The organism is Stenotrophomonas maltophilia group sp. RNC7, from assembly GCF_030910085.1.
In the GTDB taxonomy this organism is placed as follows: Bacteria; Pseudomonadota; Gammaproteobacteria; order Xanthomonadales; family Xanthomonadaceae; genus Stenotrophomonas; species Stenotrophomonas sepilia.
On the sequence record NZ_JAVFVN010000477.1, the window covers coordinates 1 to 56134 of the forward strand.

At 65.4% G+C, this 56134-nt stretch carries 55 protein-coding genes (1 of these 55 cut by a window edge); 21 read left to right on the top strand and 34 right to left on the bottom strand.

Features of this window, described 5'->3' with window-relative positions:
• The coding region (locus tag RCF13_RS08605) for an IS3 family transposase (RefSeq protein WP_180845006.1) at positions 1-111 on the top strand (111 nt) is incomplete at its 5' end.
• A gap of 216 nt (positions 112-327) precedes the next feature.
• Here the strand turns inward: RCF13_RS08605 and RCF13_RS08610 are convergent.
• The 9 genes from RCF13_RS08610 to RCF13_RS08650 all read right to left on the bottom strand — a co-directional run bounded on the left by RCF13_RS08610 (position 328) and on the right by RCF13_RS08650 (position 8206).
• Positions 328-1983: a CsgG/HfaB family protein gene (locus RCF13_RS08610; protein ID WP_308141065.1), complete on the bottom strand. Its 1656-nt coding sequence runs from the start codon at positions 1981-1983 to the stop codon at positions 328-330.
• Between the two features lie 16 nt (positions 1984-1999).
• Positions 2000-2677 carry a hypothetical protein gene (locus RCF13_RS08615; protein ID WP_005415096.1) on the bottom strand — a complete coding sequence of 226 codons (678 nt, stop codon included), beginning with the start codon at positions 2675-2677 and terminating at the stop codon, positions 2000-2002.
• 100 nt (positions 2678-2777) lie between these two features.
• The gene (locus RCF13_RS08620) at positions 2778-3878 is read right to left on the bottom strand and encodes a hypothetical protein (protein ID WP_061478618.1); all 1101 of its coding nucleotides are present in this window, start codon (positions 3876-3878) and stop codon (positions 2778-2780) included.
• On the bottom strand, positions 3869-5065 hold the full coding sequence (locus RCF13_RS08625) for a hypothetical protein (protein WP_134969093.1): 1197 nt from the start codon (positions 5063-5065) through the stop codon (positions 3869-3871). The genes RCF13_RS08620 and RCF13_RS08625 overlap by 10 nt, the downstream gene beginning before the upstream one ends.
• Positions 5066-5171: 106 nt before the next feature.
• On the bottom strand, positions 5172-6434 hold the full coding sequence (locus RCF13_RS08630; protein WP_134969092.1) for a sigma-70 family RNA polymerase sigma factor: 1263 nt from the start codon (positions 6432-6434) through the stop codon (positions 5172-5174).
• Between the two features lie 45 nt (positions 6435-6479).
• Positions 6480-6836, bottom strand: coding sequence for a DUF1428 domain-containing protein (locus RCF13_RS08635; RefSeq protein WP_134969091.1), 357 nt, complete (start codon positions 6834-6836; stop codon positions 6480-6482).
• Between the two features lie 22 nt (positions 6837-6858).
• Positions 6859-7269 carry a VOC family protein gene (locus RCF13_RS08640; RefSeq protein ID WP_005415091.1) on the bottom strand — a complete coding sequence of 137 codons (411 nt, stop codon included), beginning with the start codon at positions 7267-7269 and terminating at the stop codon, positions 6859-6861.
• A 33-nt stretch (positions 7270-7302) separates the two neighbouring features.
• Entirely contained in the window at positions 7303-7725 is a 423-nt protein-coding gene (locus RCF13_RS08645; protein WP_061478615.1) for a VOC family protein, read from the bottom strand.
• Positions 7726-7792: 67 nt separating this feature from the next.
• Positions 7793-8206 carry a YciI family protein gene (locus RCF13_RS08650; RefSeq protein WP_061478614.1) on the bottom strand — a complete coding sequence of 138 codons (414 nt, stop codon included), beginning with the start codon at positions 8204-8206 and terminating at the stop codon, positions 7793-7795.
• Between the two features lie 444 nt (positions 8207-8650).
• Between RCF13_RS08650 and RCF13_RS08655 the strand changes: the two genes are divergently transcribed.
• A complete protein-coding gene (locus RCF13_RS08655; protein WP_004153945.1) occupies positions 8651-9058 on the top strand; it encodes a YciI family protein in 408 nt (135 codons plus the stop codon).
• Here RCF13_RS08655 and RCF13_RS08660 read toward each other — a convergent pair.
• Positions 9036-11117 carry a gluconolaconase gene (locus RCF13_RS08660; protein ID WP_308141066.1) on the bottom strand — a complete coding sequence of 694 codons (2082 nt, stop codon included), beginning with the start codon at positions 11115-11117 and terminating at the stop codon, positions 9036-9038. The genes RCF13_RS08655 and RCF13_RS08660 overlap by 23 nt on opposite strands.
• A gap of 166 nt (positions 11118-11283) precedes the next feature.
• Here RCF13_RS08660 and RCF13_RS08665 point away from each other — a divergent pair, with 166 nt between their 5' ends.
• Positions 11284-12804, top strand: coding sequence for a tetratricopeptide repeat protein (locus tag RCF13_RS08665; protein WP_308141067.1), 1521 nt, complete (start codon positions 11284-11286; stop codon positions 12802-12804).
• Between the two features lie 97 nt (positions 12805-12901).
• On the opposite strand, the gene RCF13_RS08670 is transcribed toward RCF13_RS08665, so the two are convergent.
• Both RCF13_RS08670 and cycA read right to left on the bottom strand, forming a co-directional pair.
• Entirely contained in the window at positions 12902-13678 is a 777-nt protein-coding gene (locus tag RCF13_RS08670) for a lytic transglycosylase domain-containing protein (protein ID WP_005415084.1), read from the bottom strand.
• A 310-nt stretch (positions 13679-13988) separates the two neighbouring features.
• The gene (cycA, locus tag RCF13_RS08675) at positions 13989-15362 is read right to left on the bottom strand and encodes a D-serine/D-alanine/glycine transporter (RefSeq protein WP_111177677.1); all 1374 of its coding nucleotides are present in this window, start codon (positions 15360-15362) and stop codon (positions 13989-13991) included.
• A gap of 228 nt (positions 15363-15590) precedes the next feature.
• Between cycA and RCF13_RS08680 the strand changes: the two genes are divergently transcribed.
• Complete coding sequence (locus RCF13_RS08680) at positions 15591-17207, top strand: EAL domain-containing protein (RefSeq protein WP_134969264.1); 1617 nt, start codon at positions 15591-15593, stop codon at positions 17205-17207.
• A gap of 274 nt (positions 17208-17481) precedes the next feature.
• On the opposite strand, the gene RCF13_RS08685 is transcribed toward RCF13_RS08680, so the two are convergent.
• Together RCF13_RS08685 and RCF13_RS08690 are read right to left on the bottom strand one after the other, a co-directional pair.
• Positions 17482-18666 (bottom strand): MFS transporter, encoded by a 1185-nt coding sequence (locus tag RCF13_RS08685; RefSeq protein ID WP_308141068.1) that lies wholly within the window; start codon positions 18664-18666, stop codon positions 17482-17484.
• A complete protein-coding gene (locus tag RCF13_RS08690; protein ID WP_061478608.1) occupies positions 18663-19841 on the bottom strand; it encodes a serine hydrolase domain-containing protein in 1179 nt (392 codons plus the stop codon). Before RCF13_RS08690 ends, RCF13_RS08685 begins: the two co-directional genes overlap by 4 nt.
• Before the next feature lie 227 nt (positions 19842-20068).
• Between RCF13_RS08690 and RCF13_RS08695 the strand changes: the two genes are divergently transcribed.
• Together RCF13_RS08695 and RCF13_RS08700 are read left to right on the top strand one after the other, a co-directional pair.
• Positions 20069-20968: a LysR family transcriptional regulator gene (locus tag RCF13_RS08695; protein WP_061478607.1), complete on the top strand. Its 900-nt coding sequence runs from the start codon at positions 20069-20071 to the stop codon at positions 20966-20968.
• A 263-nt stretch (positions 20969-21231) separates the two neighbouring features.
• Complete coding sequence (locus RCF13_RS08700; RefSeq protein WP_231352497.1) at positions 21232-22839, top strand: ATP-binding cassette domain-containing protein; 1608 nt, start codon at positions 21232-21234, stop codon at positions 22837-22839.
• Between the two features lie 143 nt (positions 22840-22982).
• Here RCF13_RS08700 and RCF13_RS08705 read toward each other — a convergent pair whose 3' ends face one another.
• Complete coding sequence (locus RCF13_RS08705; RefSeq protein ID WP_134969155.1) at positions 22983-24308, bottom strand: GTP-binding protein; 1326 nt, start codon at positions 24306-24308, stop codon at positions 22983-22985.
• Positions 24309-24377: 69 nt separating this feature from the next.
• Between RCF13_RS08705 and RCF13_RS08710 the strand changes: the two genes are divergently transcribed.
• Positions 24378-24749 (top strand): MerC domain-containing protein, encoded by a 372-nt coding sequence (locus RCF13_RS08710; RefSeq protein WP_061478604.1) that lies wholly within the window; start codon positions 24378-24380, stop codon positions 24747-24749.
• A 56-nt stretch (positions 24750-24805) separates the two neighbouring features.
• On the opposite strand, the gene RCF13_RS08715 is transcribed toward RCF13_RS08710, so the two are convergent.
• Complete coding sequence (locus RCF13_RS08715) at positions 24806-25090, bottom strand: metal-sensing transcriptional repressor (protein ID WP_061478603.1); 285 nt, start codon at positions 25088-25090, stop codon at positions 24806-24808.
• Positions 25091-25140: 50 nt separating this feature from the next.
• Here RCF13_RS08715 and dmeF point away from each other — a divergent pair, with 50 nt between their 5' ends.
• The gene (gene dmeF, locus RCF13_RS08720; protein WP_134969154.1) at positions 25141-26085 is read left to right on the top strand and encodes a CDF family Co(II)/Ni(II) efflux transporter DmeF; all 945 of its coding nucleotides are present in this window, start codon (positions 25141-25143) and stop codon (positions 26083-26085) included.
• A gap of 86 nt (positions 26086-26171) precedes the next feature.
• On the opposite strand, the gene RCF13_RS08725 is transcribed toward dmeF, so the two are convergent.
• Positions 26172-26456 (bottom strand): hypothetical protein, encoded by a 285-nt coding sequence (locus RCF13_RS08725; protein ID WP_005415073.1) that lies wholly within the window; start codon positions 26454-26456, stop codon positions 26172-26174.
• Positions 26457-26546: 90 nt separating this feature from the next.
• On the opposite strand from RCF13_RS08725, the gene RCF13_RS08730 reads away from it, so the two are divergent.
• The 4 genes from RCF13_RS08730 to RCF13_RS08745 all read left to right on the top strand — a co-directional run bounded on the left by RCF13_RS08730 (position 26547) and on the right by RCF13_RS08745 (position 29183).
• Positions 26547-26963 carry a hypothetical protein gene (locus RCF13_RS08730; RefSeq protein WP_134969152.1) on the top strand — a complete coding sequence of 139 codons (417 nt, stop codon included), beginning with the start codon at positions 26547-26549 and terminating at the stop codon, positions 26961-26963.
• Positions 26964-27108: 145 nt separating this feature from the next.
• Positions 27109-27777: a hypothetical protein gene (locus RCF13_RS08735; protein WP_134969151.1), complete on the top strand. Its 669-nt coding sequence runs from the start codon at positions 27109-27111 to the stop codon at positions 27775-27777.
• Between the two features lie 115 nt (positions 27778-27892).
• Positions 27893-28213, top strand: coding sequence for a hypothetical protein (locus tag RCF13_RS08740; protein ID WP_134969150.1), 321 nt, complete (start codon positions 27893-27895; stop codon positions 28211-28213).
• Between the two features lie 127 nt (positions 28214-28340).
• A complete protein-coding gene (locus RCF13_RS08745; RefSeq protein ID WP_061478597.1) occupies positions 28341-29183 on the top strand; it encodes an MnmC family methyltransferase in 843 nt (280 codons plus the stop codon).
• A 3-nt stretch (positions 29184-29186) separates the two neighbouring features.
• On the opposite strand, the gene RCF13_RS08750 is transcribed toward RCF13_RS08745, so the two are convergent.
• Together RCF13_RS08750 and RCF13_RS08755 are read right to left on the bottom strand one after the other, a co-directional pair.
• The gene (locus tag RCF13_RS08750) at positions 29187-30155 is read right to left on the bottom strand and encodes a polysaccharide deacetylase family protein (RefSeq protein WP_134969149.1); all 969 of its coding nucleotides are present in this window, start codon (positions 30153-30155) and stop codon (positions 29187-29189) included.
• 64 nt (positions 30156-30219) lie between these two features.
• Complete coding sequence (locus tag RCF13_RS08755; RefSeq protein WP_081280950.1) at positions 30220-30864, bottom strand: hypothetical protein; 645 nt, start codon at positions 30862-30864, stop codon at positions 30220-30222.
• A 134-nt stretch (positions 30865-30998) separates the two neighbouring features.
• On the opposite strand from RCF13_RS08755, the gene RCF13_RS08760 reads away from it, so the two are divergent.
• Positions 30999-31679, top strand: a complete 681-nt coding sequence (locus RCF13_RS08760) for a hypothetical protein (RefSeq protein WP_231352739.1) — start codon at positions 30999-31001, stop codon at positions 31677-31679.
• Between the two features lie 293 nt (positions 31680-31972).
• Here RCF13_RS08760 and RCF13_RS08765 read toward each other — a convergent pair whose 3' ends face one another.
• Positions 31973-32785: an alpha/beta hydrolase gene (locus tag RCF13_RS08765; protein WP_134968240.1), complete on the bottom strand. Its 813-nt coding sequence runs from the start codon at positions 32783-32785 to the stop codon at positions 31973-31975.
• A gap of 227 nt (positions 32786-33012) precedes the next feature.
• Between RCF13_RS08765 and RCF13_RS08770 the strand changes: the two genes are divergently transcribed.
• Together RCF13_RS08770 and RCF13_RS08775 are read left to right on the top strand one after the other, a co-directional pair.
• Positions 33013-33492 (top strand): nuclear transport factor 2 family protein, encoded by a 480-nt coding sequence (locus RCF13_RS08770; protein WP_134968239.1) that lies wholly within the window; start codon positions 33013-33015, stop codon positions 33490-33492.
• A gap of 75 nt (positions 33493-33567) precedes the next feature.
• Entirely contained in the window at positions 33568-33960 is a 393-nt protein-coding gene (locus RCF13_RS08775; RefSeq protein WP_072167701.1) for an XVIPCD domain-containing protein, read from the top strand.
• Positions 33961-34028: 68 nt separating this feature from the next.
• On the opposite strand, the gene RCF13_RS08780 is transcribed toward RCF13_RS08775, so the two are convergent.
• From RCF13_RS08780 to RCF13_RS08795, 4 genes are all read right to left on the bottom strand, one after another.
• A complete protein-coding gene (locus tag RCF13_RS08780; protein ID WP_134968238.1) occupies positions 34029-35174 on the bottom strand; it encodes a YncE family protein in 1146 nt (381 codons plus the stop codon).
• A 185-nt stretch (positions 35175-35359) separates the two neighbouring features.
• Positions 35360-36373, bottom strand: a complete 1014-nt coding sequence (locus RCF13_RS08785; protein WP_134968237.1) for an XVIPCD domain-containing protein — start codon at positions 36371-36373, stop codon at positions 35360-35362.
• Between the two features lie 2 nt (positions 36374-36375).
• Positions 36376-37011, bottom strand: coding sequence for a hypothetical protein (locus RCF13_RS08790; RefSeq protein ID WP_134968236.1), 636 nt, complete (start codon positions 37009-37011; stop codon positions 36376-36378).
• Positions 37008-37934 (bottom strand): XVIPCD domain-containing protein, encoded by a 927-nt coding sequence (locus tag RCF13_RS08795; protein ID WP_134968235.1) that lies wholly within the window; start codon positions 37932-37934, stop codon positions 37008-37010. Before RCF13_RS08795 ends, RCF13_RS08790 begins: the two co-directional genes overlap by 4 nt.
• Positions 37935-38179: 245 nt before the next feature.
• Between RCF13_RS08795 and RCF13_RS08800 the strand changes: the two genes are divergently transcribed.
• The 3 genes from RCF13_RS08800 to RCF13_RS08810 all read left to right on the top strand — a co-directional run bounded on the left by RCF13_RS08800 (position 38180) and on the right by RCF13_RS08810 (position 43446).
• On the top strand, positions 38180-38680 hold the full coding sequence (locus tag RCF13_RS08800) for a hypothetical protein (protein ID WP_134968234.1): 501 nt from the start codon (positions 38180-38182) through the stop codon (positions 38678-38680).
• Between the two features lie 10 nt (positions 38681-38690).
• Positions 38691-42515: an XVIPCD domain-containing protein gene (locus RCF13_RS08805; protein WP_134968233.1), complete on the top strand. Its 3825-nt coding sequence runs from the start codon at positions 38691-38693 to the stop codon at positions 42513-42515.
• A gap of 172 nt (positions 42516-42687) precedes the next feature.
• Positions 42688-43446 carry a hypothetical protein gene (locus tag RCF13_RS08810; protein WP_231352495.1) on the top strand — a complete coding sequence of 253 codons (759 nt, stop codon included), beginning with the start codon at positions 42688-42690 and terminating at the stop codon, positions 43444-43446.
• A gap of 236 nt (positions 43447-43682) precedes the next feature.
• Here RCF13_RS08810 and RCF13_RS08815 read toward each other — a convergent pair whose 3' ends face one another.
• Together RCF13_RS08815 and RCF13_RS08820 are read right to left on the bottom strand one after the other, a co-directional pair.
• A complete protein-coding gene (locus tag RCF13_RS08815) occupies positions 43683-44321 on the bottom strand; it encodes a hypothetical protein (RefSeq protein WP_308141069.1) in 639 nt (212 codons plus the stop codon).
• A 43-nt stretch (positions 44322-44364) separates the two neighbouring features.
• A complete protein-coding gene (locus RCF13_RS08820) occupies positions 44365-46962 on the bottom strand; it encodes an XVIPCD domain-containing protein (protein ID WP_308141070.1) in 2598 nt (865 codons plus the stop codon).
• 609 nt (positions 46963-47571) lie between these two features.
• On the opposite strand from RCF13_RS08820, the gene RCF13_RS08825 reads away from it, so the two are divergent.
• Entirely contained in the window at positions 47572-47766 is a 195-nt protein-coding gene (locus RCF13_RS08825; RefSeq protein ID WP_308141071.1) for a hypothetical protein, read from the top strand.
• Here the strand turns inward: RCF13_RS08825 and RCF13_RS08830 are convergent.
• The 6 genes from RCF13_RS08830 to RCF13_RS08855 form a co-directional block, all read right to left on the bottom strand.
• Positions 47744-48385: a DUF1629 domain-containing protein gene (locus tag RCF13_RS08830; protein ID WP_134968228.1), complete on the bottom strand. Its 642-nt coding sequence runs from the start codon at positions 48383-48385 to the stop codon at positions 47744-47746. The two genes, RCF13_RS08825 and RCF13_RS08830, sit on opposite strands and share 23 nt — an antisense overlap.
• A gap of 297 nt (positions 48386-48682) precedes the next feature.
• Positions 48683-49327, bottom strand: coding sequence for a DUF1629 domain-containing protein (locus RCF13_RS08835; RefSeq protein ID WP_231352493.1), 645 nt, complete (start codon positions 49325-49327; stop codon positions 48683-48685).
• A 128-nt stretch (positions 49328-49455) separates the two neighbouring features.
• The gene (locus RCF13_RS08840; RefSeq protein ID WP_134968227.1) at positions 49456-50088 is read right to left on the bottom strand and encodes a DUF1629 domain-containing protein; all 633 of its coding nucleotides are present in this window, start codon (positions 50086-50088) and stop codon (positions 49456-49458) included.
• Between the two features lie 374 nt (positions 50089-50462).
• A complete protein-coding gene (locus RCF13_RS08845; RefSeq protein WP_134968226.1) occupies positions 50463-51134 on the bottom strand; it encodes a DUF1629 domain-containing protein in 672 nt (223 codons plus the stop codon).
• Between the two features lie 58 nt (positions 51135-51192).
• On the bottom strand, positions 51193-51834 hold the full coding sequence (locus tag RCF13_RS08850) for a DUF1629 domain-containing protein (protein ID WP_134968225.1): 642 nt from the start codon (positions 51832-51834) through the stop codon (positions 51193-51195).
• Positions 51835-51932: 98 nt separating this feature from the next.
• Positions 51933-52577, bottom strand: a complete 645-nt coding sequence (locus RCF13_RS08855; RefSeq protein ID WP_134968224.1) for a DUF1629 domain-containing protein — start codon at positions 52575-52577, stop codon at positions 51933-51935.
• Positions 52578-52747: 170 nt separating this feature from the next.
• On the opposite strand from RCF13_RS08855, the gene RCF13_RS08860 reads away from it, so the two are divergent.
• On the top strand, positions 52748-52963 hold the full coding sequence (locus tag RCF13_RS08860) for a hypothetical protein (protein ID WP_134968223.1): 216 nt from the start codon (positions 52748-52750) through the stop codon (positions 52961-52963).
• Positions 52964-53447: 484 nt separating this feature from the next.
• The gene (locus RCF13_RS08865) at positions 53448-53816 is read left to right on the top strand and encodes a hypothetical protein (RefSeq protein ID WP_134968222.1); all 369 of its coding nucleotides are present in this window, start codon (positions 53448-53450) and stop codon (positions 53814-53816) included.
• A gap of 633 nt (positions 53817-54449) precedes the next feature.
• Here the strand turns inward: RCF13_RS08865 and RCF13_RS08870 are convergent.
• Entirely contained in the window at positions 54450-55367 is a 918-nt protein-coding gene (locus RCF13_RS08870) for a NotI family restriction endonuclease (protein WP_065186635.1), read from the bottom strand.
• Positions 55367-56134, bottom strand: partial view of a DNA cytosine methyltransferase gene (locus RCF13_RS08875; RefSeq protein ID WP_111191079.1) — the 3' portion only. The gene runs 441 nt beyond the window's last position; 768 of the gene's 1209 nt are visible here — the last part of the coding sequence; its start codon lies off the right edge, out of view; its stop codon occupies positions 55367-55369. The genes RCF13_RS08870 and RCF13_RS08875 overlap by 1 nt, the downstream gene beginning before the upstream one ends.

Genomic DNA, 56134 nt, shown 5'->3' on the forward strand with positions numbered 1-56134 from the left:
GAAGCTGGGCTGGTGGAATACATCCAGTACTACAACGAAGAGCGCATCAAACTGAAACTGAAAGGCCTGAGCCCGGTAAAGTACCGGGAGCAGGCTCAATCGGCCGCCTGACCCCGTCCAAGTCTCGGGGGTCACTTCACCTTGGGGGCTTGGCCGCGGCATCCATGCCGCGGACACCCCCGCAACCGGACCCACCCCGCCTTCGACAGCTTCCCGCTGCGGTTGGTGGGTATCGACCTTGGTCGACACGGACGGAAACAAGAAGGGGTCAGATCCCTTTCCCGGCGGGAAAGGGCTCTGACCCCATCTGTGTGTTGCTTGGGCGTGTTACCAGTTCGGGTCTTCGGCCGGGGCGGCAGCAGGCTTGGGCTTCGGCTTGGCCACCGGGCGCGCGGCGGTAGCCGGTGCTGCCGAGGCCGTTGCGCCAGCAGCAGCGGCAGCCGGCTTGCTGCCCAGCTTCTGGCGCAGTTCGATCTGGCCCGGACGGAAGCCGCCGCGCATCGCGTCGACGCCATCTTCGATGGTGCCGTACGAGGTCTGCGCAGCCACGCGGTCGATGCGGATGGTGCAGCACGGGTGTTCGCTGCGGCCCAGCGAACGGCCGGTCTGCGGGTCCTTCAGTTCCTCGCCCAGGCGCACGGCCTGCCAGCGCTGGCCGGCCTGCACGGTGTCACCACCCTGGCTCAGCACCACCTGGTCACCGTCCACCGACACCACCGATACCGGGAACAGCGTGGTGACGATGCTGGTGCCGATCTGGCCGGACAGCGATTCCATCATCGCCGCGGCCATGTTGCGGCCGTTCACCACACGCGGCAGCGTGCTCGGGCCGGTCGAGGCCAACTGGTGGTCGAAGCTGTCGGACATCACCACCTGGCCGGTGGTGGCGTTGACCAGGCGCAGGGTGATGCGGCCGCCACCGGAGTACGAGGTCACCTGACGGTCGGACATGCGCAGGTTGCGCACGCTGCGCGGGTACTCGAAGCGTTCGATGGTCGGGATCAGGATCAGGTCGGTCGCCAGCTGCTGGCCGACGCGTGCGGTGTCCTGCAGGCGCACGTTGCCGCTGTTGATGTGGTCGATCTCGGCCTGCAGTTCGTCGCCGAACTCGCGATCCAGCACGATGAAGCGCTGGGTCTGGGTCAGCGTGTCGGACAGGCGTGCGCGGATCGCGTCGGCCACTTCATCGGCGCTCACGCGGCCATCGCCCACGGCGTAGCTGCCGGCCTTGGTGCGCGGCAGTGCAACCACGATCTTCGGCTTGCCCTGCTCGTCCGGTGCGCGGTACTGGGCGATCTGGGCACGCACGCGTACCTTCCAGTAGCTGCGCATGCTGCGGTGGGTCACGTTGGAATCGAACGAGCTTGCGCCACGCTTGGCATCGACGCTGACCTTCTCGTCGTAGCGCTCCTTGACACTGGCCGAGGCACCGCCGCCCTTGGCCGTGGCTTCGCCAGAGGCGCTGGCAGAGGCCGAACCCTTGAAGCTCCAGCCTTCATCGCTGGCGCGCACGCGGGCGATGGTTTCCTCGTCCAGCTGCCGCACTTCGTCCTGCGACAGGATTTCATAGCCCAGCACCGCGCCCTGCGAGCCGGCGATCATCTGCTGGGTGAACGCGTCGGCGCGGATATCGCCGACGTGTTCATCATCCACGTCCACATGCAGGCCTGCGCGCAGGCTCTGCATCTGGCTGGCCACGCGTACGCCGTTGACCTGCGCCACCGCCGACTGCAGCGCCGCCAGCACCGCCAGTTCCGGGGTGCTGCCGATGCCGTCGGCCTCGCGCGCGACCTGGGTGGTGCCGCCGAAATCCGGCGTGCCACGCAGGGGCGCGGCTTCCACCGGCGCATTGCTGGCCAGTGCACTGGTTGCCTTGTCCTTGGCGGGTGTGGGCGCATCGGCGGCCGGGGTGTCCTGCTTGCCGCAGGCTGCAAGCAGCACGGCAGCCAGGCCCAGGCCGATCAAACGGGAGGTCGTACGCATGGGGTTGATCCTCGGATCAGATCGAGTCGAGCATCGAATCGGCGTTCGACGGCACCTTCACCTTGCTCTTCTTGGCGAAGGTCACGGCCGACTTGGTCGAGCCGTACAGGCCCTGGATGAAGCCCGGCGATTCCTTGGCCACCCATGCACCGGCAGCCAGCTTGCGGCCGACGGTGGCCATCTGGGTGGCGCCCAGGTTCTTCATGCCGGCGGTGAAGTTGCTGGCTTCGCCGCCCAGCTTCTGCGCTTCGGCAGCCGACGCCAGCAGCGAGACCAGGCCTTCGGCGTAGTGCTGCTTGGATTCAGCGTTCAGCTCCGGCTGCGCGGCCTGGCGCTCGTCGATCGCGGCCTGGGCGGCTTCGCTGACCGACACCGACTTCTTCATCGCATCGACGCTGACCGAACCCGACGACAGCGCCTGGCGCTCGGCTTCCAGCAGCTGCACCTGCTCGGCCAGGCCGAAGGCACGGGCGAACGAGGTCTGGGCCTGCAGCGAGTGCGACTGCGAGCTGACGAAACGACGCACCAGTGCTTCCTGCGCGGCTTCATCCGGTGCGGCGGCGCTGGAGGCGCTGCTGCTGGAGGTACCGGTGGCGGCGCCGGCCAGGTCCTTCAGCTTGCCCAGGCCAGCGTGCGCCGGCATCGACAGGGTGGCGGCCGCGATGGCCAGGACAAGAGCGGTATTGCGGATCATGTGAGAGTCCTTTGGGAGAGACGGCCGCGGTGCGGCACGTGGGGAATCGGTGAGCCCCGGGGCGATGCCGAGCACGCTCGGCACCCACCGGGGCGGCGGATCAGCGGACCGCCTTGACGTTCAGTTCGTTGATCATCTGCTGGGCGGCCTTTTCGGCAGCCAGCTGCAGTGCGTTGGTACGGGCCACGGTTTCATTCGGGCCGGTACCGGAGAACTGCACCGGGCCGACCGACGACACGGTGCGCGGGAAACGACCGGTCACATCCAGCACCTTGCCGGTGACGGTGACGAACACGCGGGTGTTGCCACTGGCCGGATCACGGTCGCGCATGCCGATGTCGAGGGTGCCGACGGCGATGTACGGAATGTTGGCCGCACGGATGCCGTTGGCGGTGTCGCGCAGGGTGGCCGGGGCCAGGTCGTTGCCGGTGCTGAAGTCCTTGCGGATGCGCTCGATGCTGAGCAGGCCACGCGACTCGCCTTCCACGTATTCGGCTTCAACCACTTCGTAGCCGGCGGCGCTGAAGGCGCCGGTCATCGCGGTGTTGACCTCGGCGGCGTTGGCCACCTTCCAGGTGATGTTGTCGGCGCGCGCGGTGGTGCTGCCGCCGCTGGTGACCGACACCGAACCATTCTGGTTGATGCTGCCGTTGGTGCTGACCGAGTTGCCGCGGAAGCTGTCACCCTCACGGGTGTTCTCGCTGTAGCTGCTGCTGGCGTCGACGCGGCGGTATTCCTTGTCCTGGAACGACTGCACGGTGTCCTGCGAGCGCGCCATGAACAGGAAGGTCAGCAGCGAGCGCTGCGCGGCGGTGGCACCGGCCACGGCCGAACCCGCATCCAGCTTGGTCTGCAGCAGGGTGGTGTTGATCTCGGCACGGACGGTGACGGTGTAGGTCTTGGCCTTCTTGTCTTCGGTGTCCGACAGCGGCACGGCACTGAGCACGTAGCGGTCGATCTCGCCGATGAACTCGGCGCGACGCGCTTCGAACAGGCGCAGCTTGGCCGCACCGGTTTCGGCGATGTACGCCTCCAGGGCATTGACCTTGGCCTTGTTCAGGGCCTGGGCCCGGGTATCGGCACTCAGGCGCAGGCCGTAGCTGGCCGAGCCGGTGCCGCGCGAACTCGCGGTCTGCGCGGCGACCGGCGAGGCCACCACCAGCGCGATGAGGATGAGCAGGATGGTACGCATCAACGACATGACTTGATCAACTCCTGGAGGGCTTGGGTCTGCTGTTGCAACGGGCGGCCGCCCGGCTTCTGTTCGTCCAGCCAGGCGCGCGAATCGGCACGCTTGGCGGCGGCGCCGGCGAAGGCGTCGAGCCCGGCCAGCAGGGTTTCGTAGCTGGCCGACCACTGGTCGACCTGCCACTGCGTGGCCGGCACCACCTTGGTGGCGCCCTTGCGCAGCGGCTGTTCGAAATAGACCTTCCCCGAGAACGGCTCAGTCACCCTGGCGGTGAAGAAGGCGCCGAACAGCATCGTCTTCATCGCCGGGGTTTCCTCGATCACGCCGTTCTTCAGCGCATCGACCTGCAGGTTGATGACGTAGTCGGGCTCGGGAATCTTCAGCTGGTAGACCTTGCCGTCGGCAAAGCGGGCAGCCATCGCGCCACCGATCGCCTGGCCCGAGGCCGGCGGCAGCAGCCCGACGCCGGTGTTGGACGACAGCGTCTTGGACAGTTCATGGGCCAGGGTGGCGCGCAGCGGCGCTTCCCACTTCGAGTCGGGCAGCTTGGCGCGCACCACGTCGGACAGCGTTACACCACCGACCTGCAGACGGCGCACCGCCGCGTCGGGCAACCTGGCCTGGGCAAGGCTGGCCGCCAGCACCTGCGACAGGCTGGTATCGGCGCCGCCATACAGCAGATCGGCGACGATCGCGTCGATATCGTCGTTGTCCGGTCGGTAATCCTGCACGTCGATACGCTGCAGCGTGAGCGGATAGGACGCGATCACCTGGCGCTCGCGGAAGTCGAAGAACAACGCCTGCAGCGCCACTTCCACCAGCACCTTGTACTGGTCACCGATCGGCTCGACCGAGACCAGTTCGCGGTCCAGCGCGGCGGCCAGCACGGTGGCGCTGGTGGTGCCGTCGAGCATCGCCACCGGCTGGTCGATCAGCTCCAGGTGGGCCGGTGCGCGGCGCTTGAGCGACTGCGCCAGCGTCTGGTTCAGCGGGACCAGGCCACGCCGTTCCAGCACCGCATGCGCATGCGGGGTGGTCGCCTGCACGGCGGCAGCATCAGCGGTATAGGCAAAACCGGCCCAATAGGCCTGCTGCGATTTGTCCGCGGCCTGCACGGCCATCGGCCATACGGCCAGGCACAGGGCACAGGCAAGCAGGCGCGCAAAAGCGCGCGATGCGCTCTTCGTCCTTGAATACATCCAACCGCTCCTCGGTCAATACGCACGGAATGCGGGCGCTGATGCGTCCGCTGGGCGCGAAACATAGCCGCTAAGGCGCGCGGCGACAAGTGCTGTCCTTGTCGGCTCAGTCCGTGGGGGGCAGGCCCGCCCGTTGCCGCAACAGTCCGCGCTCGGCCTGGTTCTGGCTGAGCCGAGCCGCCTCGCCAAAAGCGTCACGCGCATCCTGCTCGCGCCCCAGTGCCTGCAACAGCTCGCCACGCACCACCTGCAGCGGCGCGTAGTCACGCAGGCGCGCGTCGACCAGCAAGGGCTGCAGCTGCGCCCAGGCGGCAAAGGGACCGTCGCTGCGCAGGATCGCCACCACCCGGTTCAATGCCACCACTGGCGAAGGCTGCACCTGCAGAAGCTGTGCATAGAGCGCAGCAATGCGCGGCCAATCGGTATCCTCGGGGCGGCGCGCCGCTGCATGGCAGGCCGCAATGCGCGCCTGCAGCACGTAGGGATCGTCGCCACCACCCGCGGCCAGCGCACGCGCCAGCACCTGCTGCCCACGTTCGATCTGCAGCCAATCCCAGCGTGCGCGGTTCTGCTGGTCCAGCAGCACCGGCACGCCCTGCGCGTCCACCCGCGCCGCTGCGCGCGAGGCCTGCAGCTCCATCAGCGCCAGTAGGCCCAGTACCGGCGGCACCGGCAACCGATGGGCCAGGATGCGGGCCAGCCGCAGCGCTTCCTCGCACAGCGCCGGGCGCATCCAGTCGTCGCCGGCGCTGGCCGCATAGCCTTCGTTGAACACCAGGTAGATCGCCTCCAGCACCGAGGCCAGGCGCTCCGGCATCGCCTCCGCGCGCGGCACTTCATAGGGCACCTGCTTCTGCGTCAGGGTGCGCTTGGCGCGCACGATGCGCTGGGCGATGGTCGGTTCCGGCTGCAGGAACGCGCGCGCGATCTCCACGGTGGTCAGGCCACCGAGCAGGCGGAGGGTGAGCGCCACGCGCGCATCGGCCGGCAGCACGGGATGGCAGGCCACGAACATCAGCCGCAGCAGGTCATCGCCCAGGTCGTCCTCCAGCGCCTGGCTGTCATCGGGTGCCGGCAGCGCCGCCGGATGCAGTTCCTCGCCCCATTGCGCGTGCTGCTGAGCCACGCGCTGGTGCTGGCGCAGCACATCGATGGCACGGTTGCGCGCGGTGGTCATCAGCCAGGCTCCGGGGTTGTCCGGGATGCCCTGCTCCGGCCAACGCTCCAGCGCGGCCAGCCAGGTGTCCTGGGCCAGTTCCTCGGCACGGCCGACATCGCCACCGAGCAGCCGCGCCAGGCGCGCGATCAGCACTGGCGACTCCATCCGCCAGAGGGTTTCCAGACGCTGCGTCAGTGCGGGCTCGAGCATGCGCCGATCACAGCACGCACGCCCGGCCCGCACAAGCGCCGCAGCTCACGCTTCAACAATCGGCTTGAAGCCGCCCCAGAACATGCGCTTCGTATCGAACGGCATGTCCTTCGGGCCCAGCGACGCCAGTCGCGGGTCGGCCATCACCTTTGCGTTGATGCGGTCGCGAGCCGCGCGCGAGCGGAACACCACGAAGGCGACGATCACCGTCTCGCCCGGTTTCACCTTGACCGCGCGCGGGAACGAGGTGCTCTTGCCCGGCTCCACATCGTCGGCCACGCATTCCATGTACTGCAGCGCGCCATGGTCCTTCCACACCGCGCCGGCCTTGCGGGCAAGGCGGCGGTAGGCCGCCACCTTGTCCTGCGGGCACGGCAGCACGTAAGCGTCCACGTAAGCCATACGGATTCTCCTGCGGCGGCCGTCAGCCCGGCTCGCCATCCATGTGTGCGATCTCCCAGAGATGGCCGTCCAGGTCCTGGAAGCCACGCTGGTACATGAAGCCGTAGTCGCGCGCCGGCTGCGGTTCGCTGGCGCCGGCGGCCAGGGCCTTGTCCACCAACTCGTCAACGGCCTTGCGACTGGGTGCCGAGAGTGCGTTGATCACTTCGGTGTGGGTGTGCGCGTCGGCAATCGGCTTGTTGGTGAACTGCTGGAAAAAGGGCTGGGTCAGCAGCATCACGTAGATGCTTTCGCTGATGACCATGCCGGCCGCGTCGTCGTTGGTGTAGGTCGGATTGAAGCTGTAGCCCAGCGCGGTGAAGAACGCCTTGGACTTCTCCAGGTCCTGCACGGGCAGGTTGACGAAGATCATCTGCGGTTGTGGTGCACTCATCGTTGAAGCTCCTTGTGGATGACAGAGGCAGGATCAGGGCTGCTTCATGCAGTTGACCATCCACGGCTTGCCGTAACGGTCGATCAGCATGCCCCAGCGATGTGCCCAGAACGTTTCGCCGATCGGCATCTGTACCTGGCCACCTTCGGCCAGCGCGGCGAACACGCGTTCGGCTTCTTCGATGCTGTCGACATCGACATTGATGGTGGTCGAGCCGCCCTCGCCACCGCCGGGGCCGTCGGCTGCCATCAGGATGGCGTTGCCGATCTCGAGCTGGCTGTGCGCGACGTGGTCGAGGGTTTCCGGCGGCATTTCGTTGCAGCCCGGCGAGCCATCGGAGGGCGGCATGTCGCGGTACTTCATTTCCGAGGTGACCTGGCCACCGAGTGCCTTGGCATAGAACGCCATTGCCTCGTGGGCCTGGCCGCTGAAGCCGAGGAAGGGAATCAGTCTCATGGCAATACTCCGTTGTGCGGTTCAGGGTGGTAGTGCCGGGGCGTGCCCGGCTAGGAGAGGAATCGGGTCAGCCTTCCAGCTGTGCACGCAGACGCTGTTCCTGCTGCTGTAATTCGGGGGTGAAGGCTTCACCAAAGTCTTCTGCGGAGATCAGGGGACGCAGTTCCAGCGTGCCGCCCTCGCCGAACGGCGCACGGCTGGCCCATTCAACGGCCTCGTCCAGCGACCGCACCTCCCACAGCCAGAAGCCGGCGATCTGTTCGCTGGCAGGACCGAACGGACCGGCCTCGACCCTGGGTGCCCCGGCGCCGAAATGAATGCGACGGCCGCGCTGGGTGGCGTGCAGGCCTTCACCGGCCAGCATGATGCCGGCGGCCACCAGTTGTTCGTTGAAGGCGCCCATTTCGGACAGTTCCTGTTCGCTGGGCATGCGGCCGGCTTCGGAGTCGGCGTTGGCCTTCACGATCACCATCACTTTCATTTTGGTCTCCCGTGGGACGCGTGGTGCGTGCCCTTCACTGGGTACAACGAACCAGGGGACTGGGAATCGACACGTCTGTTGGAAATTTTTTTCTTCCGCGGAAAGCACGCCTTCGGCGGGAGTCGGCGAACGGCGGAGCCCCTTCGTGGTGGGGTGGGTTGGTCGCTGAAAGCTCGGTTCATGGGTTTGGCCGGGTGGGTGGGGTTGGCGGGGTATCCGCGCCATGGTGGCGCGGCTAAGCCCCAGGGACGGATTCACGGCGTCCCCGCCAATCCCACCCGCACGGCCCACCCTCAGGAAACCCGCTTTCAGCGACCAACCCCACTCCACCACGGAGGGGCTCCGCCGTTCGCCGATCCCCGCCGAAGGCGCGCTTCTGCGCTGCAACATGCCCGTGCGCAATCCTGCGCGATCATGGACCCCCGCCCCCGCCAGGACCATGCCATGCAGCAGTACCTGCTTCTGATCTACATCGAGCCTGCCCTGCTGCAGGCCCTGCCCACCGAAGAATTCAACGCGCTGATGCGCGACTGCCTGGCCCACGCCGACAAGCTGCAGGCCGAAGGCACCCTGCTGGCCGCACAGAAACTGCAGCCGGTCGACACCGCCCAGACCCTGCGCGTGCGTGATGGCCACAGCCGCGTACTGGATGGCCCCTTCGCCGAGACCCGCGAACTGCTGGCCGGCTTCAACCTGATCGTCGCCCGCGACCGCGACGAAGCCATGCGCATCGCCCGCGATTTCCCGTGGGCGCGCTTCGGCAGCATCGAAGTGCGGCCGCTGGAAGACATGGACGCCGAGCGCGAACGCTGCGGCGCCCCGGCTGCGGCTATGGCAGCAGCCGTACCCTGATCTCGCGCGGGCCGACGCCTTCGTTGCCGCTGTAGTCGCGCACGCTGGCGCGCACGACGTACTCGCCCGGCGGCAACGCCGCCGGCTGCCAGCGTCCGGTTTCCATCAGGCCATCACGCACGGTGTTGGTGGCCAGGTAGCGGAACCGGGTCACCGCGCTGCCATGCACGGTGATGCCGCTGTCCGGTGCGTAGGCCACGCGCACTGCTTCCCGCTGCGGCGGCATGCGGTTGAACACGATGTTCCAGCGCGGCTGCTCGTAGCCCTGCAGCGGTTGTCCCGTAGCATCGAGGATCTGGTAACCCACCTGGTACATGCCCAGGCGGCGGCGTGGCAGATTGTTGTCGACTTGGTCCCAGGCCTCCACCACGATCTGCACGCCACGCCCCTGCCGCGCGACCATCACCGCGCCATCGCTGCCTGCGGCCATCGGCTGGTCGTTGTCGTCCAGCAGTGCCACATCAGTGATGCGCGGTGCGAAGTGATCGGCGTAGTTATGGAAGCCAAGCGCCACCGCATTGGTCTCGAAACCCCCGGTGCCCACCGCCAGGTGCACGTGCGCCTGGTTGTTGATGCTGCCCAGGCGGTCACCCACGTGGATGCGCATGCCACGGCGCACGCGCATCCGCTGCAGCTTGCCCTGCTCGTCGTACAGCGCCTGCCAGCGTGCGTCGAACGGCACGTCGCGCGGGGTGCGGCCGACGCGCATGTGGATGTACTTGAGGCGGCCCACCGCAAGGCCCTCGGCCTGCTCGCCCAGGTTCCAGGCCGCCACCGGGCTGCTGATCTTGCCATCGGCAATCGCCAGCACAGTCTGGCCCACATCACCGCGCACGTCGAAGCCGCCATGCAGGTGGTGGCGGCTCTCACCGCTGAAGTTGCCGCGCACTTCGCCCAGGGTGCCGACCACTTCGTGCCAGCCGTCCTGCGGTGCCAGCGGCCAACGGCCACCCGTCTTCGGCAGCGCGGCATCGGCGGCCGGGCCGACCAGTGCCGGTGCCGGCAGTTCGCCCACCGGCAGCGGGCGCAGGCGATGCAGGCGGTAGCCTGCGGCGTCGGCCACCAGCACGCTGCCATCGGCATCCATCGCCAATCCACTGGGGCGGGCCAGGCGCGGCAGGCGACCATTGCCGACCAGCGCGATCTGGTGGCCCTGCGGCGTCACCTGCACGATGCGGCCATCCAGATCACCCACGTACAGCACGCCGTCGTGGGTGGTGGCCAGCGACAGCGGCCCATTGATCACGCCACCGGCGGCGACCACGGTGCTGACCGTGCCATCGGCCCCCACCCGGCGCACGGCGTTGTTGAACAGATCGGCCACCAGCAACGCACCCTGCGCGTCGAAGGCCAGCGCCACTGGCGTATCGAAACGCGCAGCGGCGCCCACGCCATCGGCAAAGCCTGGCCGATCACCACCAGCCAGGGTGCGCACACTGCCATCGGTACCGATCACCCGGATGCGGTCATTGAACGTGTCCGCCACGTAGACCTGGCCCTGCGCGTCCACCGCAACGCCCATCGGTGCATCGAAGCGGGCCTGCGTGGCCGGGCCGTCGGCGTGGCCCTGTTCGCCACCGGCCAACGTGGTCACCTGGCCATCGGTGCCGATGCGGCGGATCGCATGGTTGCCGGTGTCGGCCACGTACAGGTTGCCCTGCGCATCGCCGGCAATGCCCGAGGGCGTATTGAAGCTGGCCTGCAGCGCAGGACCATCGACACGGCCCTCACCCTGCCCGGCCACGGTTTCAACGCGGCCATCGGGCAGGCGGCGGCGGATCCGGTTGTTGTCACCGGCATCGGTGAAATAGACACTGCCATCGGTGCCGCGCAGCAGTGCATACGGGTCGGCGAAGCGCGCCTGCGCGGACGTACCGTCGCGGTCACCGGGGTGGCCATCACCCGCCAGCGGCTCGATCTGCGCGGTCCAGGCCAAGGGCGTGGGCACCGGGCCGGCAGGGCCGGCCAGCGTTTTCAGCGGGGTGTCCCACCAGGTTGCAGCCAAGCCCACCGCCGTTGCCAACGCCACCCCTGCCGCCATCCATTGCCACCGTGCCATCGTGTTGCGCTGCCTCTGCCTGCCGCTTGAAGAGGCACCGACAATAGACGCTGCGCGTGCGATCCGCCACGGCCGATCATGCGGCTGAAGGCCGGATTCGCTTCGTCGTGCTTGTCCTCGCTGGCCGTAGCAGGTTCAATGCGGTTCCCACGGATGGAGATTCTCCATGCCCCGCGCTCTCCCCCTCACCGCACTGCTGCTGGCCGCATTGGCCAGTGCGCCCGCCTCCGCTTCGATCACGGTGGCCCCGCAGAAGCCATCGGCCACCGCCGATGCACTACACGCGGCGTACGCCACGCGCTGGGATGAAGCCATCCAGCAGGCACGCGGCGGCAACACGCTGGGTGCACTGATCAGCATGGAGCGGCTGATGGAGGATCCGTTGCTGGACGACTTCGATGCCGAGCGTCGCGGCCGCGCCTCGCAGGTCGCCGGCTGGACCGCTCTGATGCAGAAGAAGCCGGATCAGGCCCGCCGCTACCTGCAGCGGGCGCAGGAGGCCCTGCCGGAGGATGCACAGATCCTGCTCACCCTGGTGTCGGTGGAACTGTCGGACAACCAGCCGGCCGCAGCCACCACCTTGCTGGTGAAGGCACTGCAGCACGCCGACGCGCCCCTGCCGATCGATCACCACGCGGTCAACTACCTGCAGTACCGCCTGCGTGACCAGCCGCAGAAGCGCATGGACCTGCTGCAGGCGCTGTTTGACAACGGCTGGAAGAGTGGCGGCCTGGAACCCACCGGGCTGTGGCTGGCGCTGGCCACGCTGCAGGCCGACAACGGCCGTGGCGCCAGCATTCCGGCCACGCTGGCGCGCATCGACAGCCCGGCCGAGATCATCCGCCTGCGCAGCGACAAGCGCTTCGATCGCTATGTCGATCGCGGTGACGCGCGTTTCGATCCAGTGCAGGCGGCACAGCGCCACCTCGATGAACTGCGTGTTTCCGGCCTGCTCGACCGCGCACTGGACGCGCGCATGGCCGAGTTCAGCACCACCTTGCTGATGCTGGACCGCAACGAGGAAGTGCTGTCGTTGACCGAGGGCATGGCCGCTGCCGCCAGCAACGGCGAATCGCCTGCCGCCACAGAAGTGGAATGGGTGGCCTGGCTGCTCAACAGCCGGCTCACCGCACTGCGCCGGCTGGGCCGCACCGATGAGGCACTGGCCACGGCGAAGCAGGCCGCCCGCATCGGCGCGCTCGGCCCGGATGGTGTCGAGCACCAGATGAATGTCGGCTTCGTGTTCAGTTCGCTGGGACGTATGCAGGACGCTGCGCAGGCAGTGAATGACATGCCGGGCCTCGCCGGTTACGGCAAGGCCGCACAGGCGCTGCTGCAGTTCGCCGCGGCCCGCGAGCGCGGTGATGCCAAGGCGCGCGATGCAGCACGCGCGGTGATCCTGGCCCAGCGCGACGATGCCCGCCTGTTCCACCGCGAAATGCTGCTGGAAGAAGGCGACCTGGACGGTGCCGCCGCCGTGCTGATCGAACAGCTGCGCTCGCCGGTTGAACGCAGTGAAACCCTGGCCAGCCTGCAGGACATGCGCACCTATCCGTCATTGCCGGGCGATGTGCGCATCGATGCCGCGTGGCGTGCACTCAAGCAGCGTGCCGACGTGCAGGCCGAAGTGGCACGCGTCGGCCGCATCGAGCGCTACGACCTGGTCAGCACTTCCACCTCGCGCTGAGCGGCTTTTGTGTAGAGCCGAGCCGATGCTCGGCTGCAATTGGCGCAGCCGAGCGTCGGCTCGGCTCTACAACGCCACGTGCAGGCAGCACCGTCCGCTAGCGGGCTGGCACTTCGGTGCGGATGCCCATCGCTTCGCGGTAGCGCGCATACAGCGCCATCACCTTGTCCACATAGGCCAGGGTTTCGGCGTAGGGCGGCACGCCCTTGTAGCGGGTGACCGCACCGATGCCCGCGTTGTAGGCAGCCGCCGCCAACGGACGATCGCCGTTGTAACGGCGCAGCAGCGCGCGCATGTAGCGCGCGCCGCCCTCGATCGACTGCTGTGGCGAGAACGGATCGCGCACGCCGTATTCCTGTGCGGTCTCCGGCATCAACTGCATCACGCCCTGTGCGCCCTTGGTCGAGACCGCCAGCGGATCGAAATTGCTTTCGGCATGGGCGATCGCACGCAGCCAGGCATCGTCGACGCCGGTAGCTTTGGCCGCGGCCTTGAACTGCCTGGCGTGCTGCGCGAGCTGCGGCTTGCCGACCTTGCCCAGGCCCTCATGCGCCGGCTCGCCCGGCGGCGTGGCCACGGTGAACTTCAGGAATACCCGCGAGCCGGGCAGGTTGCGGGTGGAATAGACCAGCACGCCGTCCTGCTCGCGCTCGTACAGCACACCACTGAACACGCCCATGTTGCCCCACAGGTTCGGGGCCTGGATGGCGTTGTCGTCGATCTCCTTCGGCGTGCACCGCGATCCCGGCTCCGGTGCGGTGGCCAGGCTGACGGTGTTGCCCTGCACGCAGCGATAGACCGTGCGCGCGGCAGCCATCCCGGGCCACAGGATGGGCAGCAGCACCAGTGCAAGCAGGAGAGGTCGATGGGACATGGCGGCCGGATGATCCGGCCGCGCCCGCGAATGTTGGGTGAACGGGGACCGGCAGGGCTGCGCCCTGCACCTGCAGAGGCTAGATCAAGAGCAACAGCAGTTGGCTGAAGGATGGCGGGGTGGGTCCGGCTGTGGGGGACGCTGCAAGTACGTCCATGTAAGCTCGGTCGCCGCATCCATGCGGCTCACGCCCCCACAACCGGACCCACCCCGCCTTCGACAGTTCCCAGCAGCTGGCGGTAGATCCACGCCATGCGTGGATGAAACTCTCTGGAGACGAAGGATCAATCGATGGAACGGAGACGTTGGATCACTTCGCGGCCTTCCGGCGCACCCAATACCCCGCGCCCAGCAGCACGAACCACACCGGGCTGGCGATCAGCGCCTGGCGGGTGTCGCCCTGCAGGCTCAGCAGCACCAGCACGGCGGCGAAGAACACCAGGCAGGCCCAGCACATGGCAACGCCGCCGGGCATCTTGAAGATCGAGGCAGCGTGGCGCTCCGGGTAGCGACGGCGATAGGCCATGTAGGCCACCAGGATCAGCGACCAGACGAAGATGAACAGCACCGTAGCCAGCGTCGTCACCAGGGTGAAGGCGGTTACCAGGTTGGGAATCAGGTAGATCAGCAGCGTGCCGCCCAGCAGGCACAGGCACGAGAACAGCAGGCCACGGGCCGGCACCGCAGCGCGCGACAGTTTCGACAGCCCGCGCGGAGCGTGGCCCTCTTCGGCCAAGCCGTACAGCATGCGGCTGGTGGAGAAGATGCCACTGTTGGCCGAGGACGTGGCCGAGGTCAGCACCACGAAATTGATCAGGCTGGCGGCGGCGGGAATGCCGGCCAGCACGAACAGCTGCACGAACGGGCTCTTGTCCGGCACCACCTGGCGCCACGGGGTGACCGCCATGATCGCGATCAGCGCCAGCACATAGAAGATGATGATGCGCACCGGGATCGAGTTGATTGCCTTGGGCAGGTTGCGCTCGGGGTCGGCGGTTTCGGCGGCGGTGGTGCCGACCAGCTCGATGCCGACGAAGGCGAACACCGCAATCTGGAATCCAGCGAAAAAACCGACCAGGCCCATCGGGAACATGCCGCCGTCATTCCACAGGTTCGACAGCGACGCGGTGTGGCCGCTCGGCGAGGTGAAGCCCCACGCCACCAGACCGGCGCCGGTGATGATCAGCGCACAGATCGCCACGATCTTGATCAGCGCGAACCAGAATTCCATTTCACCGAACAGCTTCACCGTCACCAGGTTCAACGCCAGCAGCAGCATCACGCAGGCCAGCGCCGGTTTCCAGGCTTCAAGCCCCGGGAACCAGAACTGTGCGTAGGCGGCAATCGCGATCACGTCGGCAATGGCGGTGACGATCCAGCAGAACCAGTAGGTCCATCCGCAGAAGAACCCGGCCCACGGGCCGAGCAGGTCGGTGGAGAAGTCGATGAAGGATTTGTACTGCAGGTTGGACAGCAGCAGCTCGCCCATCGCGCGCATCACGAAGAACAGCATCGCGCCGATGATCAGGTAGACGAAGACGATGGACGGGCCAGCCAGGCTGATGGTCTTGCCCGAGCCCATGAACAGACCGGTGCCGATGGCACCGCCGATGGCGATCAGTTGCAGGTGGCGGTTGGACAGGCTGCGGCGCAGGTGCTCGGGGGGCGTGGCGGGCTCGGTCATGGGCGCGGGAAGGGGCGGGCGAAGCGTTCGACGGTAGTCCTCCGCGGCGCCGAGCGCCAGCGCCAGACGGCCCCATTGCGTCAAAGCAGGCCGCTTTCACCACAATGTGACCGAATACCGTATTGATCCCATTCCGCCCGGCCCGGTGCCATGCTGAGATAGCCGCATCTGCCCAAGGACCGGCCCGACCATGCGCCCTGCCCCGCCCGCCCCGCTGGAGCCCCGGCCATGAGCCGCCTGCGCGTCATCATCGGCGGTACCGCACTGGCCCTGCTGGCCGCTGCGGTGCCGATCGCGGTCATGGCCTACGCCACCTGGGACCGCGCGATCAGCGTCGAACAGCAGCGCCTGCGCGACATCGCCGATCGCACCCTGCGCCGCTCCGACCTGTCCTACCAGGAGGCGCTGGCGGCGCTGAAATCCGCCGAAGCCGGTGCCTACGTGTCCTGCAGCCCCGAGCACATCCGGCGCATGCAGACCCTGGTGATGACCACCCCATCGATTGACCAGATGGGCTACTTCGAAGGAGGCAAGCTGCGCTGCACCTCCTGGGGGCCGTTCCTGTCGGATGTGGATCAGCCCAGGCCGGACCACGTCACCAGCGACGGCGCCGGCATCGCAGTGGACGTGCGCCCGGAAATCAGCGGGCGACGCCAGGTGCTGGCGATCCTGTATGGGTCCTACGACGCTCTGGTGGACCCACGCCGCTTCGTCGATGTCATCGCCGACCCGAATGTGCGGCTGGCACTGGCCAGCCCCGATGGACGCCTGCTGGCCAAACAGCCCGGCCTGGATCCGGACCTGCTGCAGGCACTGCTGCGCGACCCGGGCGAAGGCCTGGACCACACCACGCTGTTCGCTACCGCGCGCAATGAGGAATGGCTGGCCGTCGCCACTACACCGCGCACCGCGCTTGCCGCGGCCTTCCGCCAACAGGCCTGGCTGTACGTGCCGGTGGGCCTGCTGCTGGCCGCCGCCGGAGCCGGGCTGGTGATCTGGCTGTCGCGGCGCCGCCTTTCCCTGCGCGGCGAACTGGCTACCGCCATCCGCCGCCGCGAGCTGTACCTGCATTACCAGCCGATCATCGAACTGGACACCGGCATCTGCGTCGGCGCCGAGGCGCTGGTGCGCTGGCAACGCCCGGATGGCACCCAGGTGCGCCCTGACCTGTTCATTCCGCTGGCCGAAGAGGCCGGCATGATCGCCGACGTCACCGACCTGGTGATCGAGAACGTGGTGCGCGACATGCGTGAGCTGCTGGTCGCCGACCGCAGCGCGCACATCGCGATCAACCTCGCCGCCGAAGACATCAGCAGCGGTCGCGCCCTGAAGATGATCTCCCGGCACATGGCCGGCAGCGGCATCCTGCCGCAGCAGATCTGGATGGAGGCCACCGAACGTGGCTTCCTCGATCTGGACCGCGCGCGCACCATGCTCGCCGCCGCCCGCCGCACCGGCCACAGCGTGGCCATCGATGATTTCGGCGTCGGCTTCTCCAGCCTGCAATACCTGCAGCAGCTGCCACTGGATGCGCTGAAGATCGACAAATCATTCATCGATGCGATCGGCACCGAAAGCGCCACCAGCCCGGTCACGCCGCACATCATCGACATGGCCAAGGAGCTGGGCCTGTGGGTGGTGGCCGAGGGCGTGGAAACCGAAGCGCAGCTGGCCTACCTGCACAGCCGGCATGTGGAATTCGGACAGGGCTGGCTGTTCTCGCGGCCACTGCCGCGCGATGAGTTCGTCGCCTTCCATCAGAAGCGGCAGCAGCAGTACGGCGCTGCACGCGAACACATGCAGAACCCGCGCAGCGTGCCGATCGAGCGTGAGGGAGTGGAGTAGGACGGCGAACGGCGCAGCCCCTCGTGGCGGATCGCGCCCGGTGGATCCATCAGGTGGGGCCGGGTGGGCAAGACCGGGGTTGGGCGTCCTGCCCAACCCACCCACCCGGCCAGGGGCACATTGCGGCGGCGTCCCGCCACGGAATCAACGGAAGAAAGCGAAAGCAAAGGCAAACGCGGGTCGCTGCCCTCGGTAGATCCACGCCATGCGTGGATGGCGTGGACCACGGTAGTGCCGGCCGCTGGCCGCCCCCTCCGTAACGTTTGGCCTGCGCCTACGCCCAGGTCTTCGGCCGTGCCAGCAGCCACGCGGCGGTCACCGCCAGCAGCAGCAACGGCAGCCATCCCAGCTGGCGTGGGCCGCTGGCCTGCAGCAGCACGCCGCCTGCCACGCCGCCGGCCGCAATGGCCAGGTTCCAGCCGGTCACCAGCATCGACTGCGCCAGGTCCGCAGCGGCCCCGGCGCGCCGTGCCAAGGCGGTCTGGAACAGGGTCGGCACGGCGCCGAACGCCACGCCCCACAGGATCGTCGCCAGCAGCAGTGCGCTCGCCACGCCAGGCCACACCAGCAAAGCCAGCACCGGCACGATGAAGCCGATCACCGCCGCCCACACCAGCGCATGCAGGTGGCGATCCACGCCCCAGCCGGCAATCACGATGCCGACAATCGCCGCCATGCCGAACGCCAGCAGCAGCCGGTCCAGCCAAGCACCGGCACCCGCGTCGACCGCCAGCGGCTCGATATAGGTGTACAGCACGTTGTGCGCCAGCACGTACAGCGCCATCACCAGCAGCGCACTGCGTACACCGGGCAGGCGCCACACGGTCGCCAGCGAAGTGCGTTGCCCGGCCCCAGCGGCCGGCAGCGCAGGCAACGCCCAGCGCGCGTAGGCCAGCAGCAGCAGACCCAGCACGCTCATCAGCGCGAACGCCCAGCGCCAGCCGATCTGCTGGCCCAGCAGCGTCCCTGCCGGCACCCCCAGCGACAGCGCCAGCGGCGAACCGACCATCGCGACCGCGATGGCCCGTCCCTGCAGCGACGGCACCACCATGCGCGCGGCATAACCGGCCACCAGCGACCACAGCAGGCCACCGCTCACGCCGGCCAGGAAGCGCGCAGCCAGGATCAGCGCGTAACTGCTGCTCAACGCCGTCAGCGTATTGACCACCACGAAGCCAGCGATGGCCGCCAGCAGCAGCGGACGCCGTGGCAGGCGCTGGGTCAGCGCGGTCATCGGCAGTGCAGCCATCACCGAACCCAGCGCATACACGCTCACCAGCTGGCCGACCGCCGCATCACTCACGCCCAGGCTTTCGCCCATCGGCCGCAGCACACCCGCCGGGAGGGTCTCGGTCAACAGGGTGATGAAGCCGCCACCGGCCAAGGCAAGCAGGCCCGCCCACGGCAGGCGCGTGGCCTCGCCGGGCGGACTGGCGGCATCGATGGCATGGCCGCTCATCGCGTTGCCCCCAGGTCGGCATAAATCGCATCGCGCAGGTCATCGACGAATACGCCATCCATCCCTTCGTACAGGGTGTTGGTCAGCGCCACCACGCTCAGCCCACGCGACGGGTCGACGAACCAGCTGTGCCCGTAGGCACCGCCCCAGCGCCAGGTGCCTTCGCGCTGTGGCGTGCCGCTGGCGGCGGCGTCGCGCAGTACCGCAAAGCCCAGCCCGAAGCCCCAGCCGGCCGGTTCCGGCGGCCCCTGTTCGCCCACCTGCCCGGTGGCCATCTCCTCCGCCAGCGCGAGTGGCAACAGGCCAGAGCGCTGTACGTCGCGCAAGGCCTCGAGCACCGCCATCACCTCATCGGCGGTACCGACCAGGCCGGCGCCGGCCGAAGCGAACCGGCTGGCGTCGGTGGCACGCGCAAGGCTGTACTCGATGCCGACCGTGCCCTCGAACGGCGCGACCGTCTCGCCTTCCTGCAGGCGATGCGGCTGCGGCGTGTCGCTCACATACGGCGTGGCCAGCCGCTCTGCATCGCGCGTGGCGAACGCGGTGTCGCGCAGGCCCAAGGGGGCAGCCAGCAGACGCTGGAACAGCGCCTGCAGCGTTTCACCGGTCGCGGCTTCGGCCACCGCACCGGCCACGTCCACGCCCAACGAGTAAAGCCACTGGCTGCCCGGCTCGAACAGCAGTGGCGCCTGCGCGATCCGGCGTACGTTCTCGGCCAGGGAAAGCGGGTTGGCGTCCATGCCATCGCTGACCCCAGCGCGCGCGTAGGGCCCCACCGCATCAGCCTCCAGGAAGCGATAGCCCAGCCCGCTGCTGTGGCTGAGCAGCTGGCGCAGGCTGATCGGCGGCGTGCGGCCATCGGCCAGCGCCGGGCGGAAGTCCGGCAGCCAGCGCTGTACCGGTGTGTCGAGGTCGAGCACGCCTTCGGCCACCAGGCGCAGGATCACCGTGGCCAGCAACGGCTTGCTGACCGATGCCAGCCGGAACAGCTGATCGCGCTGCATCGGCCTGGCCGACTCGCGATCGGCCAGCCCGGTCGCGCTGGCATGGCGCAGCACGCCGTGCTCGCGCACCAGCACCACCGCACCGACCAGGCGCAGCGGGTGGACCTGCTGCAGCAGCCGCTGCACCGAAGGCAGCGTCGGTGCAGGTTCAAGGGAAAGAGCGGCATTCATCGCGGTGATCCGTGGGGATAGGCCCGCCACGTTAGGCAGCACGACGCGGCGCAAAAAGCCGGTTGCCGCTCCGGGCATCATGGACCGTGCAGTCCGCAATCGGCATGATGCCCGGAACTGGAACGCCGCAAGGGCTGCCCGAGGCCCCGCACCACAGTGTTGCGACGGCCGCGCCGCGTGCCGCGATCACCCGCCCCTACCCTGCCGTTTTCATTGCCGGTACGCCCATGTCAGTCCTGGACAACCTCGCCAACCTGCAGACCTTCGTCCACGCCGCCGACACCCGCAGCTTCGTCGAGACCGGGCGCCTGCAGGGCATCTCGGCATCGGCCGCAGGCAAATGCGTTGCGCGGCTGGAGCACGCACTGGGCGTGCGCCTGTTCCACCGCAGCACGCGCAGCATCACCCTCACCGCCGAGGGCCAGCTGTTCCTGGTGCGCTGCCGGCGCATCCTCGACGAACGCGATGCCGCGCGCACCGAACTGGCGCAACCGCACGCTGCACCGAGCGGCACGCTGCGGATCAGCCTGCCACTGGTAGGCGACCTCACCCTGCCGTTGATGGCCGAATTCATGGCCGCGTATCCGGACATCCGCCTCGACCTGGATTTCAGCGACCGGCTGGTCGATGTCATCGAGGAAGGTTTCGATGCGGTGCTGCGCGTTGGCGAACCCAGCGACTCGCGGATGAACGCGCGCCGGCTGGGGGTGTTCCCGCGGCGTGTCGTCGCCTCGCCGGGCTACCTGCAGCGTCGCGGCGTTCCACGCACGCCGGCCGACCTGCTGCAGCACACGTTGCTGCACTATCGCTTCCCCAGCACAGGCAAGCTGGAGCCGTGGCCGATCCACTGGCCCGACCACGAAACACCGCAGGAGCTGCCGGTGCACATGGTGGCCAACACCATCGAGGCGCGGGTGGCGCTGGCGCTGCGCGATACCGGCCTGGCCTTCGTGCCGGTGCACTCGGTGCGCGATGCGCTGGCCGGCGGCCGCCTGGTCACCGTGCTGGAGGATCATGTGCACTCCTGCGGCACCTTCCACCTGCTGTGGCCGTCGGGCCGACACGTATTGCCGAAGCTGCGGGTGTTCATCGACTTCGTCGGCGCCCGCCTGGACACCGTGCCGTAGATCCACGCCATGCGTGGATGCGTCTCGCGGCGAAAGGAAGCCGAGCATCGGCTCGGCTCTACAGAACCGCCCGACCATCGGTAGCGCCGGGCCATGCCCGGCGGCCGCACACCTGACCATTCAGCCACTGCCGCTATACTGCCCGCTCATTCCTCCCAGAGGCTCGCGACCAATGCGCCATTGATGCCGCCGTCTTCCCAAAAGACGGCCTGACTCTTCCCGCCCCTGCGCGCAGGGGAGAACCCGGCATCCATGGAGGTCGCATGACCACACATTCCCTCACGCTCGATCGCGTGTCGTATCGGCTGGCCGACGGCCGCCCGCTGTTTTCCGATCTGTCGTTCTCCTTCGATCCGGTCGCCACCGGCCTGGTCGGTGCCAATGGCACCGGCAAGAGCGTGCTCGCACGCCTGCTGGCCGGTCGGGTGCGACCAGAGAACGGGCAGGTGCGCAGCAGCGGCCGCGTGTTCCTGTTGCCGACGCCCGGCTATCCACCCGCCGGCACGGTCGGTGAACTGGCCGGCGTCGGCGCGGAACTGGCCGCACTGCAACGCATCGAAGCCGGCAGCGTGGATGAGGCCGACTTCGCCTGCGTCGGCGACCATTGGGATCTGCGCGAGCGCCTGCAGCAGCAATGGCAGGCGCTCCGCCTGCCCGACGATCTCGATCCCGCCCAACCCGCCGCGCTTCTCAGTGGCGGCCAGGCCATGCAGGTGGCGCTGTCCGGCGCCTGGGCCAGCGGCGCCGATTGGCTGATCCTGGACGAACCCAGCAACCACCTCGATGGCCGCCATCGCCAACAGTTGTACGAACGGTTGCAGCAGTGGCGCGGCGGCCTGCTGGTGATCAGCCATGATCGCGAGCTGCTGGCGCAGATGCAGCAGATCGTCGAGCTCGACGCGCGCGGGCTGCATCGCTATGGCGGCCCGTGGCAGCACTACGCCGACGCGCGGGCCGCCGAACGCGAAGCGGCCGCCGCACAGCTCGACCACGCCCGCGCCCAGCACCGGCAGCAACAGCGCAGCGCGCGCGAGCAGCACGAACGCCAGCTGCAGCGCCAGGCACGTGGCAATCGCGATGCGAAGCAGGCCAACCAGGCACCGATCCTGCTTGGCCGGCAGAAACAGCGTGCAGAGGCCAGCCGCAGGCGCGCGCAACAGGTACAGGCCGATCGTCTGCAGGCCAGCGCCGACCAGCTGCGCGCAGCGGCTTCGGCAGTTCACGCCGCGCCGGAGCTGGCGCTGTTCGCCGGTGACGGTGAACGCGGCAACGCACGTCTGCTGCAGGCGGAGTCGCTGGTGCTGCCGCAGGGTTGCAGTGCACCGTTGCAATTGGAGATCCGCCGCGGCCAGCGCATCGCCGTGGTCGGTGACAACGGCAGTGGCAAGTCCACGCTCCTGCGCGTGCTGGCCGGCCAGCTGCCTGCACGCAGCGGCATCGTGCAGCGCCATGCACCTCTGGCGCTGCTCGACCAGCAGCTGCTGGGGTTGTCCGGCCAGTGCAGCATCCTTGACACCGTGCAGGCCGCCAACCCGCGTGCCGACCCCAGCGAACTGCGAACACGACTGGCCCTGCTCGGGCTGGACGCACAGCGCATCCAGCGCGCAGCCCACAGCCTCAGCGATGGTGAACGGGTGAAAGGCGCGCTGGCCAGCGTGCTGTATGCCGATCCCGCACCGCAGCTGTTGCTGCTGGACGAGCCGGGCAACGCGCTGGATCTGAGCGCGTTGCAGGCACTGGAAGAACTGCTGGCGGCATGGCCGGGCGCGCTGCTGATGGTCAGCCACGACCGGCACCTGCTGCAGGCATTGCGGCCGACCCACGTGCTGCAGGTGGGCACCGGGGGGTGGCAGTGGCGTGACGCCTTGTAGATCCACGCCATGCGTGGACCTACTGCAGCAGCCGAGCATGGGCTCGGCTCTACAGGATAGGCCATGCGTGGATGCATGCATGGCCTATCGACCAGGGGTAGTGCCGGCCGCTGGCCGGCAACCCATGGATCCTCAGTGCACCGTCACCGCTTCCACACCGGGAACGCCTGCGGCAGCTGTTGCCACAGCAGCGGCCCCGCACGCAGTTCCTGGTCGTTGAGCAGGCACGCGTCCAGCTCCGCACGCACCGCGCGCTCATCCATGTGCACGCCAATCACCACCAGCTCCTGGCGGCGGTCGCCCCACAGCGGGTGCCACAGCCGCTGCATCGCCGAATGCGCGGCCGCATCCGGGAAGTCTTCCAGACCCGGCAACGGTGCGCTCCAGCAGTCGGCCTGCTGCCGCGCCCAGCCCAGGTCGCTGTACGGCAGCGGCGTGGGCGGCAGCAGTGGCGCGGTGTCCTCCAGCCCAGCCCGCACGCGATCACGCGCGGCGTACCAGAACCCCGCCGCCTGCGTTCGCGTCGCGGCGCCCACGGTGTTCAGCTCGCCCACCCAGTCCATCCGGTTGGCCAGCCAGAACCAGCCCTTGCTGCGGATCACGCCGGGCATCCCCGACTGCAGCGCGCGGGCGAAGCGCGCGGGATGGAACGGTCGCCGCGAGCGGTAGACGAAACTGGCGATGCCGTACTCTTCGGTCTCCGGCGTATGCTCGCCACGCAGTTCCTTCACCCAGCCCGGCGCACGTTGCGCACGCTCGTAGTCGAAGCGGCCGGTGTCCAGCAGCTCGGCCAGTGGCACGTCACCGAAGCGGGACAGCAGCAGCTTCGCGTCGCGGTTCAGGCCGCGCAGCACGGCCAGCGTGTCCTGCAGCACTTCGTCATCCACCTGGTCGACCTTGCTGACCACGATCACGTCGGCGAACTCGACCTGCTCGCACAGCAGGTCGACCACGCCGCGGTCGTCATCCGGCCCGGCCTGCTGGCCACGCTCGGCCAGGCGCAACGTCGAGCCGAAGTCGGCGAGAAACGCGCTGCCATCCACCACCGTCACCATCGTGTCCAGGCGCGCGATGTCACTCAGGCTGAAGCCCTGCTCGTCGCGCACCGCGAACGTGGCCGCCACCGGCATCGGCTCACCGATGCCGGTCGACTCGATCAACAGGTAGTCATAGCGACCGGCGTCGGCCAGGCGCCGCACTTCCTGCAGCAGGTCATCGCGCAGCGTGCAGCAGATGCAGCCATTGCTGAACTCCACCAGCGTCTCTTCGGTGCGGCGCAGTTCGGCGCCGCCCTCGCGCACCAGCTGCGCGTCGATGTTGACCTCGCTCATGTCGTTGACGATGACCGCCACACGCAGGCCGGCGCGGTTGCGCAGGATCTGGTTGAGCAGGGTGGTCTTGCCGGCCCCGAGGAAGCCGGACAGCACGGTGACCGGAAGGCGACGGTCGGCGCGGGAAACAGTGTTCATGTCGGAGCGGGTTGGCTGCGGAGCGGAAATGTTACTGTATAACACTATCTGCGCAAGGAACGTCCCCCGATGAAGTCGCCGTCTGCCGCCCTGCTCGATGCCGGCGCGGTCGCCCTGTCCAGCCTGTGCCTGCTGCACTGCCTGGCGCTGCCCCTGCTTGCCGCCGCGCTGCCGCTGTTCGGCAGCTGGGCCGAAGCGGAATGGGTCCACCTGCTGTTCGTGGCCATCGCCCTGCCGTTGACCGGCTACGCGCTGTGGCGTGCCGAGCGCCGCCATCCATTGCCGGTGCTGGCCTGGGCCACCGCCGGCGCGGGGCTCGGCCTGCTGCTGGCCGGCGCGTTGGCGCTGCCCTCGCACGACTGGGAGACACCGATGACGGTCATCGGCAGCCTGCTGCTGGCCGCCACGCATATCTGGAACGCGCGGCACCGGCACGGGTAGTGCCGGCCGCTGGCCGGCAACCCCATGAACACCGCGGACGGCCGGCACTACCCTTGCTATTTGCCGTAGCGGCGCAGCAGTTCGACCAGCACTTCGGCCTCGGCCGCCCGCTGCTGCGGGTCGTCGGCGCCGACCACATGTTCCTGCAGGTGCTCGTGCAGCAGCTCCATCAGCAGGCTGTGGGCGGCGCCGCGCACCGCAGCAACCTGCACCAGCACGTCCGCACAGTCGCCGACCTCACCTTCCGGCCTGTCCAGCGCCTGCTCCAACGCCGCCACCTGGCCGCCGATCCGGCGTACCCGGGTCAGCAGCTGCTTTCGATTCGTGTGTACATGGGCCATGGGCGCATCGTATACCCTATGGGGGTATCCTTCCACCCTCTGGTCTTCCCATGCACCTGGATGCCCTCGCCGCCGCCCGTCGCCACGAACACCGCTTCGACGACGGCAACCCGCTGGCCGAACGCAATACCCGCCGCGCCCTGTGGCTCACCGTCAGCATGATGCTGGTGGAAATTGTCGGCGGCTGGTGGTTCAACTCCATGGCCGTGCTCGCCGACGGCTGGCACATGAGTTCGCACGCACTCGCGCTGGGCCTGGCAGTGTTCGCCTACCGCTGCGCGCGCCGCTACGCGCTCGACCCGCGCTTCGCCTTCGGCACCTGGAAGATCGAGATCCTGGCCGGCTATACCAGCGCCATCGCCCTGCTTGGCGTCGCCGCGCTGATGGCGGTGCAATCGCTGGAGCGGCTGTGGGTACCGGCGCCGATCCACTACAACGAAGCCATCGCCATCGCTGCGGTCGGGCTGGGCGTGAACCTGCTATGCGCCTGGTGGCTGCACGACAGCCCGGGCCACGCGCATCACCACCACGGCCACGACCACGACCACGATCACACCCATGCGCACGGTCATGACCTCAACCTGCGCTCGGCCTACGTCCACGTGCTGGCCGACGCCGCCACCTCGGTGCTGGCCATCATCGCCCTGCTCGGCGGCAAGCTGCTGGGCCTGACCTGGCTGGACCCGGTGATGGGCCTGGTCGGCGCCGTTCTGATCACGGTGTGGGCGATCGGCCTGCTGCGCGACAGCGGCCGCATCCTGCTCGACGCGCAGATGGACGCGCCGGTGGTGGCCGAAGTGCGCGAAGTGATCGAACAGGGCCCGTGGCCGGCGCGCCTGGCCGACCTGCACGTCTGGCAGGTGGGTCGCGGCAAGTACGCGGTCAGCGCCAGCGTGGTCACCAGTGACGCCACGCTGGATGCCGATACCGTGCGCAACGCGCTGGCGATCCATGAAGAGCTGGTGCACGTAACGGTGGAGATCCACCGTAGCTGATCCTGCGCGACTGCGGTCGAATCTGTAGAGCCGAGCCATGCTCGGCTGTCGCAGGCCATCAGCCGAGCACGGGCTCGGCTCTACAGTCAGAGCTTCAGCATCATCCGCAGCAGGTACATCAGCAGCGGCAGCGCACTCAGCACTGCACCGCCGATGCCGATCCATGGCCAGCGCTCACCGCGCACGCGCGAGGCTACGGCCAGGCCGCCACCCACCAGCGCCGCACCCAGCACGCCCACGCCCAGCCCTGCGGCCATGCCATTGCCACCCGCAGCGACCGCCGCCTGTGCCGCCACGGTGCCTGCCCCCCACCCCACTGCAATGCCCAGCCAACTGGCCACGCCGCACCACGGTGCCTTGCCCTGCGCCATCCGAAAACCCCTGTGTCCTTGCCGAATTTCTGTACGGGCCACGCCCGCATGCCGCCTACACTAGCCGCACCTGCCCTGTAGGGACATCCCATGCGCACGCTCCGCCTGCTGCTGCCCGGTGCCCTCCTCCTGCTCACCGCCTGCAGTGGTGACGCCGGGCTTCCTTTCAGCGCCGACCCGTTGCAGGGCTGCTTCGCCACCGGCGCGCGCAAGCCGGCCGACTTCCGCATCGACAAGGAAGGCGGCCAGTACTTCGTCTCCTTCAGCCGCGGCGACCAGTGGCAGCGCGAGCCCAATGCGCTGCACAGGGCCACCCGCAGCGAGATCAGCCGCTACTTCCGCGATGACGCCGAGCAGATCGACAGCGCGTTGATCCGCATGGCCGGTGGCTTCGGCATCTTCCACTTCAACAAGGACGCGACGTTGAAGGGCAAGGCCAGCGATAGTGACTACATGGCGTTGATGCTGATCGGGGCCGGGCCGGTGTATGCGGTGAAGTGCATTTGAGCAGACGTTTGCTACAGCTTCTTTCGTGGTTAACAGTCTGAAACATAAGAAAAGTTTCAAAACAACGATAACTGGATAGGTATCTCGTCGGGCGACCAGAACTCAGTTCAGCATCAGCTCTCCATCCCAAAAGAGGAGCTGAGACATGAAGTTGAAGCAATTCGCCTTTTTGATAGCGGCCTTTCTGCCCGCGACCGCGATTGGCGCTAGCGAGCGCCTAAGCATAGATGTCGTAGTCGCGAATCCAGACGGAAGTGTCAGCGTAGATAGGACAAGCAGCTGGCCAGACTTCAATGGCGGCATCGTGGACGTGACACAGCGCCTGAAACAAGATGATTTTGGGAGACTCAGCTATCGCTATGAAGACCAGAGTAGAGCCACTCAGCTCTATCACCAAGCCTATTGCGAGTCGATGGAAATGACACCCTCAAGCGGGACCATGACGTTGTCGGGTCCCTCCACCGGCTGGTCTTGCTACAGCGATGATCCCGCGCCCCCTGCCGACCCTGTGAACAGTATTGATTGGGCAACGGCGACTGCACCAAGTGGTCGGGTACCCGTTGGTCAGAATATCTTTCCCATTGGGAGCGGGAGTTGGGAGAGCTCTATTGGCGGCATGAGACGTTCAACCCTCAGCGTGGACAATGGACGCTGTATTGCACAGGAAATCGACCACTACGCTGGGCCGTTCAGAGGCAGAACCCAGTTTGGCGTCAATTGCTATTTTTCGCAGTCCAAGTTTGCAAACACCATGATGGAGACCTGCATCCCCAAGCAATGTGCCACCAATAGAGGGACGATCTTCGCTCAATAGCTCCTAGAGGGAGATGCCCATGCCCAAAGGCAGGGCATCTCTCGTCCATGCATCAACGCCATCTACTCACTGGCAAAGGACTGACGAAATGACATTCAGTCTTGGATATTGGAACATGCTGCCCCTCCTGCTGATGGCCGGTGCAATACAGTCTCAGGGGGCCTATGACGAAGTCCGGCAGCTGCCCGATGGCCAGACCCTGATCATGCGCATCCTGGACTGGGATCTCGGTGATGGTCGCCATGAGCGCGTTACCGTGCATTGGCTGCTGCAGGAGGACGGCCGCATGCGCTACGACTTCGATCGGCAGCCACCGCAAACCCAGGAGGTCCATCGCCAATCGTGCGCGCGGCAGGGCATGCAGCCGTCGCGTGGCGTCGGCATGATCGCGGGGGAAGGGACCGCGCACGGCTATAGCTGCACCAGCCAGCGGTAGCCTCGCGCCCACGCCCGGCTGTTCCCGTCTGCATCCACACAGGGCGTGGATCTACTGCGGCAGCCACGCGTGGCCCCGGCAACAGCTGCGGTACCATGCCCTCCCCCGAACCGCCCCGGTACCCACCGTGCCCCATTACACCGGCCCCCTGCTGACCCGCGACAGCGCCGACACCCTGCGCCGTGCCCATGACAAGGGCGCCGCCGACTGGCAGGGCTCGCTCGACCTCGGCCGCAGCCAGGACAGCGTGGCGCTGGATGCGGACAGCTTCCACTTCCGGGGCCAGCCCTACCCGTGGCCGGGCAAGCTGAAGGACCGCACGCTGTACTACTGGGATGGCGAGGACTTCGCGCCGATCTCGCGCTACAGCGGCTCGCTGATCAAGCTGGTGCCGACCGAATGGGGCGCACCGACCTTCGAGATCGACGGCATCAAGATGCTGCCGACCTCCAAGCTGTCGCCGTTCGAGGATGCGCGCCGCAAGGTGGAGCTGGTCGCCCCGGCCGGCAAGGTCATCCTCGATACCTGCGGTGGCCTCGGTTACTTCGCCGCCTGCGCGCTGGAGGCCGGTGTCGGCCAGATCCGTTCGTTCGAGAAGAACGCCGATGTGATGTGGCTGCGCACGCTCAACCCGTGGTCGCCGGATCCAGACTCTGCTGCCGCCGGTGGCCGCCTGCAGTTCAGCCACGGTGACGTCTCGCAGCAGATCGAACAGGTGGCCAGCAACAGTGTCGACGCAATCCTGCACGACCCACCGCGCTTCGGCATCGCCGGCGAGCTGTACTCGCAGGTGTTCTACGACCACCTCGCCCGCGTCATCCGCAAGGGCGGTCGCCTGTTCCATTACACCGGCGCGCCGAACAAGCTGACCAGCGGCCGCGACGTGCCGCGTGAAGTGGCCAAACGCCTGGAAAAGGCTGGTTTCAAGGCGGAACTGGCGCTCGACGGCGTGCTGGCCGTCAAGCGCTGAGCCTCACTCCGAGTCGACCTTGGCCAGCTTCATCACCCACGCCGGCACCTCGGGTTCGCCGGCGTAGAAGTCCTTCGGCTTGTTCTCCGCCATCGCCCAGCGATGCAGCCAGCTCGGGCCATAGCGGCCGTTGTAGCCTTCCGCACCCCGCGCATACGCTGGATCACGCATCGCTTCGTCCAGTGAAATGAAGCGATAGCCGCGGCGCTTCGTGGCCGCCACCAGTTCGGCAAAGGTCGCCGCGTTGAGCTCATTGGCGTGCATCAGCCACACCTGCGGCAGCGCGTACCCCAGCAGCGCCTGCGACTGCTTCTCGTAGTAGTCCAGCTTGTTCAGCATGTACGGCACGTAGCCCTTGCGCAGCTGCGCCAGCGTCGCTTCGCGTGCAGGCGAATCCGCCTGCTCGTTCATCACGTTGGCATAGGCGAACGCCCACACCCATTCCCCGTTGTCCACCGTCACCGGCGCCACGCGGTAGCCATGCTGCTTGAAGAACGCGTCCATCTGCATGCGCTCATCCGTAGTGCGCCCGGCGCGCAGGTAGGGGTGGCGCATCCACTGTGGCGCCTGTCCCTTCTCGGCCAGCAGCGGCCGCAGCACCGTCTCGCCGCGCAGGAAATCCTGTTGGAACGCCGCCACGCCCTTCGCATTCAGATCCATGTGCGAGTACGTGTGGTTGCCCAGCACATAGCCCGCATCGCGCCAGTCGCGCAGCATCTGCACCCGCGCCGGCTGCACCTGTCCATTCACCTCAAGCTTGTTCTCGTTGACGAAGCCCACCACCGGCACGCCGGCCTCGCGCAGCTGGGCCATCAACGCTTCGTGCCGGGCCTGCAGATCCGGCGGCACGATCTGGTCCAGCCGTGCCCATGGCAGATCATCGATGGTCACCGCGATACGACGGTCCACCTCGGCGGCGTGTACGGCCAGCGAACACAGCAACAACGGCAACGCACGCAGCAACAAGCGCATCGGGTCTTCCCTGGAGTGGCGAGGCGTCGACTGTAGCGCGATTGCCGCGCGCCGCCGAGCGTGCTCAGCCCGCCCGGGCCCACGCGATCGCGCGCCACAGGGCAACGCCACCGGCCATCGCGGCCAACAACAGCACCGTCAACACCAGCGCCAGATCATCCGGATTGCGCAGCAGTGGCGCGTTCACGCGCGTCAGGATGTGGAACACCACGCGCTGCGCCTGCTCCAGCGGTACATCACCCTCCGACACCAGCTCCACCAGGCACGCCGTGGGTGACAGCCGCGCCACATTGCTCCACGCATTCTCGTACAGGTGCAGGACCCATCCGGCCAAAGCCAGTGCACCACCGTGCAGCACCATAAGCGCCACGTTCGCCGTGCGCAGCCGATCGCGCAGCCACAGCGCACGGCTTGCGCACACCGCCATGGCCCCCAGCAACGCCAGCACCACGCCTGCCCATGGAATCCAGCCCAGGGGTTGCCAGTCATCCAGTGCGCCCGCACGCGCCATCACCTGTTCGGCAACCTTCAATCGCGCGTGCGCGTCCGGGCCGCCACAGGCCACCGTCACCGGCTCCAGCAACAGCTCCACACGGTAATGGAAGAAGCCGGCAGCCAGTACCACAGACAGCAGCGCGACCCACTGCAGCATCAACAGGATCGGCCCCTGCCCACAGATGCGGCGGATTCGGGAGGTGGCGGCGCTCATCGGTTCATCCATGACAGCAAAGAGCCATCCTAACCAAGCGCTTCGCACGTGTCGGCTGGCGGATGCGACACACACCACGCAGCGCCGTTACGATGGCACGGTTGTTTGAATGCGAATTTTCCTTGGTGTTCCCGATGGTGATGCTGTACCTGATCATACGAACGCTGCTGCCCCTGCTGGCATTCGTGCTCGCGTGGTGGCTGCTCGCGCGCCTGATCGACGCGCGCGTCGCCCGGCTGCCACGCGTCCCGTTGAACCTGCCGGCGCACAGCAGCAGCCCGCGCAGGAAGGATCGGCGCATCTACGCGCGCAAGCTGCGGCGCAAGCCGGGGCTGCGCACGGCGACCCGCGCCGCCGCCGCGCCGCGCAGTTGGCGCCTCGCCGCAGCTGTCCTGTCGATAGGCGTGCTGGCCGCCACTGTGGTCGCCATCCCCGATGGCGCGCGCTTCCAAGTGATGGTGGGCAATGTCACGGGCTACCCGGGAACAATCATCGAGGTGCGGGTTCCCGCAGCAGCACAGCCTGTCGTGCTGCAGGCATGGCGCCCCGTACTGGCACACCTGGGAAGGCCCGTAGCGATGCGCTATCCGATCGCTCGCACCGGCGGCGAGCATGAAGCCCATGCGGTCGTACCCGTGCAGGTACGGCTGCAGGGTGATCGCCTGCAGGTGGCCATCGCGCTGCCGGTGGACAGCGACGTTCTGCGTGCCGAACTGGCGCGACAGGCAGGATTGCCGGTCGAGGCGATCAACGTGCGGCGGCGCGACGTAGCGCCATGGCGGGAGTCGGGCTGGCGGCCACTGCCCGGCCCGTAGCGCCGCGCCCATGCTCGGCTGCCCTTTGCCCCTTCCCCGGACGGCACGCGCTGCGCGCGCCAGCCGAGCATCGGCTCGGTGCTACACCACGTCCCCACCCAGCCTGTGAATCACGACCCACGCGGCAGCTTCGCCGCCCACATGTTGTCCACCAGGTTCGGATACCGCCGCCCGTTCTCCTCGGCACGTTGCCGTGCCGCCGCCTTCTGCGCATCCGACAGCGGTTGCGACGTCTGCCCTTTGGGCCTGGGCTTTTTCCACGGGGGTGTCTTTGGCTCGCGCATCGCCGCAGCTTACCGCTTCAGGAAGTTCAGCAGCGCCAGATTGAAGCGGTCGGCGTGGCTGGTGTTGCAGCCGTGCGGCGCCCCCTCCAGGATCACCACTTCGCTGCCCTTGATGGCCTTGTGGGTACGCTGGCCAGAGCCCTCGAACGGCACGATGGCGTCACTGTCGCCGTGCAGGATCAAGGTCGGCACCGTGATCTTCTTCAGGTCATCCCGGAAATCGGTCGTGGCGAACGCCTTCATGCAGCCCAGCGCCGCCGCCTGGTCGGATTGATGGCACAGCGCGATCGCCGCCTGGCGCGTCTCCTCGGTGACCATCAACTGGCCGTTGCCGCTGAAGAAGTCGCGGGTGAAGCCATCGAAGAACGCCTCGCGGTCCTTCTCCAATCCGCTGCGCATTTCATCGGCCTTGGCCTGCGTCAGTGGACCTTCCGGATTGTCGTCGCTGCGCAGCAGGAACGGTGGCACAGCGGCCGCGAACACCACACTGTGCAGGCGATCCTGGCCATGGTTGGCCACGTAGCGCGCCACCTCACCGCCGCCCATCGAGAAACCGACCAGGGTGACGTCGCGCAGGTCACGTTCCTCGATCAGCCCCGCCAGGTCCGCCGCCAGCGTGTCGTAGTCGTAACCTTCGGCCGGCTTGTCAGAGCGGCCAAAGCCACGCCGGTCGTAGCTGATCACCCGATACCGGGCGTCGCGCAGGATCGCCACCTGCGTCTTCCAGGCATCGGCGGACAGCGGCCAGCCGTGGATCAGGATGACCGGGCGGCCATCGCCACCCGTGTCTTCAACGTGCAGGCGGATGCGGGAAGCAGGCATGGGCGCTCCTGTGGAAGGGAAGGATTTCAGGCTAGTGGTCGTCACCTGTGGCGGCTGTGAGGGAATCCCGGTCGCTCATGACATCCCCTGCACAGGCAACGGCCTCTAGGCTGGAACCGGGCCGCCAATATGGGCATTCATTCCGTGGCAGGGCCGTTTCGTCGGAAGCCGGCTGCAGTGGCCCAAACGCCATGCGAGCCTGCGTGAACCCTCCCTGGAGCCTCGCCATGCTGCTGCCCACCCTGCCCCTGCTGGCCGCCGGCCTCGTTGTCGCGCCAGCGCCCGCCGACAGCCTGCGCGTGCAGATCCGCCAGGCCGATACCCAGCTGTTCGCTGCGGCCTTCGAGGCCTGCGATGCCGACAAGGCTGCTGCGATGACGACCGACGACATGGAGTTCTTCCATGACAAGGATGGCAAGTCGGCCAGCAGCCGCGAGGACTTCCGCCACAGCGTGGCCAACCTGTGCAGCAGCGCGCGCAAGGGTGGTTGGCAGCTGCGCCGCGAGCTGGTGGAATCTTCGCTGCAGGTGTTTCCGCTGCACGATGAGCGGGCGCTCGAAATCGGCGACCACCGCTTTTACGAGCGCGGCAAGGACGGCGTGGAACGCTGGACCGGCCAGGCCCGCTTCATCCAGGTCTGGCGCCGCGTGGACGGGCACTGGCTGGCCGAACGGGTGATCAGCTACGACCATCGGCCGGCAGACTGATCCTTCGGGTGCGCTTCACGGGCTGGATCTATACTGGCGGGGTTCACCCCGACCCACCGCTACCGTTCGATCGCCATGGCAGAGATCACCCCCAACCACCCCGACTATGGCCTCAACCAGCAGATCCGCCAGGGCGTGGCCGCACTGGACGCCCAGCATGGCCGTGCGTTCGACCAGACCAGCGAACGCCTGACCGCCAGCCTGACCGTGCTCGCCCGCGAACAGGGCCTGCAGCAGGTCGACCACGTGCTGGTCAGCAACGCCACGGCCCAGCACCCGGCCGGACACAACATCTTCGTGGTGCAGGGCGACCCGGCCAATCCGGCGCACCTGCGCGCGATGATGCCGACCGCAGTGGCGGCGCAGACGCCGGTGGAGCAGTCGATGCAGAAGTTGGGGTTGGGTGTGCAGCAGCAGGTTGAGGCGCAGGCGCAGGAAATGCAGAACCCCGCGCCGCGGCTGGGGTAAACGCTGCGACATGAAATAGGGGCAGCGCGTTGCGCCCTGCCCCTGCATTTACAGCCTGTGCACCGCTGTTACAGCTGGATCCGCGCCACGCTCTCGTCAGCGCCCTTGTCATCCTTCTCGCCGTTCTTGATGCTCACGAACAGCACGTTGTTCTTCGCATCCAGCGCCAGGCTGTTCGGGTGGGTCGGCACCGTGTAGGTGGCCACCTTCTGGTAGCTGTCACTGTTGTATGCGGTCACCGTACCGGCTTCGCGGTTGGTCACGTACAGGCGCTTGCGCGGTGCATCCAGCAGGATACCCAGCGGGCCGGCGTCGGTCGGGATGCTGGCCAGTTCCTTGCCGGTGCTGCGGTCCAGCACCAGCACGCGCTGGCCCGGATGCTTGCTGACCAAACCGCTGCTCTTGGCCTGGTAGCCACGCAGGAATTCCGAGCCCTGGTCGGTCACGAACAGCCGCTTGCCGGCCGGGTCCAGGGCGATGTTCATCGGCTGCTCGGCGGCGATCCTGTGCTGCGCCACCACCTTGTTCGAATCGGTACCCACTACCACCAGCTCGGCCAGCAGGTTGCTGGTGTACACGCGCTTGCTGGCCGTATCCAGCGCCAGGCCCGGCGCCTTGGCATTGCCCAGGCCGTCGATGGTGTTGATCACCTTCAGCGTGGTGGTATCGATCACGAACAGCACGCTGCTCACGTCCGGCTGGCTGCTGTGGCCGGTCACGTACAGGCGGTTGGCCGCGCTGTCGACCACCAGCTCGCGCAGGTCGTGGGTGTAGGCGGCCTTACCGTCCTTGCCGGTCTTCTTCTCCATCAGCTGGATGGTGCCGACGGCCCTGTTCTGCGCGGTGTCGACCACGGTCACCGACAGGTCCACGGTGTTGCCCACGTACAGGCGGTCGTGGGCGTCATCCAGCACCACGCCGAACGCCTTGCGCTCCAGCGGGATGCGGTTTTCCACGGCCAGCGTGGCCGGGTTCAGGCGCAGCACCTGGGCCGGGCCGGCGTCATCGCCGAAACCGCCGGACGAGGCCACGAACACGGCGTTCTGCTTCGGGCTGTAGGCCAGCTCGTACAGGCCCTTGGCCACGGCCTGGCGCTGCACGGCGGTGGTGGCACTGGCGGCGGGCGCGTTGTCGGCGAACGCGGAGGGCACGCCGAGGCTGAGCGAAACGGCAACGGCCAGGGCGGCCGAGCGGAAGAGAGGAGTACGGAACATGCGAGCGTCCTTGAATGGGCACGGGAAGGTGTCCTGGCTCGCTGGGCCGTACTGCGACGGCCCGCCCCGCATCTGTCTGCGCGGGGTGGGCTGGCTGGGGATGCGGGGAAATGGTAGCAGGTGGGGGGCGTGGCGTGCGCCGGCGCGGGCATGGCCAACGCTCGACCTCGATGCTGCGCCCGCCGCTATGCCATCCGTGGGCCGTGGCTCCGCTGAAGCTGCTGCTCCTCCTGCAGGCGCTGCGCGTCTCGCTGCGGCTCATTCTGCTGCAACTGCGCGACCCGATCGAACGAGGCCTCCACCGGTGCCTGCGCAGCCACCTCCGCCGGCATGCCGGCGCGCTGGTGTGCCGGGTCACTGCGGTCCCCTTGCACGATGAACAGCTTCGGTGCGGTATCACCGCGCTGCTCGCCCAGCACCACCTCGTCCACGCGCGAGAACTGCTGCTCCTTCGACAGCGCGAGCAGGCTGGCACTGACATTGCCGTTGCGCGCCCCGAAAGCGCCGAGGTCGGCCACCTGCTGGTGGATCTGGTTGAGGCGGGCATGATCGTCGTGCGCCGGGTCTGCGGGCGTGCCGCTTGCCGCGAGGGTGCTGTTGCCGCGCCACTGCTCGCCGTTCTCGGTGAACATCCACTCGCGGAAGGTCTGCTTCGGCATCGGGTTCCACTGCACCTTGTCCAGTTCGCTGCCCTTCACCTGCTGCGGAATGGCGCTGACCGCGCGGATGTTGTCCAGGACCCTGGTAGCGCCCTCGTAGTTGCTGATCTCCCCGGCCAGCCCGACCGGGCGCAGGCCTGCGTGGTTCAGGGCACCCCATGCGAAGTCGGTGCACGCGTTGGAGAAGAAGTCGTATTCCATGTCGAAGCCGTGCTTCTTCGGGTCCGCGGAGAACTCGAGGATGCGGTCGTACTGCGCCTTGCTGATCTCGATCGTGCGCTCGAAGCGGGGTTTGTCGTAGACCAACACATCCATGTCATCGACTTTGCCCCTGTTCGGCTCGTCCTTGGTGCCTGCGTGGGTGAAGCCAATGCTCTCCGGCAAGGGTTCACCCGAACGGCGCAGCGACAGGAACATGTGCCCCGCGAACGATGGCTCCAGCAGAAACCTGTTTCCCTCAGCATCACGGCCGTAGCGCGGCGTGCCGGGGGCCGCCAGATGAATGGTTACGCTGTAGCGTTCGGCATCGTCCTTGTGCATGTCTACTTTCCTAGTGATTGGTAGCCAACGATCAGTTCTGCTTTCAGGCCTTCCAGCCGGGGCCGATCCTCCACAAGGTCCACCCGCAGAACGTAGCGCCCGGGTGCAATGCCTCCGACCTGCGCCAACTGCAACGTGCGATAGAGCACCTCTTCAGAGTACAACCCGGCCTCGGCCAAGCTGTTGATGTCCACGCTCCCCGTCGTCAGGTCTGTTACCACGCCATCCTCCCCGATTTTCTGAGAATCGCGTCCATCGCGAGTACGCTGCCAGAGCTGCACAGGACCAGGTGCACCGCCATCAATACGCTCCAGGCGCAGCCGCGTTGGCAGCCGTCCCAGCGTGATCTTCTCCGAAGCATCCAGCAGCCGTCGCGCATCGGTATCCTGCAGCCGCAACCCGATGTTCAGGATCGGAATGGCCGGCTTCTGGGGCGCCGGCAAATCAAACGTGACCTCAGCAATCCGACCGACCTTCTGCAACTGCACGACCCGCGTGAACGGCACAACCGTGCGTGCCTCGGCCTGTGCGCGCGTCAGCAGGGGCGGCGCAACCTCTGGCGCTGGTGACGCACGGCATGCCGCCAGCGCGCCCAGCACCGCCAGTACCACCGCCCCCCGCCGCAGTGGCCGCGTCATTGCTCCTTCAACCGCAGCGAATCGGCCACATCCGTCTTGGCTGCCACTTCAGTGGCGATGCTGGCGCGGCGGTGCCCCGGGTCGTTGCGGTCGCCCTGCACGATGAAGATGCTCTCGGCGGCATGGCTGTTCTGGGTCGGCCGGCTGAGCAGCACGTGGTCCACGCGCGAGAGATTGTTCTGCTTGGCCAGCACCAGCAGGCTGGCGCTGATGCGCTGGCTGGCCGCATCGAACGGGCGACCGTGCGCGGCATCCAGTTCGGCCACTTTCTGGATCAGCTGCGAGAACAGGCGATGGTCCGGATGTGAGGGGTCCAGCAGCGTGCCAGCCACTTCGATCGGCGTCGGCGGCGGCTCATCGCTGGCACGGTCGCCCTGGCGATGATGCTCGGCCTCGCGCTCGGGCATCGCGTGGTGGGTTTCGGCATTCAGATCGCTGCCCGGGAACGGCGCCGCAATGCACTGGATCTCCGGCAGGTTGAACAGCACCGCGAACTCGCCCAGGTTGCTGCTGCCATCCAGCGGCGCCGGCAGCGGATGCAGCCCGGCGTAGTGCAGGGCCGCCCAAACGAAGTCGCTGCAGCGGTTGATGGTGGCCGGGCGATCCACATCGAATTCGAACTCGGCGGGTTCCTCGGCGAAATCACGCAGGCAGCCGTAGTGCTCCTCGGTGATTTCCAGGGTGCGGCTGTAGTACGGGTCCAGATGCTCGTCGGCATCGTCGTGGCGCACCTGTGCGTACTGCACGCCGGTGGGGGTTTCGCCCGGCGCGTGGTGCGGTGGCGCGAAGCCGTAGCTGTGGGCCTCGTCGCCCGCAGCGACCTGCAGGTACATGTGGCCGCGCGGCGAGATGCCCCCACTTTTCAACGGGGTGCCGGGCGCGGCCAGATAAAGGGTTGCGGTGTAGCGTGTTGCCTGCTCCATGCCTGTTCAGCCTTGATGGGTGCTGCGGTCCTGGGCGGATGATGGCATAGGTGGGATCGGGGGCAGGTGGAGGTGGCCTAAGTGACGGGATCAGCTTGCTGAATGTGTGAACGACGCAACAATACGGAAGAATTGGGATTGGGTCGCATAGAGCAGCTACATCGAGGGTCGTATAGTCCACTCAGGGATGCAATGGAATCTCCGGAGCCCATCGCTCGAGAACAGTAATCATTGAAGGATCAATCATGCCGCTAGCATTCGAGCGTCAACCTGGCTCTGCAGTCGATCGTCAACGTGGCGTTACCATCACCGCGCCACGGGTCCTGCCTGCGAGCCCCCCAGAAGATCCGAGCCATACGGAGTATCAGTATCTGCTCTATCTCAATGGCCAGAGGGTCGATGGACTCGGGCTATTTGGGACCGAGCAGTTGATTGAAACTCAGAATGGCCCCGAACGCGTTTTCACTCTCGACCTTGGCCGCGACTGGGTCCTGAAGTCCATCCTTGGCTTCAAGCGGAAGTTGAACAACTCAGATGACGACCTCGCCTTCCTGCACTCCCTCTCGCGGGGTCTGGTGCTGGCGAACATGGATCACAGCAGCACGAGATATGCCGTGCGATACGTGGCCGTCACAACAAATGAGGCACTTGCCCGCAACGGTATCGTCACGAAGGACTTGCCCCCCCCCCATGGCGATGTGCGCGTTGTTCTAGCCGACGCGTTCAATCCAGTTCGTGCGGAATGAGGAAGTCGTCATGTCCAAATTTGTATTTGACGACTTCGCCCTCGCTACCTTAGGCGGTGCCAAGAACACTTCCGATGGCAGCCCACTATCGGCACAGCAGAAGCAGGACATCATTGCGTATCTGAAATCATCCGAATCCGGGCCGGACGGAGTTACGAGCTACGCTGAGTACATCAGATCAAGGATGCAGACGTTTCCTCCTGAGCTGAATCCTGGGGTGGACTATCTTGGCTTTTCCGCAACTGATCGCAACGGCGTGTCCAACTTCGAGAACGCCGTCAATTATGCGAAGGACATCAATTCGGGGGCCGGTATCATTGGCGATACGCCGTGGGGAACCTTCATCGAGGAGGTCAGAACGGCACCCCTGAAACACCCTGATTTCCAGATCATGGAGCGAGGGCTGGAACGCTTCATGAACGCTCAAGGCACAGAGCCTTGGAGTGGAAATTACAGGGCTGCTCTGCAGGACATGATGTGGAATGCGGGCAGTCCCAAGTTCTTCGAGAACGCCATCGCCACAGGCAAGCCCTTGGTGGCATTTGTCGAGAATGCCCAGCCCGGGCGTGGTTTTGACAAATTTGAACTAGGCACCGCCCTCGACCACCCCACCGTCCGCATCAACGGCTACCCCATAAGCGCCTTCGGCCCAGAACCGCTGGCCTTCGCAAGCCAGTCCGCCGCCGAGTACCAGGCGCTTGAGCGCAGCCTCGCGCAGCATGCCACCACCAACAGCGCGCATCCCGTCGACGTCGCGCAGGTGCGCCTGCATCTCAAGCCCATCGACGGCTATGACGCCGTCAGCAAGACGCTCTTCGAACGACCGCTGCACGATTACAGCACGTTGAACCTGAGCGAGATGTCGACCACGCGCGCGAACTGGGTCGCCGCGCATGCAAGCCTGGGCACAGGACCGCGCCTGTTCGCTGACCTTCCCGAACCACCATCGCACGCGCCCCTGCAGCCAGGAGCTCCACGCGGCCCTCCCCATGCGGCGACGGTTTCCGAAGCAGTGGCCGACGTTGCACCGCATGGCATGCACGCCGGAATCAACCCCGCCATCAAGGTTGCCGGCGTTGCGGGCGTCGCACTGCTTGCGCACGACTTCGCCACCTCCGGGCACAAGTGGATTGAGCTCAACTCGCAAGGCAATGCCGCAGGCGCAGATTCCACCGCTGCACACTTCGTCGGCCGCAACGTCGGTGGCGCACTGGGCGGCTTTCTTGGCGGCGCCGGTGTCGGCCTCGCTTCGGGCTCGTGGACGGGACCCGGCGCCATTGCGACGGGTATCGGTGGCGGCGTCCTGGGTGCGTACCTCGGCGAACGCTGGGCCGAGCAGAAAGACATCGAACGCGTCTACTCCCAGGTTGACCCGATGGGGCGCACCTGGACACGCGACCCGGCCGACCCCAATGGGCGATGGCTGCGAGCCGGTGAACAGCAGCAGGTCCAGAGCAGCGACCTGGGCACCGGCGTCGAAGTCCGCCCGGTGCAGACGGCACAGGGTGACGACGTCACCTTCCGCACCAGCTACGTTGCCACCGGCACATTGGAGCGCCAGTTGAACTGGCAGGCGGCTCGGGCCTCTTATGAGTTGGGTCTGTCGAATCCGCCACCACCACAGAATCCCTACCGGCTGAACGCCAATGGCTTGGCCGAGCCGGCACGAGGCGCCTTCGAGACCGATCGCGCCTTTGTACGCGATGCCAGCTCAGGGCAATGGGAGCTGGAAATCAAGGAAATGGTGGATGGGCGGGTGCCCAACAGCCGCCACCTGCCGGTTTCTGCAGAGCAGGCACAGGCGCTGGATGAACAGTCACGCACGGTCATCGCCCAGAACGCATCAAACACCAAAGCCGCGATGGCTGCGCGCTACATGGTTGCCCACGAGCAGGGGCGATGGAGCGACTTCGGCGACGCGAACAATCCATCCGTTCCCCATGCCGTTCAGGACGCGCAGGCCAGTGCCGACACGTTGAAGGCGAGCGATGGCAATGCCTATACACGGCAGGCGGACGGCCAATGGGTCAGCAAGGGCGTGATCTTTGACAACACCGCCAACCGGAACCTGAGCGACGAGCTGGAGATCACCTGGCAAAGCCAGAATGACGGTATCGCCGGGCTGCACGACATCGCCAGGCAGCTCAAGGACACCGCGCAGATTGCACCCGAAGGTATTCGCGGCCAGGTGGATGCGCTCTACGCGCGCCATGGCATCGAGCGCACCGAGCAGCAGCTTGCAGCTACGGCCGTCGCGGTGGAGAAGACACTGAACTTGCAAGGCAGAACAGGCGACGTGGTTCTGGAACTGATGCCAGACCCCCGTACCCACGCGCCCAGCGCAGAAAGTGCCATCGCCACGTTCGGTGACGCGGGCGGAAACCGGATGGTGCTCACCGGCACCACCACCATTGAAGACATTGAGCGTGCTCAATCGCAGCTTCAGCCCAAAACATCACTGGCTGCACAAGACGCTGCCCCTGCAGATCAGGCAACAACGCCCGACATACCCGAGCTGCGTATTACTGCGTTGACCGCCAACGAGCAGGACGCACACCGACAGGCGCTGCAGGAGGCCAACCGCCAAGGCAGCGCGGCGGTGGATGCGCAGCATGCAACGTTTGCGGCCGTGCTGGAGGCGCGAGGGTTGCAGGTCGACCCGGTTGAGACACTGAAGGTCGACAATGACCTGCAGCGAGGTACAGCACCCAGCACTGCCGTTGCACCCGCTCGCGAGCCCGCTCCGGCGCCCACTCCTGTCATCGCGGCGCCCTCCGTTAAGATTGTTGAGCCAGAGCAGACGCGTCCCTCGCGTGAGAGTGGGCAGCGAGTCGAGAGTCGCTCTGAACGGCAAGCCGATTCGGCGCAGCGCGCAGAGGATGCCGCCCAGCAAGACACTCGGAAGGACGAATCAGTATCGACCTCGCCGACGGTGAATCCTCACAGTGCTTCGCAGCAAGGACCGAATGTAGAGCACGCACGACCGACCCAGAATGCCTCGCGGGCAGATGCTGCGACCATTGCGGCCTCAACCCAGCCAGTTCAGATGCAAGAGCCCAAGATTGAGCCCCCCGTGCATCTCGGCAGTGTTGAGCCACAGCAACTTACCGGCCCATTGCCTGCGCAGCCCACCGCCGCTGCGAATCAAGGCGAAGCGGAGAAGCCGCTGCCGCGTTCCAATGAGAGCGAGCACGCGCCAAGTGGTGCGCAGGAAGTCCTGTTGGATCTCCCAGCCTCACCACCACTGCCCCGGGACAGTTCGGAGCAGGAAGCCGCAGGCCCCAGAGCCGCTGAGGTTGGCGGAGACGCTCCCCATCAGGCAGCGCCCCATTCTTCGCGCTCAAGCGAGGATCGCGACCTCGTCGAACATGTAAAGCCCGAGCTCGCCACTCTGGCAGAACGCAATCCAATGCAGCCCAGCCATCCCGATCACGCGCTCTATCTGCAGATCCGCGAGGGCGTGGAGGAGCTGGACGCCAAGCATGGCCGCAGTTTCGATGAGGCAAGCGAGAGAATGACCGCAAGCCTGCTGGTACTGGCAAAGGACAATGATCTATCCCGCGTTGATCATGTGCTCGTAAGCAACGCCACCGCAACCCATCCCGCCGGCCATACCCTTTTCGTGGTGCAGGGCGAAGCGAGCGACCCCGCCCATCTGCGCGCCTCCATGCCCACTGCGGAGGCCGCGCAGACGCCGGTGGAGGAATCACTGCTGCAGTTCGATTCGGTCAGCAGGGAGGCGCAGCAGCGCGCATTGGCCAATCAGCAGGAGCAGCTATTGCAGGATGAGCGAGCGCAGCAGGATATCCAGATACGTGCGGCAAGCATGGGATGAGAGCGACGTTCGGATTGCACTGCGACTCCTTAGTCGTTCCGATCATGCAAGGGAATCGCCCATGAGCAGAGCACCGGCTTGCCGGCTTGCCTACTTCGCCCTGGTGACCGTGCTCAGCACCAGCGCCTGCGCGAAAGCCCCATCCACGGAAACGGGCCCGAACGGAACCCCCATGTCCGAAGCCGCAACCAGCCCACGCACGGTGGGCGGACAGACCTACACGACGCAGCCGGTAGAGGCTCGGCTTGGCCCGCGCCGCTTCATGTTCCCGGCCAACCTCTACTACAACCAGACGGGCGCCTTGGCCGATGGGAGCATCATGCTCACGGTGTTCTGGCCGGATTTCGATTCAGCGCCTCCCGGTGATCGCCCGGTGCGCAGCACGCAGGACAGCCGGCGGCAGGTACTGGTCGAGCTTAGATACATCGATCGCGTTCCCATCCAGAACTATCTGGCACGTCGGTCCAGCAGTGAGGCCACCAGCGCACCGGGATCACTGGAGCGAAGGGATCCGGTGGAGAACCTTGCGCTGCGCGTTGCACAACCCGAACGCTGGGGTTTGACGCCGTATGCGATCGATCCATCGTTGATGGCCGCCTATGCAAAGGAGTCAGAGGCTGCGCTGGGCAGGCCTTACGTGCACAACCCGGGGATGGAACCAGACTGGTATGTGGCGCGCACCACGGACGGCCAACTGGCAACGTTCATCAGCTGCGACCCGGCAGACCGCATTCCTGACGGACTTGTAGTTCAGGGAAAGACACTTGAACGCGCCGGCGAAGGCCAGATCGCAATGTGCCGCCATTCCATCGTGGACGCGGGCGACAGCATCGCCATCGAGATGAACTATGCACGCGTCATGCTGAGCGACTGGCAGCGCCTGGAAACCAGCGTTCGTGATCTTCTGGAACGATATCGCGTTCAGCCGTGAACGATGGAGGTCCGGGCGCTCTTCATTCGGGTCGTACAGTGGCTTCAACCCGGACAGGGACCCACCGAGGGTCATCACAGCCAAAGACGCTTCTGCGCAGCTCTCCTCCATCATGAGCCTGCGTCTACGCAGTCCAGTTCGGAGAGGGAGACCGATGAATACGATCCCCGTCTATCGGCAGAATGGCGAGCTGACTTACCCGTGACACTCAGCGTACCGGCGGTGGCGAGGCTGCCTTATTTAGGCCTGCGCAAGTAAGCAACCAGCAGTTCCGGCTGGTACGGCTCAAGCTGTGGCAGAGGGGAGTGCAGTTGCACTTCAACCCGGTATCGGCCCGGCGACGGATTGCGTGCCCATGCGAAGGCCAGCTGTGCATAGTTATCATCGGGTCGTTCCAGCCCAGCATTCTGCAGCGCCAGCACGTCAACATCGTCCAGCCACGCATTTGTCACTCGACCATCGGCGGGGATGGGAATCGCCCTGGCAGGCTCCCCAATGATCGATTCCAACCGGAGCAACGGCACGTCCTTCCATCCACTCGATTCCAGGCGCTGCATGGAAACCTTCGCCTGGAACCCGGACGCCCGAACATCGGCCAGTGCCCAAAACGCCGCGGTGTTATCCGTGCGGTCAACGCGAATGCCGATCATGAGCGTTGGAGAGGAATTTTTGCTGGGAGCAGCCACATCGAACTCGACCGTCAATGGTGCATCCATTGACGAGGTGGGCATGGCTCGCACAAGCGGCACCAGATCCGGACGATGGGCCTCTGCTATCGAGCCTTCGTCGCGAGCCGCATCGGGCCGGCACGCGGTAGCCAGAAGAACGAGTAGTGCTGCGAGCATGCATATCCGGCGCATTCCATGTGGCGTCATCTTCAGTCCTCCGTCCAGGTCGCCAGTGCAGTGCATGCCCTACTCATCCCCCGCTCGCCGCACGAATCTGGATGTCGTGCTGCACCCGCTGGTCTTCCAGCTGCTGGTCCATCTGATTCACAAGCGCACGCTGATGCGCTTCACGGCTGACCGCATCGAACTGCTGCAGTGATTCCTCCACCGATGTCTGCGCCGCCAGCTCAGTCGGCATCGCAGCGCGCTGATGCGCCGGATTGCTGGGCTCGCCCTGCACCACGAACAGCGTGTGCCCAGCCGGGTGTTCACGCGTGGCGTTGCTCACTAGAACATGGTCCACCCGGTCCAGGTCGTTGTCCTTGGCCAGTACCAGAAAGCTGGCCGTCATGCGTTCGCTGACTTCATCGAAGCTGCGGCCGTGCTTGGCGTCCAGCGCTTCCACGCCCTCGCGGATCTGCTGATACAGCGCGTGATCGGGGTGGCCGGGCTGCGTGGGGTCCTGCAGCGCCCTGTTCGGGCCCGATGCCTCATCCGATGCGGGCGCGGTCGGTTCAGGGCTTGGCGCTATGGTGGGCTCGGCAGGAACAGTGACAGCCGCAGTGACAGGCTGGAGGTCATCCGATAAAGCCGGTTCGGACTCTGGCACGTGTTGTGCCGCTTCCTGCTCCAAAGGCCATGAATCGCGCGCAGGCTCAGCAGGCAGCGGCTCCTTGAACGGCACCGGCTCGACCTCCTGCACTGCCATGTCCTGCTTTGGAGTGGGCGCAACCGCAGGCACCGGGGCCATCTTCTCCGGTTCCGCAGCCTGCTCTGTGCGCTGCGTGGGCATCATCTGCGTTGCCGCATCCAGAGGCGGGGCGGCATGTGGCGTCGCGCGCTCAGGTGCGGCCGGGTGCGCCTGCATCGGCCCAGCGGGCTCTGGCGTCTGTGAGGCGGTACGGTTTTCGGTGGGCGCCTCGCTGTTTGGATGGGGCTGAGGTTGGGGCTCCGCCTCACGCCGCGGCGGATCGCGCTGCTCGGCGTGCCGCTGAGGCGTGGGCTTGTCCTGAGGGGCGGGCGTAGGCGGTGGCGTGACCCCTATCGCGGGCGGCGCTGCCGCAACCGCCGCAGGCGCGATGGGTTGCGCAGTCGCCGGCTCTTCAGGCCGCACTTCCACGCTCCCATCCTGCTCGGATGGCTTGTCGCCATGTGCCACCTGCGCGGCTACTCGTGCAGCCTGCCCTGCATCCACCTGCGCAGCACCCAGCCGATTGGCTTCCTGCAGTGCCTGCCGGTACGCCTCCTGCTCACCCGCCGACAGCGCAGCAATGCGCAGCTCGGGCGAGTCGGGCAACGGCGCCTGCTCATTGGCACGCGCGCGCACCTCATTCCATGCGGCCTGCAGCTCCTGCGTGCTGGTGGTCGCGACGGCACGCGCCACGCCATCCTGACCCACCTGGTAATGGGTGATGGGCCGGGACGCGCCCGCGTTGCCCTCGGCTACAGGCCCCAGTTCCTGCAGCGTGGGACCCGTAATGCCGTGCTGCTCGCGCGTGCGTGCCGTGGCCAGGGCAATGGCCTGCTCCCACGCCGGGGTCAGTGCAACGCCCGCAGCGTAGTAGCTGTGGCGCAGCTCGTTCTGGTTCACTTCCGCCGCAGATGGCAACGGTCGCGCGTCCAATGCGGCAATCGTCTGATTGAACTGATCGAGCGACGGCTGCTGGATGGTGCGGGTCAGCTCCAATTCCAGCGCCATGTTCCCCTGCGCGATCTGGCCAGCGTGGTGCCATTGCCCTGCTTCATCGCGCTGGTAGAGCTGGTTGTCCGAGCCCTGGATGGCGTCGGGCCTGGCACGGGCCTGCTCCACCGCTTCCGGCACCAGCGGCACGAAATCACTGGCTCGTGTGGCAGCACGGGTCTCTAAATAGCTGGCGGCAATGGCGGCCTTGCCGTTGGCGATGTTGTTCTCGATGCGCTGCACCGCCTCGCGATTCAACTCGTTGGCGCGTTCGGGGCTGGCGATCTGCGTCTCGTACACACCCCGGTCGTTGGCACCGGACACGCCAATCTTGACCTGCCGCGTCCACTGTTCGGTCTGCGCATCGCGGTGCCAGTTGGGATTGTCCAGACGGCCCTCGCCGTCCTTCGCCGGAATACTGAAAGGATCCTGCGGCGGCGGTGCCTTGCCCAGCGCCAGCTCTACCGCTTTTACATGGGCGTATGCGCCCAGCTCGCGGGCCTTCTCGTAACTGGCACCCACGCTGCGCTCAGCCGGATTGCCCAGGCCGTCGCCCGCGCTGTCCATGACCGCCTGGCGCTGCCAGTTGCGGCCATCGAACTGCCATGTGACATCGGCCTTGTCGGTCTGCCGGTAGACGGCGCGGTTGTCGAGCAGATCGGCGCCCTTGTCGAACGCCTTGCTCATCAGCAGCGCATCGCCCGCGACGATGGCCGCAGGGACGAAGCTGGAGGTGCCAATCACCGATGCGGTGGCCATGCCACCGATCCAGCCACCGCCGTTGCGCGCCAGGGCGTGGGTGAGCTCGGACTGAGCGGCGGTGCCGTTGCCCTCTTCCAGCAACTGCGAGGTGCGGCGGGCGGTGATGACGGCGTCGGCGCCGGAGGCGAGCAGGCCGCCGGAGCGGATCAGTTGGCTGGTGGAGGCTTCGCCGAGGAGGAGGTCCAATGTAACTCCGCCGCGTTGCCCGACCGGAGCACGAAGGCGTGACGCGGCCTCTTCACCAAGAACAGACTCAACTACAAGAACGCCGCCCGGGGAAATTTGGAGACGCCCGGCGTGATGGGCATCAGCGATAGCATTCGACAATCCGTTACGCTGCAGCTCGATGTTGCCGCCACGTATCAGCGGCTGTCCGGATCCTTGAAAGTGCTGGAGCGTGTATACAACGCGGCTCTCGTTGGGTGTGACGGCGCTCCATTGCCTGGAAAGAACGGAAGACTGCTGGTGGTGCTCCAACTGTCCAGAGTACTGCTCGGCGTATTCCTCGGGCCTCCTGTAGAACTCCCTCGTCTGGGCACGTGCCTGATCGGTGCTTTGTCCTAAAGCAGTGTTCGTCCGCAGGTCTCCGTTGACCAAGCCGACCTGTGAAATGTCGCTCAACCGATGAACTTTGGCAGCGATGCGATCCATTGCCTCCAGGTCGCCAGCCAGCGCTGCTTGGCCATCCCGGCTTCGCTCGAGGCGGGCGAGATTGGCCTCCAATCCGATTCGATACTCACGAATCGGGCCGCCGTTGTGAGGTGACACCCCCAAGGCCTGCGCGAGCGCCTTATCGTGGGGCATATTGATCAGGTTCTGATCGGCATCGATGTTGAAGCGACCCGCATCAGCCAGAGCCTTGAGCAAGCGACTATTGCCAAGCGTCTGTTGCTCGATGGCGTGATGTTGCTGAAAAATGGGAACAACTCGAGGCATCTGGAGGCTCCTTCCGTGCAGCCGCACTTAATCAGATATCTGATGCATCAATAAAAGATATTCCACTCAGTTCCGGATCATCCGGCACTCCAGCAGCATGCACAGCATCCACAAACCTACGATCAGCGATCACGAACGTGCTGAACGGTGTGAGGAAGACATGCGCTCCTGCCAGTGCATCGTTCTTGAAGGCCAAGCTGGCTCCGCCTGCAATCGAGTAGAACTTGCCATTGACGAAGTCATCGTCAATCTCGATATCCAGCCGTGAACGATCCTCGTCCACTGCGTCCAGCTCTCTCACTACGTCACACAGAAAGTGGCGTGGCCCCTCCGCGCCATCTGCAAAGCGAACATCACATTCGGCGAATGCGAAGGCGCCTGGATCCAACGCGTTCATTACGCTCTGAAGTCGCTCCGAGACCAGCCAGTACCCACTGAAGCCACCCTCCAGATCCCGCGGCGCAGGCCCCTGAGAAGCATCGAACACAATTCGGGGCTTCTCCCGGAGCTCGGGAAATCCACCGTTCTCTGGCCTGAGGATTATCCGCGGTGGCGACAGCAGCGCCTGAACGTTCTCGAAGATCGCTCCTCTGAAAGGACGATTGCTTTCCAAGTCCGGCGCAAACAGGAAGAATCTTCCCGATTCAGGTCCATTGATTGCCATAGGTTCCATCGTCGTTTTCCTTTGGGCTTCTTGCAAATACGATCTGTGAGAGAGCTTACATCGATCACACTTGGACCTGACAGCGAGGATGTGGAGAGGTGTCGAGGTCCTCCGCGAGCCCACCTCCAGACGGAAGGTAGAGATGATTGAGCGACTCATCCTTAGCCAGGTATCCCGCCTCGACAAGCCTCTTGACGAGAGGATGATCCCCGAACACCACCTGCTCAAAGACATGATGACTTTGTAGAATTACGCTTTCTGCGGGCATAGGATTCCGTTCCCAAGAGGGCGAAAAGTTCCGCTGAACTAGTAGCCTGCAGCGTCTTCAATCCACACGCCGCGCGGATTGATCACCGTTCCAAATCCATGCTCGATGAGCGCGTCGCGAAGCACTCTGTCACCGTAGACACGGCTGCCCGAATGGATATCCATGAATACATGCGCATCAGCCACTTCCGCTTCTTTGAAGGACAACTTGCCGCCACCGGAGAGGCTGTAGTACTTGCCGTTCTGGTAGCCATCTAGAACTTTCACGCTCGATGCATTCTCGTCAATCGCGTCCAGAATTCTTATCACCTCACACAAGTAGTGAGGCTCACCTTCTGAACCGTCCTCGAGCTGAAAGGCACACTTCGCAAAGGCAAAGCCTTCGGCATCGGTGTTCTCCATTACATCCTTCAGGGGTTGAGAAATCAGCCAATAGCCGTTGAATCCGCCTTGCAGATCCAAAGGCATATCACCCACTTGGCTATCGAAGCGAAGCTTGGGAACAACCCTGAGTGATGCAAGCCCGCCCACCTCAGAAGGCTCGCTCATGTAGGTCGGCCAAGGGATTTCCTCTTCATTGTCCAATTCGACCCCATGACCACGACCAGGCGCACCCATATCGGGGCTAAGCACGTAGAAGCGACCTTTAGGGGGCGCAACTCTATTCATGCCGTCCTCATTCATTCTCGTTATCCACTGGTGTCAGCGAGCTCAGGCAAACATTGTTCGGAACGCACAGATCGAGATCGCATTGTCATTAAAGATTGGGCTCCAAACCGCAGTACTACTCAATCTTCGGAGGACCGTCTGGCTCAACATTTCACCACGTCTTCGAACCAGAGCCCGTTGCATGTTCTGGCGGTCACGATGCCGGCACCTTCTACTGCGCTCTTGAAGATGTGGTCACAGAAGACTCCCTCGTAGTAGGTGAGCCGGAACACGTGAGCGTCACCGACGGCCTCCCGCTTGAATGCCAGACGCACGTCGCCGGTCAGGTCGTAGTACTTCCCCTCTTCATAGTCGTCACTAACGATGATCTTCAGCTGGGATGCTGCCTCATCCAAGGCATCAATGGTTCTGATGACATCGCAAAGGAAATAAGGGCCACCCATTGCTCCATCAGCGAGTCGATAGTCAGTCTCCCTGAACGCAAAAGCACCTGGGTCCACGGCCGCCATCACCTCGCGGAGACGCCCGGACACGAGCCAATAGCCGCTTATTCCAGCTTCAAGATCTTCCGGTGACCACCCCTCACTTGGGTAATACACTAGACGCGGGGCCTCGCGCAGAGGCGGGAAGCCCCCCTGATCGGGACGCAAGAGGAAATTTGGAGGGGTCTTCAGGGAAGACTCGTTCTCAAAAACGACGCCATGCCCTTTGCCGCGCCGTCGGGCATCTGGGCGCAACTCGAAGAACTCGCCCTTCTTTGGCAGATTCGAAGTCATTGCTTGCCTCACCTCAGAATCAATCCAAATAAGCGTGCCAAGATCGTATCAGAGGGTGCCAACCTTCCATGCCCTCTTCGAGTCATGCCCGCGCGCTCACAGCCTGAAGCCCCCTCCACCGACATAGCGCACTACTGCATCTCTCCAATTCCTCTGGCCGCTCTGAAGTACCGATGCGACCTGCCTCTTACCGCTCTGCCTTCAACTCAAGCACTGAATAGGCATGACTGCTTTTTAGAACGTTCTGCACCGGCAAGCAATCGGACAAAAATGAAATCGATCTAAAGTTCGACTACCGATCCCGTTCCATGAGACGCGCCGCAGCCGTCTTCAATTTTTACATGCGGATTATGCTTAGAATGACGCGCGCCATATCAGACATTGGCTGCGTCCTTGAACCTCAGGCCACGCATTTCACACTCACTTCCAATTCCTGCAGCGCGTATGGCATCCCGGAACATGCGATCGCAGTAGACAAGATCGCCGGAGTACGGGCTCCTGAAGACATGACTGCGCCCGATTACATCCCTCTTGAATGCCAAGCTTGCTCCGCCACGAAGGTCGTAGAACTTTCCGCCCGGATAGCCCTCATCGACGATGACCCGGAACTTCGATGCTTCCTCATCGACGGCATCCAGCTCGCGAGCAACCTCGCACAGGTAGTACGTTGGGCCCTCTGCGCCGTTCGGAAGCACGTAATCACACTCCACGAACTCAAAGGCAACGGGATCTATATCGGTGAAGGCCATCTTGAGGCGCTCTGATACCAACCAGTAGCCACTCATTCCTCCCTCGAGATCCTGCGGTGGATCCCCCAGCTTTGGTTCGAGAACCAGGCGCGGTCTCTGCGCCAGAGGAGGGAAACCACCTTCTTCAGGGCGGATGATCAGCCTGGGTGGCGTCAGCAGTGCGCCCTCATTCTCGATCTCAACGCCATGCCCTCTTCCCCTTCGGGTCGTGTCGGGCATCAGCAGATAGAATTCACCAGGCACAGGCTGATTAGTTTTGACGTGGGCATGTGCTTGTTTCTCTCCAAATTTAGGCATCTACCGTACTCCGCACACTTGCAGCATAGGTCGCGAGGTTGGCGCCGGCGGGACCGACTCAGCAGTTCACCACATCTTCAAACCAGAGCCCGTTGGATCTCTTGGCCGTGACGATGCCGGCAGCTTCTACCGCATCTTTGAACGTTCGGTCGCAGAATACCCCAACATGGAACGGCAATCTGAACACGTGAGCCGAACCCAGCACTTCGCGTTTGAACGCCAGCCGGACATCACCGGTCAGGCGGTAGTATTTCCCTACCTTGTACTCATCGCTGATCACGATTTTGAGCTGGGAGGCTTCCTCATCCAAGGCATCCAGCGTGCGGACCACGTCGCAAAGGAAGTAGGTTGGTCCCTTTGAACCGTCTTCCAAGCGGTAGTCGGTCTCAGCGAAAACGAACGCGTCAGGGTCAATCTCTTCCATGACCTGGCGCAAACGCTCGGAGACCAGCCAGTAGCCGCTCAACCCGCCTTCCAGATCCTGTAGAGGGACACCCTGCCGCTCCCGATAGACCAAGCGCGGGGTTTCACGCAGTGGAGGGAAGCCACCGGCCTCGGGTAAGAGGATCAGCCTGGGAGTCGCAAGCAACGCGTCCTCGTTTTCAAAGACCACCCCGTGACCCTTCCCTCCACGGGTAGCATCCGGTCGTAGCTTGAAGAACTCGCCCTTGCGCGGCTGGTGGGTGGAAGTCGATCCCATGCTTGTCATCTCACGCTGTGAATGTGAATCGAGATTCCTCGTAAGCAGTTGAAGCGAATCCAGAAGGCACCCATGGGTCCGATCCTCAGAGCTCAGACTCAGATGCTGGTCGCGTCGGTGAACCAGAGGCCCCGCGATACGCGCGGCCCACCGATTCCAGCGTTCCACACAGCGTCGCGGAGCTCTCTGTCGCAGAAGACGAGGTTTCCCGAGTAAGGCGTGCGGAATATTCTGGCTTGACCGATGACCTGCTTGCGGAACGCCAGACTGGCTCCGCCCCTAAGGTCGTAGAACTTCCCACCTCGATAGCCTGCGTCAGTGATGGTCCGAAGTTTCGAGGCTTCTTCGTCCACCGCATCGAGCTCACGGGTTACATCACACAGGAAGTACCGCGGCCCCTTGGATCCATCGGCAAGGCGGTAGTCACACTCTACAAACTCGAAGCCAGCCGGATCTACAGACACAAGAGCACCACGTAATCGTTCGGAGACCATCCAGTACCCGCTCATGCCCCCCTCCAGATCCTCTGGGAGGCTCCCCTTCTTTGCCGAGTAGACGAGCAACGGCTTCTCCGCCATGGGCGGAAAGCCGCCCTCTTCGGGTCGCAGGATCAGGCGCGGCGGGATGCGCAGCCGCTTCGCGTTCTCGAACACAACGCCGTGCCCCTTTCCCCCACGCGTGGTATCAGGCATCAGGAGGAAGTACTCGCCAGGAACAGGCTGGTTCGACTTCGATGCTTCCATGCTCTTTCGCCTTCTTTAGCTATGATGCGCCGTAGCGAGTCTGCCCCGTTCTACCCCGACCTTCCACCTCGTGCAATCAGATCAGTGCGAGATTCGGAAGCTAATCAAGCACGCGTCCAACGTCTTGAGACGCACTCCAGCCATTCTCCCCTCCCTCTCTGGAGGATGACATGACCAGGATCGACCCCGCATGGCTGGAAGCCTTCGACAAGGAGCTCCTCCGCCTGTTCGCCATCGACCATCGCGATGCCGGCATGGATGAATACCTGCTGGGCTGCTACACAGACCTTCCGCCGCGTGAGGCTGCCCTGGCGTTCGGCAGCGACTACGACCTGGAGCGCGACGATGCGCTGTGGCCTCGGCCGGGCGTGGCGCTGCGAAGTTAAGCCGTGTCGCAATCGGCACGCTGCGCGAATGGGCGCTGTGGGCTACGTGTCGCTTTTGGGATCCCGAACAGCTGCAAACCGTGCTTTTCAATGCGCATTCGGGCGGTAGCTTAACACCGGCCGAAACCACTGCACCGCAAGGGTTCTGCCACGCGCGCGCCATGCAACAATGCCGTAAGCGTCAGCATTTGCGGCCTCTGCGGCCTACGGTTTCTTGGCATCTCGCAACCATGCGAGTACACCTTGGCGTGCCACCGGAAAAGGGTGGCGCGGGACTCGAAAACCCGTCTATGTACCAGATGTATGCGCTTGCCGGCCGGCGTCACCTTTCGTGTGGCGCCGGCTGGCAATCCGTTCGCGTTCTATGGCGGGCGGTGCGTGGGGATCTTCGGATCCGCCGGTCTGGTACATACCGGTTTTCGAGCCCGCACCGTCCGCCACCTTTATTGGTGGCGCTGCTATCTGTCCTGTACGGAGCATTGCCATGAACACATCGGACTTCCGTTCCCTGCACGCGCAGTACGATCCGGACAACGCCGAAACCGAGCGCGAGCCGTCCGTCGATCCCAACGCCTTCGTCGCCACGCTGCGCCGCATCGGTTCTGGTGCAGCTGCGGATGGCCAGCCTTGGCCGGAGCGGCATCAGCTGCCTGGGCGTTGTCTTCAGCTGGCGGATGCGGATTGCGCGCTGGCCGGGCTGCGTGTGGTGGCGGAGCTGATGTTGGCTGCGGAGCGCACGCGGCAGAACGGTGCGCCCGAGGAGTACCTGGGGGATCGGGTGATGGAGGGGTTGAAGATGGCGTGTGTGGCGCTGACTGCTCAGGCTATTGAGCGGTTGCAGGTCCGGGAGTAGTCGCTGCGCAGCGATACGGAATGCATGTGCATGAGTGGCTCCCTTTTGTTTGCACACATGAAGCGCTGCGCCAAGCTTCTGCGTTCAGAAGTCACCACATGAGCAACTTTCTACCGATGCAAGTTCCTGCATTGGGGTGACGCCACCGACCGCTATCCCCGGGCGCTCACTGTTGTGGGTCCACAGTCAGCGCGCTGACGATGTTCTGTCCTGCCCTATATCGCCGAAGAAGTTGCTGGACAAGTAGGCGTATCGAACAGTCGGATCTCCGAGCCACTGTCGGTGCGAATGACTCGGAGCTTCCTGCACCATTTGATCACCTGTTCAAGGCATCTGGGCGCGTAAGCAGAAGATAAGGAAGTGTCGAGCTCCATCACCATGCACTACCGATTGAAGCTCCTCCAGCAGGCTAAATAGCTGAAGGGTCCGATCAAAAGAAAATTCACTTATGACCGGTGCTGATCTGCCGGGAAGACTACTCCTCCTCTGGGTTCCGTGCATACTGGAGCCGTGAACTGAAAATAAAGCGTTCCGACTTTTGTCAAATAGGGAGCGCTATACTTTTAAATCTGACGAGCTGCCGACTCGACTGTCCTGTCGGCAGCTAGGTTCTGCTGGCGCTGGCCAGCGCTGCTATCGGCGCTGGCCGCTTAGGGCCGCAATGATCGCGTCCCGATAGACATTCTCATCGGGCAGCGTCACGTTATTGAACGCCTCCTGCACCTTGTAGACCGTCGTTGAGTGCGGCGGCAACACACGTAGAGGAACAAGTGCACCATCGGGCGGATTCAGCGATACGTCGTGCTCGTAGGCGAGGAAAGTAATCGAGGCCGGTTGCAGCGCATACCGCACCAAGCCGGCAGCACCACCGAGTCGACCCATGATCCGCTGATAAACCGGTACGGGAGAAACAAAGAACAAACCCTTGCGGCAAAGTTCCTCTCGCTGCAAGACCTGCCCCTTGTAGATCAACTGCGGCAAGATACGCTTGTTAACGTTTTCCCAGTTTAGGCCTGCCGACGTCGCCGGATTCGTTCGTTGCGGGGTCAACAGACCCTGGCGTCCGTTGCGGTAGTTGCCAGTGGTGTCGATGGTCTGAACTTCAACGGCTATAAACTCTTGCAACGCACCATCCGCATCGAGCAGGGCCAGAACCCAATCGACGAAGTAACTTCCCATGCCGTCCTTCTGGGGCAGGCGCAACTCGCCGCTCCAGCGTTTGCCGAATGCTGCGACCACCGGTTGGTTGTGGCGCTGTGCGACCTGGGCAGCACCGGCGCCTGCAATCAGCGGAAGATCGCCGCCGAACGCTATGCGCGCCACGTCGGACAGAACTCTGTAATCGCCGGCGTATAGGCGGATCGGGCAGCAGATCACCGGCTCAGACTTTACCGGCTTGATCGTGCAGACACCCGCTATTTCCCCATCACTCAGACGCTTTTCGCAAATATCATCCAGGAATGGACACCGCCTCGCATCTGCGGCCTGCACGGCGGCTGGCGAGTGGTCATCAGCGCGATAGCCGAAGAACTCCCATATCTTTCCCGCCATTAGGCTGCACCGACTTTGCGACGGGGCTTGCGATCGCGTTCAAGTGCGCGGACGATGGCTCGGCCCACGGCCGCGCCCAACAAGGGTGGAACAGCATTGCCGACCTGTTCGTACTGTTCTACGCGCGAGCCACAGAACTTGTATGAATCAGGGAATGACTGGATGCGCGCGGCCTCGCGCACCGTAAAAGCTCGATCTTGATCGTAGTGGAAGTAAGCGCCCCAATGCGGGTCACACTTCGTCAAGATGGTTGATGCCAAGCCGTCAGGATCGACGCGCCCGTAACGCTTGGTATGGTCACTGCGCCGTGCCATGCGCATTCCCTGCGGCAACAGTGCTTCGGGAATGTCTGTCCAGTTTCCGCCGGGCGGGATAAAAGCCAACCGATCCATGTTGATTTTGCTTAGCCTCGGCGCCTCATGGCAGGTCACGCCAGTCGATCCAACGCGCATCAATTGCTGATACGAATTGCTGGGTGCGCTCCCATACGACTTCTCAGCCGCGCCGAGTTCGCCATTGCTGAGAGCGGGCAAATCGCCGATGGCGTCGCGCACCGTGACATGCGACGGCAGTTCCAGTGAACGCGGCAGTGTGACCAGGCTTCGACCACCAAACTGCGCAGTGAAGTTCACCCGGACTGGCGCGCTGCGCAGCGGCTCAGGGAAAAGTGCCTCGGGGTTCAGGCCATCTCGCCCGCCAAGAATGATCGTGCGCCATCGGGTTTGGGGGATGCCGTAATGGGGCGCATATAGGATGCGCACGTCCGC

Coding starts and splice junctions, on each gene's coding strand:
- RCF13_RS08840 (WP_134968227.1), bottom strand. CDS start 50,088: ATGACTTCGAATCTGCCAAAGAAGGGCGAGTTCTTCGAGTTGCGCCCA.
- RCF13_RS08815 (WP_308141069.1), bottom strand. CDS start 44,321: ATGACGCCACATGGAATGCGCCGGATATGCATGCTCGCAGCACTACTC.
- RCF13_RS08770 (WP_134968239.1), top strand. CDS start 33,013: ATGCTGCTGCCCACCCTGCCCCTGCTGGCCGCCGGCCTCGTTGTCGCG.
- RCF13_RS08805 (WP_134968233.1), top strand. CDS start 38,691: ATGTCCAAATTTGTATTTGACGACTTCGCCCTCGCTACCTTAGGCGGT.
- RCF13_RS08695 (WP_061478607.1), top strand. CDS start 20,069: ATGTCAGTCCTGGACAACCTCGCCAACCTGCAGACCTTCGTCCACGCC.
- RCF13_RS08795 (WP_134968235.1), bottom strand. CDS start 37,934: ATGGAGCAGGCAACACGCTACACCGCAACCCTTTATCTGGCCGCGCCC.
- RCF13_RS08655 (WP_004153945.1), top strand. CDS start 8,651: ATGCAGCAGTACCTGCTTCTGATCTACATCGAGCCTGCCCTGCTGCAG.
- RCF13_RS08620 (WP_061478618.1), bottom strand. CDS start 3,878: ATGTCGTTGATGCGTACCATCCTGCTCATCCTCATCGCGCTGGTGGTG.
- RCF13_RS08630 (WP_134969092.1), bottom strand. CDS start 6,434: ATGCTCGAGCCCGCACTGACGCAGCGTCTGGAAACCCTCTGGCGGATG.
- RCF13_RS08705 (WP_134969155.1), bottom strand. CDS start 24,308: ATGAACACTGTTTCCCGCGCCGACCGTCGCCTTCCGGTCACCGTGCTG.
- RCF13_RS08635 (WP_134969091.1), bottom strand. CDS start 6,836: ATGGCTTACGTGGACGCTTACGTGCTGCCGTGCCCGCAGGACAAGGTG.
- RCF13_RS08625 (WP_134969093.1), bottom strand. CDS start 5,065: ATGTATTCAAGGACGAAGAGCGCATCGCGCGCTTTTGCGCGCCTGCTT.
- RCF13_RS08865 (WP_134968222.1), top strand. CDS start 53,448: ATGAACACATCGGACTTCCGTTCCCTGCACGCGCAGTACGATCCGGAC.
- RCF13_RS08740 (WP_134969150.1), top strand. CDS start 27,893: ATGCTGCCCCTCCTGCTGATGGCCGGTGCAATACAGTCTCAGGGGGCC.
- RCF13_RS08780 (WP_134968238.1), bottom strand. CDS start 35,174: ATGTTCCGTACTCCTCTCTTCCGCTCGGCCGCCCTGGCCGTTGCCGTT.
- RCF13_RS08765 (WP_134968240.1), bottom strand. CDS start 32,785: ATGCCTGCTTCCCGCATCCGCCTGCACGTTGAAGACACGGGTGGCGAT.
- RCF13_RS08700 (WP_231352497.1), top strand. CDS start 21,232: ATGACCACACATTCCCTCACGCTCGATCGCGTGTCGTATCGGCTGGCC.
- RCF13_RS08725 (WP_005415073.1), bottom strand. CDS start 26,456: ATGGCGCAGGGCAAGGCACCGTGGTGCGGCGTGGCCAGTTGGCTGGGC.
- RCF13_RS08640 (WP_005415091.1), bottom strand. CDS start 7,269: ATGAGTGCACCACAACCGCAGATGATCTTCGTCAACCTGCCCGTGCAG.
- RCF13_RS08775 (WP_072167701.1), top strand. CDS start 33,568: ATGGCAGAGATCACCCCCAACCACCCCGACTATGGCCTCAACCAGCAG.
- RCF13_RS08715 (WP_061478603.1), bottom strand. CDS start 25,090: ATGGCCCATGTACACACGAATCGAAAGCAGCTGCTGACCCGGGTACGC.
- RCF13_RS08830 (WP_134968228.1), bottom strand. CDS start 48,385: ATGGAACCTATGGCAATCAATGGACCTGAATCGGGAAGATTCTTCCTG.
- RCF13_RS08690 (WP_061478608.1), bottom strand. CDS start 19,841: ATGAATGCCGCTCTTTCCCTTGAACCTGCACCGACGCTGCCTTCGGTG.
- RCF13_RS08750 (WP_134969149.1), bottom strand. CDS start 30,155: ATGCGCTTGTTGCTGCGTGCGTTGCCGTTGTTGCTGTGTTCGCTGGCC.
- RCF13_RS08845 (WP_134968226.1), bottom strand. CDS start 51,134: ATGCCTAAATTTGGAGAGAAACAAGCACATGCCCACGTCAAAACTAAT.
- RCF13_RS08665 (WP_308141067.1), top strand. CDS start 11,284: ATGCCCCGCGCTCTCCCCCTCACCGCACTGCTGCTGGCCGCATTGGCC.
- RCF13_RS08710 (WP_061478604.1), top strand. CDS start 24,378: ATGAAGTCGCCGTCTGCCGCCCTGCTCGATGCCGGCGCGGTCGCCCTG.
- RCF13_RS08645 (WP_061478615.1), bottom strand. CDS start 7,725: ATGAGACTGATTCCCTTCCTCGGCTTCAGCGGCCAGGCCCACGAGGCA.
- RCF13_RS08650 (WP_061478614.1), bottom strand. CDS start 8,206: ATGAAAGTGATGGTGATCGTGAAGGCCAACGCCGACTCCGAAGCCGGC.
- RCF13_RS08810 (WP_231352495.1), top strand. CDS start 42,688: ATGTCCGAAGCCGCAACCAGCCCACGCACGGTGGGCGGACAGACCTAC.
- RCF13_RS08755 (WP_081280950.1), bottom strand. CDS start 30,864: ATGAGCGCCGCCACCTCCCGAATCCGCCGCATCTGTGGGCAGGGGCCG.
- RCF13_RS08800 (WP_134968234.1), top strand. CDS start 38,180: ATGCCGCTAGCATTCGAGCGTCAACCTGGCTCTGCAGTCGATCGTCAA.
- RCF13_RS08670 (WP_005415084.1), bottom strand. CDS start 13,678: ATGTCCCATCGACCTCTCCTGCTTGCACTGGTGCTGCTGCCCATCCTG.
- RCF13_RS08790 (WP_134968236.1), bottom strand. CDS start 37,011: ATGACGCGGCCACTGCGGCGGGGGGCGGTGGTACTGGCGGTGCTGGGC.
- RCF13_RS08835 (WP_231352493.1), bottom strand. CDS start 49,327: ATGAATGAGGACGGCATGAATAGAGTTGCGCCCCCTAAAGGTCGCTTC.
- RCF13_RS08785 (WP_134968237.1), bottom strand. CDS start 36,373: ATGCACAAGGACGATGCCGAACGCTACAGCGTAACCATTCATCTGGCG.
- dmeF (WP_134969154.1), top strand. CDS start 25,141: ATGCACCTGGATGCCCTCGCCGCCGCCCGTCGCCACGAACACCGCTTC.
- cycA (WP_111177677.1), bottom strand. CDS start 15,362: ATGACCGAGCCCGCCACGCCCCCCGAGCACCTGCGCCGCAGCCTGTCC.
- RCF13_RS08860 (WP_134968223.1), top strand. CDS start 52,748: ATGACCAGGATCGACCCCGCATGGCTGGAAGCCTTCGACAAGGAGCTC.
- RCF13_RS08680 (WP_134969264.1), top strand. CDS start 15,591: ATGAGCCGCCTGCGCGTCATCATCGGCGGTACCGCACTGGCCCTGCTG.
- RCF13_RS08855 (WP_134968224.1), bottom strand. CDS start 52,577: ATGGAAGCATCGAAGTCGAACCAGCCTGTTCCTGGCGAGTACTTCCTC.
- RCF13_RS08850 (WP_134968225.1), bottom strand. CDS start 51,834: ATGGGATCGACTTCCACCCACCAGCCGCGCAAGGGCGAGTTCTTCAAG.
- RCF13_RS08610 (WP_308141065.1), bottom strand. CDS start 1,983: ATGCGTACGACCTCCCGTTTGATCGGCCTGGGCCTGGCTGCCGTGCTG.
- RCF13_RS08685 (WP_308141068.1), bottom strand. CDS start 18,666: ATGAGCGGCCATGCCATCGATGCCGCCAGTCCGCCCGGCGAGGCCACG.
- RCF13_RS08760 (WP_231352739.1), top strand. CDS start 30,999: ATGGTGATGCTGTACCTGATCATACGAACGCTGCTGCCCCTGCTGGCA.
- RCF13_RS08735 (WP_134969151.1), top strand. CDS start 27,109: ATGAAGTTGAAGCAATTCGCCTTTTTGATAGCGGCCTTTCTGCCCGCG.
- RCF13_RS08730 (WP_134969152.1), top strand. CDS start 26,547: ATGCGCACGCTCCGCCTGCTGCTGCCCGGTGCCCTCCTCCTGCTCACC.
- RCF13_RS08615 (WP_005415096.1), bottom strand. CDS start 2,677: ATGATCCGCAATACCGCTCTTGTCCTGGCCATCGCGGCCGCCACCCTG.
- RCF13_RS08660 (WP_308141066.1), bottom strand. CDS start 11,117: ATGGCACGGTGGCAATGGATGGCGGCAGGGGTGGCGTTGGCAACGGCG.
- RCF13_RS08870 (WP_065186635.1), bottom strand. CDS start 55,367: ATGGCGGGAAAGATATGGGAGTTCTTCGGCTATCGCGCTGATGACCAC.